This window comes from Desulfocastanea catecholica, assembly GCF_054657295.1.
In genome coordinates this window covers 115,344-173,014 of record NZ_BAAHYZ010000002.1, presented here as the reverse complement: position 1 = coordinate 173,014, position 57,671 = coordinate 115,344, and the positions used below count along the sequence as shown (strand labels likewise).

The following is a 57,671-nucleotide window of genomic DNA, read 5'->3' as shown; positions in this document are numbered from 1 at the left end:
CTCGCGGAAATGAAATCGGTCGAATACCTCTCTTGCCACTCTTTCAAGGTACTGCCACAGCTCAACCTCACCCGGCACAATATCCTTAAAGCCTTTCAGGGCCTTGATTTTCAAAACAGTCTCCAATTATAATTTATGGCGTTGTAATCGCAGAAAAACGAAAAACAGGTATAATTTAAACCAAAAACTGCGAACTTAACTGCAATTTTGTTGTTTTGTCAAGTTTACCCCCGGCCAATCTCCAGAAAATCATGCACTTTTTTCCGCGGCAGGAGTTGTATTCCGGGCATTTCAGATAAATTGACGCTCATCTATTGACCGCAGAGTAGACCACATACTACTCTTGACAAAATCAGGCAAGAAGTGCATTATCTCATTTCTCATATGTATTTTTCAAACCCCGACAGACGGGAATTTTTATTATACCCCCTTGTGGGGTGCTTTTTTTCAGTACCCACGCAAGGGGTACAAGTGCATTCAGACAATAATTGCCTGGGGCACTAAAAGGAGTATTCACTGCATGCAGCTACCCTCACTCACAATTGCCAATCTCAAAGCTTCTTTCCCCTTGATTCAAGGAGGGATGTCCATCCGGGTATCCACCTCGGCACTTGCCATCCCGGTGGCCAATTGTGGCGGAATCGGGGTTATTGGCGGCTCCGGTATCCCGCCGGAAGAACTTCGCGATGATATCAAAAAGGCCAAAGCGGCGACGAACGGCATTATAGCCGTCAATATCATGTACGCCATGAAGGATTTTTACAATCTAGTCACAACCTCCATTGACGCCGGGATCGACATGATCATTACCGGTGCCGGTTTTTCCCGGGATATCTTTAAAATCGGCCGGGAACGCAACACCCCTATCGTCATGATCGTCAGTTCTCCGACCCTGGCTAAACTCTCCGAAAAACTCGGTGCCTCCGCGGTTATCGTTGAAGCCAAGGAGGCCGGAGGCCATCTCGGCACCGACAAACCCTTGCGGGAAATCTTCCCACCCATCCGTGATATCGTCAAAAACATCCCGCTTATCGCCGCAGGTGGTATCACCAACGGTTATGAAATGGCCGAAATGATGGACAAATACGGTGCCGACGGGGTGCAGATCGCCTCCCGGTTCGTCCTCAGTGAAGAATGTGATATCGCCGACGAGTTCAAGCAGGCCTATCTCAATGCCAAAAAAGAAGACATCGTTCTTACCTCCTCCCCGGTCGGGATGCCCGGACGCGCCATCAACAACCCCTTCGTCCAGGCGCTGAATGCCGGGGAAGATGTGAGCATAAAAAAATGTCCGCATGTCTGTCTGAAAAAATGCAACCATCGCTATTGCATCAATGAACGCCTGATGCTGTCTCGCACGGGTAATGTCCGTGATGGCCTAATTTTTTCCGGTGAAAACACCTACAAAATGGACAAAATCCTCTCCGTTGCCGAGATCTTCCGACAATTTAAGGAACAGGCGGAATCCGTGTATAAAGAAGGAAGAGGATTCAATCCGGCACTGTGACATCTATCTCCAGCTCAACCATGCGTTCTCTTGACGAAATCGATGAATCTGCCGATGCGGCCCTGCCGGGTCTCGAGCGGATAATTCCCCCGGAAAACCATCCGATCACCGCCGAGATGATCGATCGAGATGCGCTGTACATCCTCAGAAAACTGCGTGATGCCGGATTTGCCGGTTACCTGGTCGGCGGTGGGGTGCGTGATCTCTACCTCGGCAAAACACCGAAAGATTTTGATATCAGCACCGATGCACGGCCCGGCCAACTGCGCAAACTCTTCCCGAACAGCAATACCATCGGTCGAAGATTCCGGTTGGTGCAGATCTTTTTCCGGGGTGGCAAAACCATTGAAATAAGTACGCTCCGCTCTCTCAGCGAGCACGACCTCGACGGCCCCGAAGCCGTCCTTGCCCCGAACAACACCTTTGGTACGCTCAGCGAGGATGCCCGACGTCGTGACCTCACCATCAACTCACTTTTTTTCGAAATTGAAACCAGCACCATTATAGACTACGTCAACGGCAGCCAGGACCTCGACCAGGGCATAATCCGCATTGTCGGAGAACCGGCCAAGCGCATAAGCCATGATCCGGTGCGAATGTTGCGGGCGATCCGTCATGCGGCAAGAATCAATTTCACTATAGAGGAACAGACCTGGAAGGCGCTCTGCAGCAACAGCGACAAGCTGTCCCTCTGTCCTCCTTCGAGACTGCGTGACGAATTTCTCAAGGATCTCTACAGTGGGGCCGCAGCGGCCTGGCTTGAACTGGCCGTCGATTCGGGCCTGCTGTTCGCCCTCTTCCCCTTCTATCGAAAAATATTAGCCGGTAATGGTCCTGCGGCCGCTCCTTCCCGAACGCTGCTCAGCGGAATCTGCCAAACCATCGACCGCATCAACAGTCTGTCGCTGGAACTGAAAATCCATCGCCAGCCGGATTTTGTTCTTCTTGGCCTGTTTCTTATTCCTTGGGTGGAAGCCCGGTTCCAGTTGATCAGTCAGTTTCGCAAAGGAGCACCGCTGTTTCAACTGGCAAAACAGATCCGTGAAGAAATTGATCAGACAATCGGCATCCAGCTCAACCTGCGCCGCTCACTGCGGCAGGAAATGGTCAGCCTGCTAATAAACCTGTCACAGCTGATTCACAACAAACAGCAAAACAGCTGGCCAAAGTGGTTGAAGAGAAAAAGCTATTTTAAAAAATCTCTACTCTTCTACCATTTTTACATGGCTGCCGGCACCGGCACCTCCATTGACCACCTGTTTGCAGGAGAACCGGTTATGCCGCCTGCGGCCGAGGAAATCAACACCTTCAACAAAGAACCTCTCCCTCCCAGGAGCAGGCCGGCCTTTGCCCAAAAAAGTAAAGGCGGCATCTTCGGTTTCAAGAAATAAGCCTCCCTTACCAGGCAGACAGATTCTTTTGCCGCCCGGACTTTATATCACCCTCATCAGCATCATTTCCCTGCTTTTACACCTGTTTCCGCTCTCTTTACGACAGCGTGCTGCCAGGCACTTTCTCCCGGTGCATTCTCGCCAAATACAGTTAATCTGGTCGGATTGTGCAACCAAAAATATCGCACAAACCATTACTTCACGCTATGCGTGTTGTGCACTAAAGCAAATTGTTCGACAATAACCTGAAAACAAAAGTTAATCGTTACAAAATGATCTTGATTTAGTACTACGTTGGTGTTAATTTTATACAATTTTCTTTCGCAAGACACTGTTCGCACAATTGTTTCGATGTCCACTTTCAACGTTTTTATGCACTTTTCGCACAATGACGCACACAATTACCCCACATTCACTTTCGAGCAGTGAAATATCGCCGTCGACAACTCCCCGCCGTTCCGTTCTTTTCCACAGGAAGAACAGCCATCACCCTTCTTCAGAAACCAGACTACATCCTTACTTCTTCTCAGGCACCATGCCTAACAGAGGAGTTTGTTTTCCACATAATTACCAAGCCGGGCCGGCTTGGCTTTTCTACCCGTATTCTTTTAATTTTATTTTCGGCTATGCTCATGCCGAACTATCGCGCACTGGCGCACAATTGTTGTCACACAGCAAGAGGAGGTTGATATGGCAGACACTGTAAAAAAGGCGCTGGATCCGCAACTTGATCGGCGTGGATTCCTCAAGGGGTGCACCATGGCGGCAGCCGCTTTAGGTATGTCCGAGGCGATGATTCCTCAACTCGTCGAAGCGGCGGCAACCGCTGAACGGCCACGCGTCATCTGGCTCCATTTCCAGGAATGCACCGGCTGTACGGAAAGCTTACTGCGCTCTTCCCACCCGGATCTGGCTCGTTTGATACTTGATATCATTTCTCTTGATTACCACGAAACAGTGATGGCCGCGGCAGGCCATCAGGCTGAACAAAATCTCCATGACACGGTGGACAACCACCCGTTCATTCTCGTAGTCGAAGGCGGCATCCCCACCAAGGACGGCGGCATCTACTGTAAGATAGGTGGAAAAACCGCCATGGACATCCTGGCGGAAGTCGCCCCCAAGGCTTCAGCGATCATCGCTATCGGCACCTGCGCAACCTTCGGCGGCGTTCAGGCCGCAGCACCCAATCCGACCGGTTCCGTCGGGGTACAGGATCTGGTGAGCGGCGTTCCTCTTGTCAACATTTCCGGGTGTCCGCCTAATCCGATTTCTTTCCTCGGCACCATCCTCCACTATCTGACCTTCAAAAGACTCCCTGCTCTTGACAATCTGAACCGACCGCTCTTTGCCTATGGCCGAAGAATACACGACCATTGCGAACGCCGCGCCCATTTTGACGAAGGTCGCTTTGTTGAGCAATACGGCGATGCGTACCATAAGCTCGGCTATTGCCTCTACAAAGTTGGCTGCAAGGGCCCGGAGACCTTTTCCAACTGCCCGGCGGTCCGTTTCAATGACGTCGATGTCTGGCCGGTCAGTGTCGGCCATGGCTGCATCGGCTGCACCGAACCGAATTTCTGGGATACCATGACGCCATTTTACGAAAGGCTGCCGATGGTAAAAATTCCCGCCACCGGCATTGTCGGCAGCGCCGACAAGATCGGCAAGACCGTTTTAGGTGTTACGGCCGCTGCGGTCGGCATTCATGCGGCAGTCGGCATCGGTAAGCGGCTGATCAAGGGCAAGAACAACGACAACGCCTAGCGACAGGGCAAAGAACAGCAGGTCACTTGCGATATTCTTTTTACCGGCGCCTGCAAGCAGAACATTCTGCGGTGTCTGGTGGTCTAATTTTATATGGAGGTTTTACCCATGGCTCAGCGAATTACCATCGATCCAATCACCCGGATTGAGGGTCACCTAAGAATAGATATCGAAGTTGACGGCGGCCTGGTCACCAAGGCGTGGTCGTCCGGCCAGATGTACCGTGGTCTCGAGAACATTCTCAAAGGCCGTGATCCTCGCGATGCCTGGCTTTTCGTCCAGCGTATCTGCGGCGTCTGCACTACCGTTCATGCCCTGGCTTCGGTTCGTGCCGTGGAAAACGCCCTTGGCCTGGAAATCCCGCTCAACGCCCAGCTCATCCGTAATATGGTCCAGTCGATTCATTGTCTGCATGACCATATCGTCCACTTCTACGCCCTGTCCGCCCTTGACTGGGTTGATGTTGTTTCTGCTCTGGATGCTGATCCGGTGGCCACCGCCAAGCTGGCCGACAGCCTCTCGGACTGGCCCGGCAACAGCCCGAAGCGGTTTACTGCGGTAAAAGAGAAACTCAAAGGCCTGGTGGCCAGTGGCCAGCTCGGACCTTTCGCCAATGCCTACTGGGGCCATTCGGCCATGAAGCTGCCGCCGGAAGCAAACCTCATGGCGGTTTCCCATTATCTCGAAGCCCTCGACTATCAGCGTAAGGCCACCCAGGCCCTGGCCATCATCGGCGGCAAGAACCCCCATGTACAGAATCTCTCGGTCGGTGGCGTCACCACCAATATCAACCCGGAGAATCAGACCGCTGTCACCATGGAACGTCTCTACTATGTCAAACAGCTGGTAGAAGAAGTCAGAGATTTTATTAAAATGGTCTACATCACCGATGTTGTTGCCGTCGGCGCCCTGTATGCCGACTGGCTGCCCTACGGTGCCGGCGTGACCAACTATCTGGCAGCACCGGATATGTTCCTCGATGCCGCCGGAACCAAAGCCGATCTGCCCGGCGGCACCGTTTTCGACGGCGACCTCGGCACCATCAAACCGATCATCGGCCTCGCCGATCCATACTTCATGGAAAATGTTGAAGAGTCGATTGCCAGGGCCTGGTATGACGGCGACTGGTCGAAACATCCATGGGAATCGACAACTGATCCAAAGTACACCGACTTTGAAGACGAAGGTCGCTATACCTGGCTGAAGGCCCCGCGTTTTCAGGGCAAACCGATGCAGGTCGGTCCTCTGGCCCAGATGGTTGTCGGCTACGCCCAGGGTCATGAATTGACGGTGAAGAGCGTCGACGCCTGCCTCAGCCGCATCAGTGCGGTTGCCGGGGTAAAGGTAGGACCGGAGATCCTGCACAGCACTATCGGACGCCATGCCGGCCGCGCAGTCCGCGCCGGAATGATGGCCGATCTTGCCCTGAAGCACTGGGAACTGCTGGTCAACAATATCGCCACCGGGGATTACGAGATATTCAATCCGCCCGTCTTCCCGAAAGGCGAACAGCGCGGGGTTGGTGTCCACGAAGCGCCACGGGGTCTGTTATCCCACTGGATCGTCATCCAGGACGGCAAAATCAAAAACTACCAGTGTGTCGTGCCTTCCACCTGGAACGCCGGTCCACGCGATGCGGCAGGCCAGCCCGGACCCTACGAGGCCTCGCTGGTGGGCAATCCTATTGCTGATCCGGAACGACCTCTTGAGGTTCTCCGCACCGTGCATTCTTTTGATCCATGTATTGCCTGCGCTATACATATGCTCGACCCTGAAGGGAAGGAAGTTATCAAAGTGAAAGCAATGTAAGCTGGATTTCACCTCACGTAAAACTTTTCTTTCCGGCTCAAACCGTGGGAGGTTACAAGAATGGCAACTTATGAGAGATATCAGTGCTGGAGTCTGTTGCTTCGGCTGTTCCACTGGATGTTTGCCCTGTCTATCGTTTTTCTGGTGGTCACAGGTTTTTACATCAACAATCCGTGGACAAACACCATGATCGAAGGAAGCGCAAGCTTCCCGATGGCAACGATGCGCTACATACATTATATTGCAGCATATGTCTTAGCTTCCGCCGTGCTGATCAGGCTTTTTCTCTATATTTTCGGCAATGCCCAGGAGAGAATCTGGGATATCCTGCCGATTACCAGGCGAAATCTGAACAACATAAAGATAACCTTGCTGCAGTACAGCTATATCAGCGACAAGCACGACGAACGACTCGGCCACAACATCCTCGCCGGGCTGGCGTATTTACTCACCATTATCGCCGCTCTGCTGATGATTGTCAGTGGCTTTTATATGCTCTACCCGGAATCTGTTTTCTGGGCGAAATGGGGTGTGCTCCTGTTCGGCAGCCAGCAGTTTGCCCGCTTTCTCCACCATCTCACTATGTGGTGGTTTATGATCTTTGCCGTCGTCCATATCTATCTGTGCATATGGAACGACTGCATAGAGCCAGAGGGATTAATTTCCTCGATCTTTACCGGTGCAAAATTTAAACACAAAGCATAAGCAGCAAAGGGTCGAAATTCTCGTTCGGGGCACTGTCCAGGGCGTCGGGTTTCGGCCCTTTATCTACAACCTGGCCTCTCGTCTGGCGATTTCCGGCACGGTGACCAACACCAGCGACGGGGTGGTCATCACTGCTACGGCGCAAGACGACAGACTGCAGCATTTTCTCCAGGCCATAGAGGAACAGGCCCCGCCACTGGCGAGGATAATCTCCATTGAAAGCCATCCCCTGCCCCTTGACCGAGAAGCAACCGAGGCATCTTTTTCCATTTCACCAAGTGTCGCCGGTATCTCGGCAAACACCGCCATTCCCCCTGATATTGCCCTGTGCAGCGACTGCCTCGGCGAGCTGCTCGACCCCGGCGACAGACGGTTTCACTACCCTTTCATCAACTGCACCAACTGCGGCCCGCGCTTTACCATCGTCGAAACCATCCCCTACGACCGGCCGCAGACCTCGATGAAGGTCTTTCCGATGTGCACAGCCTGCACCGAGGAATACCACGATCCTGGCAAGAGAAGATTCCACGCCCAACCAAACGCCTGTCCCGACTGCGGGCCGAATATTTCCCTGCACCACGGTGATGGACACGGTCTGGCCACCGCCTCACCCCTGGCGGAAACCGCCGCTGCGTTAAAAGATGGACGGGTTCTGGCCATCCGCGGCCTGGGCGGTTTTCATCTGTCGGTGAACGCCTGTTCGGTTGACGCGGTCGCCTTGCTCCGCCTGCGAAAAGGGCGTCCCGACAAACCACTGGCTGTCATGGTGGCAAATATCGAGGCGGCGAAAAAATTCTGCGCTGTCGATTTGCCGGACCAGGCGCTTCTGATTTCGCCGGAACAGCCGATAGTTCTCCTTAAAAAACGCACCCAGACCGGGCTTGTCGATAACCTTGCACCGGGGATGGAGGAGATCGGCGTGATGCTGCCCTACACTCCGCTGCATCACCTGCTCTTTCAGCAGAACGACTGCCCCGAGGCACTGGTCATGACCTCGGGCAATAGCAGCGGCAGCCCTCTGTGCACCACAAATGACGCCGCCCTGGCGCAGCTTTCGACCATTGCCGATCTGTTTCTTTTGCATAACCGGGAGATCGTCACCCGGGTCGACGACTCGGTGATGAAGGTGGTCGCCGAACAACCCTTTCTCTTGCGCCGGGCCCGGGGCTTTGCCCCCGCGCCCATCCAGGTGGCCTGCCGGCTGCCGAATATCCTCGGCTGCGGTGCAGGATTGAAAAACACCTTCAGCCTCGGCCGCAACCGGAGTGTCCTGGTCAGCCAGCACATCGGCGACCTCGACAACCTGGCCACCTACGATTTTTACCAGGAATCGATAGAACACCTGAAAAAGGTCTTTCAACTCAAACCGGAGGCGGTCGCCTGCGACCTGCACCCGGACTATCTGAGCAGCAGATATGCAGCCGAATGCAGACTGCCGCTCTACAAAATCCAGCACCATCACGCCCACGCCGTGGCCGTCATGGCCGAACATGGTCTCGACGAACCGGTCCTGGCGGTCATCCTCGATGGAACCGGCCTGGGCGAAGACGGCACGATCTGGGGCGGCGAAATCCTCAGGGCGGAATTAACCTCCTATGAACGCCTGGGTCATCTCAGCCCCCTGCATCTTCCGGGCGGCGACGCGGCCACCACCGAACCATGGCGCATGGCCCTGTCAGCCCTCTTCCACAGCTTCGGCGCCGAGGGGATCAGCCGCGATCGACTGCCGCAGACCCTCCGCCGACTGGACGATACCCACCTGCGCGTTCTCTCTACCATGCTGCAAGGTGGTTTCAATTCCCCCCTCACTTCCAGCTGCGGTCGGCTTTTTGACGCCATCGCCGGTCTTCTTGGCCTGCGTCAGCGCATCACTTTTGAAGGCCAGGCGGCCATGGAACTGGAAACGCTGGCCAAAAGGGGGTGCACTCACTCCTGGGTCGATGATATTTTGCCCAATTCGCACACGGATATTTTACCTACTTTGCGTGAAAATAACGGAAAATGGGAGATTTGTTCAGCAGAATTTGTTAAAAGAGTGGTCGATGGAATAAGCCGAGATGAGCCGCAATCCAATATCGCCTTAGAATTCCATACGATGCTTATCGGCAGCATCACCCGACTGATAGAAAACCTTTCCCTTCAGACCGGCATCCAAAAGGTTGTGCTTTCTGGAGGATGTATGCAAAACAGCCTGCTCCTTGCCGGTCTTCTGCATACCTTGACACGGATTCATTTAGACGTTTTCACCGGACAATCGCTGCCGCTCAACGACGGGGCGATTTCCTTCGGTCAGACAATTATAGGAGGTCTGCGCCATGTGTCTCGCCATTCCCATGCGGGTAACCAGCGTCCAGGGTGACCCGGACGACTTCACCAGCAATCAGATAGCCACGGTTGATACCGACGGCATCAGTAAAGAGGTCCGTCTGGACATCGTCGACCACTGGCCGTCCGTCGGTGACTATGTCATCATACATGCCGGCTTTGCCATCCATTCGCTGGTCGAGGAAGAGGCATTGAAAAATATTGCTCTGTTGCGTGAACTCTCGGAAAACACCCCGGAAGAGTTACTTTCCTGACCCAGGTTGTACGATGAAACACCTCGATGAATACCGTGCCGGCGACTTGACGAAACCGCTGGTCGAAGAACTGAAAAAAGCCGTCAGCAAACCTCTCCGGGTGATGGAGGTGTGCGGCTCACATACCATGGCCATCTTTCGCAATGGACTGCGAACTGTCCTGCCCGAAGGCATGGAGCTCGTCTCCGGCCCCGGCTGCCCGGTCTGCGTCACCTCCGCCTCCCATATGGACGCCTTCATTGCCATGGCCGATCGCCCCGGTGTTCGGGTAACCATCTTCGGCGACCTGTTTCGCGTGCCTGGTACCTCCACCTCCCTGGCCCAGGCCAGCTCCCGCGGGGCAAAAATCGACATCGTCTACTCGCCGATGGATGCCCTGGACCTGGCCATGCAGCATCCCGAGGAGCTGGTGGTTTTTCTTGGTGTCGGCTTTGAAACAACCACGCCGGGCATCGCGGCGACCATCCTTGTGGCACACAACCGAGCGGTCAAGAATTTCGTGGTCTTTTCCACCCAGAAAACCATGCCGGCACCGATGGAGGCGTTGCTCAGTGATGCGAATTTACAGATTGACGGCCTGCTCTGTCCCGGCCATGTCTCGTCGATCATCGGCGCTTCAGCCTGGCAGCCAATGGCCGAAAAATACCATCTGGCCTGCGTGGTCGCCGGCTTTGAAACCGCCGATCTCTTGAAAAGTCTTATTCTCCTTGCCCGCCAGATCGGCAAAAACGATATCAAGGTAGAAAACGCCTACCCCCGCGCCGTGTCCTGGGAAGGCAACCTGCGCGCCCGGAAGATGGTCGAGGAGATATTCGAACCGGCCGATATGGACTGGCGAGGCCTTGGTCGCATTCCGGCCAGCGGACTAAAGATTCGCCCGAAATACGCCGCCTTTGACGCCGAGGTACGGCTCGATATCACCCTGCCCCAGGCAGAAGAGCCGAAAGGCTGCATGTGCGGCAACATCCTCAAGGGGATGAACAATCCGCGGGAATGCCCCCTGTTTGACACCAGATGCACTCCGGCCAACCCGGTTGGTCCGTGCATGGTGTCGAGTGAAGGCACCTGTGCCGCCTACCATAAATATGGCCGGGATATTTAATTATGTCTGAAAAAACCATCTTACTCGACCACGGCAGCGGTGGTCTGGCCAGCCAGCAGCTGATCAGCGAACTCTTTCTCAAACATCTCGACAGCCCCATTCTGCGTGGCCTGGAAGACAGTGCCATCCTGGAGAACAGGCCGGGAAGGCTGGCCTTCACTACGGACAGCTATGTGGTCGATCCAATTTTTTTCCCCGGCGGCGACATCGGCAAACTCGCCGTCCATGGCACCATCAACGATCTGGCCATGCGCGGCGCCACGCCCTACTGCCTGAGCCTCGGCCTCATCCTGGAAGAGGGACTGCGCTTTGATGAACTCGAACGGGTCATTATTTCCATCAGCGAGGCGTGCAAGAAAGCCGGGGTGCCGGTGGTGACCGGCGATACCAAAGTGGTGCCGAAAGGCAAGGGCGACAAGATTTTCATCAACACCTCCGGCATCGGTTTTGTCGATCCGTCCATTGATATCTCCTCAAAAAACGCCAAGGTCGGCGATGCGGTCATTCTCTCCGGAACCATGGGCGATCACGGCATCACCATCATGACCCGGCGGGCGGGAATCTCCGTGCAGGGCGACCTGCACAGCGACACCATGCCGCTGCATACGCTGGTTGCCGCCCTGTTGCGGGAACTGCCGGGCGCCGTGCATGCCCTGCGCGACCCGACCAGGGGCGGGGTCGCCTCGACCCTGAATGAGATTGCCGAAAACAGCGGTCTCGGCATCGAGCTCTGCGACGAAGACCTGCCGGTACGCCCGGAGGTTCGCGCCGCCTGCGAGCTGCTTGGACTGGAGCCGCTCTATCTGGCCAATGAGGGCAAATGCCTGGCGATCGTCAGCGGCGACAAGGCCGAACGGGCCCTGGCCGTCATGCGGGCGACTCGCGAAGGGCGAGAGGCGGCGATCATCGGCAGACTCGTCGCCGAAAAAGCCGGCAGAGTGATCATCAATACCCCGGTCGGCGGCGCACGTGTTGTCACCCCGCTGCACGGCGTCCCTCTGCCACGCATCTGCTGATGAACGTACGGTAAGGAAATTATGCAAACGAAAAAAAAAATCGGCATCGCCGGCATTGGCAACTTTATCCTGCGCGATGAAGGATTCGGTGTCCATGTGGTCCACTATCTGCAAGAAAATTACTCCTTCCCGGACAATGTGGAAATCCAGGATATCGGTACTGCGGGCATCTACATGGCGCCGTTTCTCGAGGAATGCGACCCGGTATTGGTCATTGATGTCGTCGATATTGCAGGAGAACCGGGGTCCTTTCATTTTTTCACCCTCAATGATGTCAAGGCCGGTAATTTTCAGACCCGCATGTCACCCCATCAACTCGGCCTGCTGGAGATTCTCGAAGTATCGAAACTGCGTGACGCCGCCCCCGAGCAGATTGAGTTTTATACGGTCATCCCCAAGGAGCTGGAAGAATCCATCGAGCTGTCCGATGTGGTCGAGCAACGCAAGGTTGAAGTGGCCGCAATGATCCTTGGCCGCCTTGCCGAGATGGGTGTACAGGTAATCAGGAAATAACACCACGGCAGCTTATTAAATTTCTGCCTACCGGAAAGACGCTTATGCATGAAATTTCACTCGTTCAAGGACTCTTCGCCCAACTAAAAGAACTGGCTGCGGCCAATAATGCCACCAGGATCATCAGCGTAACCATGGAAATCGGTCCCCACTGCGGTGTTGTCGTCGATTCTTTCCAGTTCGGTTTTGATATTATCTCCGCCGATGACGCCCTGGTCTGCGGGGCAAAACTGATTATCGAGGTGCCGCCGGTCAGCTATCGCTGCACGAATTGCCACCACGTCGAGGTCACCGCCGGCGATAAACCGGACGAGTGCCCCGCCTGCGGCGAGTTACTGCTTATTGCCGACGGCGGCAATGATCTTATATTGCGCCAGGTGGAATTGGAATAAAAATAATTAAACGAGGTACTAAAATGTGTGATACCTGCGGCTGCCCCAGCCCCTCAGACCATAACCACGATCATCATGACCATGATCATTCCCCGGCGCATGGCCACAGCCACAGTAAAATTGTGGATGTGCATGCCAGTCTCTTTGCGGCAAACGACGCTTTGGCCCGAGCCAACCAAGAACATTTCGACGAAATAGGCGCGGTCGCCCTCAACCTGATCAGCAGCCCCGGTTCCGGCAAAACCACCCTGCTCGAACACACCATCGAGGCCCTGAAAGGGGAAATACGTATCGGGGTTATCGAAGGTGATATTGAAACCGAACGTGATGCCGATCGCATCCGGGCAAAAGGTGTTCCGGTCATTCAGTTGACCACCGGCGGCGCCTGTCATCTTGACGCGGCCATGACCCATAAGGGCTTTCATCGGCTGCAGCAAGAACCGGGTGGGCAGGACATCGACCTGCTCTTCATCGAAAATGTCGGCAACCTGGTCTGTCCGGCCACCTTTGATCTTGGCGAACATGAACGGGTGGTTCTGGTGTCCGTCCCGGAAGGTCCGGATAAACCGGCAAAATACCCCAAAGCCTTTACCAGTTCGCATACCTTCGTCATCACCAAGACCGACCTCCTGCCCTATTTTGATTTTCCGGTAGCCGAGGCAACCGGTGATGCCCTTCGACTCAATCCGCATCTGCGAACCATGGATCTCTCGTCGACGACCGGCACCGGCATGGAAAAATGGCTCGATTATCTGCGGGAATTAGTGCACAAGATGCGGGCAAAGAAGAAGGCATAGGCAATTATTGACTTTTTTTGTCGGCATATGCCTGCACTGCGGTGATTGCCACCGTATTGACAATGTCCGGCACCAGACAGCCACGGCTCAGATCGTTCACCGGTTTGCGCAAACCCTGCAGAACAGGACCGACGGCAATGGCCCCGGCTGATCTCTGCACTGCTTTATAGGTGTTGTTGCCGGTATTGAGGTCGGGGAAGACAAAAACCGTCGCCCTGCCGGCCACCTTACTCTCGGGCATTTTCGTTCTGGCGACCTCCATATCCACGGCTGCATCGTACTGAATCGGCCCCTCAATCTCCAGACCGGGATAAAGCGTCTTGGCCATTTCCCGAGCAATTTCAGTAGCTTTTCTCACCTTTTCCACCTGAAGCCCTTTGCCGGACCTTCCAGAGGAATAGGACAGCATGGCCACCAGTGGATGAACGCCAAACAAGGCCGCCGTCTGGGCGGAGCTGATGGCGATCTCCGCCAGCTGTTCCGCAGTCGGGTCCGGATTCACCGCACAGTCGCCATAGGCGAGCACCCGATCGTTCAAGCACATGAGAAAGACACTGGACACGACCGAATAGCCGGGCTTGGTCTTAATAAACTGAAAAGCGGGACGTATGGTATCAGCGGTGGTATGCGCCGCGCCGGAGACCATCCCGTCGGCGTGCTCCTTATAGATCATCATGGTGCCGAAAAAATTCAAATCGACCATGATATCCCGGGCATTATCCAGGGTTATGCCCTTATTCTTTCTCAGCTGGTAATAGGTTTCCACATAATCTTCCAGCAGCACTGAAGTCCTTGGCTCAATGATTGTTGCCTTCTGCAGATGCAATCCCAGACTTCTGATCCGCTCGTGTATCTTGTCTTCCCGACCAAGAAGGGTTAAATCGACCACGTCACGACGCAGGAGGATTTCCGCAGCGCGCAGCACCCGTTCATCTTCACCTTCCGGCAGGACAATATGCTGTTTGTTCGCCTTGGCCCGCTGCAGCAGCTGCGATTCAAACATCTTCGGCGTCATGATGGTGGTCTTGGTCTTGATAATCCTGTCACTGAGCTCATCCATATTGATGTGCCGTTCAAAAACCGCCAGCGCCTGGGTAATCTTTCTGGTATTGTCCGGGGTAATTGCCGCATGGATGTTATCAACGCGAATCGCCGCCTGGAAGGTATTCTCATGCACCGAGATTATCGGCACGGTCTGCTTAAATCCTTCAATAACCTTCTGTACCGGTTCTTCCGGAACGAGTCCGCCGGTCAGCATGATCCCGGAAATGTTCGGCATGGTCAACGACTCTCCCGCGGCGAGACAAGCCAGGATGACATCCGAGCGGTCACCGGGAGTGATAACCAGCGTGCCGTATTCTATTCGACCAAGCAAATTCCTCAGCTGCATGGCGGCGATGGTAAAACTGCGTACATGACGGGTAAGGTTTTCTTCGCCATAGAGGATCTCGGCATGCAACAGGCGGGCGACCTCCCCGACGGAAGGATTGCCGAGGTTTTCATTATTAGGAATGACATAGACGAGTTTTTTCCTGCCGATATTCTCCATGATAAGTCGATGTTCCATTGCTTCAGCGAGTACCGGATCGACCCTGTTGACGATAGTCGCCACCAGATCACAACTCCGTTCAGCCAGGGACTCGTAGTACACCTTGACGGCACGAACGACCTCGTCGACCGTCTTGTTTTTCGCCCCGGCGACAAGCATCATCGGACAGCCGAGATTGTTACTTATGTCGACATTGATGTCAAAATCAAAGGAGGATGCCGCCCCGGTCAGCTCAATACCTTCGCACAGAACAAAATCTGACTTTTCAGCGAGATTATTGTACTGGGCCATTATGCCATCGTGCAGTTCAGCATTTTTCCCCAAAGCAATCAGCTGGCTCGCCTCGGCAACGGTATAGGCATACATCTCATCATAGTCGGCACAGAGATGGTACTGATGTTTGATAAGGTTGATAGTATTGTCCTGCTCATCTTTCGACTGATCGACGTCGATCAGCGGTTTGAAAAATGCTACTTTCTTGATATTTCTGGTCAGGAGTTCCATCAGGCCAAGAACGATCGCGGATTTGCCGCTGCGCTGTTCGGTTCCGGCCACATACAATTTATTCGCCATTGATTTTCTCTTTTACAAAACTGGAAAAAGACGCGAGGCGATAATCAACCTGGCATCGGTAAATGAACTTCAGATAAGACAATAAGGGCCTTTACCGTAGAGACAAGGCTACAAAAAAAGCGCGGAGTATACCTCATTTACCTGGGATTTTCCAGCTTTTAACGAAAAAAGACCACCCCTGCATATCTCGCAAAAATGGTCTATCAGTAAGCTGTATTATACGGTGTGCGACATGACCGCCAGGACCAGAAGGAATGATGGCCATTTTTCATGATCATTGAGCTTTTTTGGACTTTTCAAGCTTTGACATGAGAAACGTCGCACCCCTCAGAGAAAGGCCTAATTTGTCAGCCAATTCCTTGTCACTTATCGGGCCGTGTGTTTTGACAAGTGCCTGCACTTCCGCTTCCAGTTCTTCCAGCCAATCCTCAAAGAGAATGAGCAGATCAGGGTCGGTAATCGCCATCAGCTGCCTCGACTGAGCAACCTTATCGACAAGGCTCTGGCACATTTGTTCTGGGTCGACACCTTCGCCCATGCATTCGGCCAGTCAGAGATGGACCATGCTGGCTATCTTGTCTTGTCCGGATTCCCCCAGGAGGTTCATGATGAACTGGTTTCGCCCTTCTTCTCCGAGCAGCGGCAGCAGCTGTTTCAGGGCAGCCGCTGTCTGGGTCGCAGCCTCTTCCGGATCCATAGTGGTAAGTATTCTTGCAATTTCGTTCATGGGAAACCAATATCCTCCTGCAGTTTTAAAAGGTTGTTCGTGCCGTTAGCAGATCCTTCGCTATCGAACGCAGACTGCCGATTGCCCCAAGAATCCGGGGATTGGAGACTTCGTAGTATATAAAAGGCCCACTGCGTTCTATTTTTACCAGTAAGGACCTCTTCAATTCTTTCAGATGATGGGAAACAAGCGGTTGAGAAAGACCCAGTTCTTCGACTATGCTCCCTACCGCCTTCTTCCCTCGACTGATACAGAGGAGAATTTTCAATCGATTTTCATCGGACAGGCTTTTGGCCAGGAAAGCGACCGCCTGGAATTCGTCGTCAACGAGTATCAATCCCTTATCGGTTGATGTAGATGTGGTTTTTTCCGTTACTTCATGCATTGCCTATTCTCCTACACATATTCCTGCATTGCTTCAGTGTCCTGTTTACCAGACGGTAGACCAAAGCATATAAACTTATATTTATATGAGAAACTATATTGCTTTTCGAACTCTGTCAAGAACAACGCAGGGATCAAGCAATACATGCAGCCAGAAAACAGACAGCAGATGATCTGGTGATGCTGGCGATTACCGGCAGAGCAAAGGCTTATAATGAAAATTACTGTAAAAAAACCTGGAGAAACAGCTATACTGGTTTTCTACTGCTGGTTCACGGAAAACCTTATTCGTGCAGGCATGCGTTACACATACATATCAAGGAGGTATCGATCACTATGTTCCACGCCAATTGTCGCCCCATATTAATAGGTAGTCTGCCTCTTCTCGACCACGATCAAGCAATGCAGCTCATCGCCCGTTCCACGCCGGAAATCCCGCTGTGGCCGCAGCTGCCGAAACATCCCCGGGAAGGCATGATACGTCAGTTCCTCACCGGCTTTCCAGGTCTTGTCGATCAGGGCAGCCGCTACTGGATTGATACCGGCAGTGAGGGGTTCGAGCAGGAGATGGCCGCCTTTTATGAAGACTACATGCGCGCGGAAGAAGATCCGCAGTTTTTACGAAATTCCCGATTTGCCCTGGGGATGGACTCGGCACCCGGTTTTTTTGCCCTGCAAAATTACCTGCAGAAGGAGCACTCGCCGCATCTCACCGCCAAAGGGCAGATCACCGGCCCGGTCACCACCGGCATCGGTGTTAAGGAGCAGCACGGCAAGTCGATCTTTTACGATGATAATCTGCGCGATATACTCATCAAGCTGTTGTCGATGAAGGGACGCTGGCAGGTTGCCGAACTGCTGGGATTCACCGGGCAGACGCCGCCGATCATTTTTATCGACGAACCCGGTTTTGTCAGCTTTGGTTCGAGTGGCTTTGGCGGTATTTCACGGGAGATGGTTGCCGAGGCGGTAGCCGAAGTGATCACCACTATTCAACAGGCGGGAGGTCTTGCCGGGGTACATATCTGCGCCAACGGTGACTGGGGTCCAGCTCTGAACTCGGCTGCCGACATCATCAGCTTTGACGCCTATTTCTATTTTGACAACTTTATCTTATACAGGGAGCAACTGATCGACTTCCTCACCCGCGGCGGCATTTTGGCCTGGGGTATTATTCCAACGAGCGATCCGCTGGTGGTTGTCAGAGAATCCGTCGCGTCACTTTTCGGCAAGTGGCAGGAGCAACTGGAGTTTTTGACGACCTTCGGTTTCAGCAGGCAGCAGCTCATGCAACAGACCTTCATCGCCCCTTCCTGCGGCACAGGATCCTTGACCGTAGAACTGGCTGAAAAAGTACTGTCGATGACGGCGGAACTGGCGAACAGGGTGCGGAAAGATCTGCCGGAGAGCAAATAACCGACAACTTTCAGCCGCCGAAGGTGCTGTAACTGCCGAAAAACTATTTTTTCCAGGCAGTTACAGCACGAAAAGTACTTTTTAATCTACCTGGACAAATATTTTTCCCAGGGCGCCGCAGACCGGACATTTTTCCGGCGGGTTGCCGAGCTCGATATAGCCGCAAACCGGGCAAAGATAAAAATCAGTTACATCCAGATCCACCCCGGCTTTGACCGCCTCAAGGGCTTTGGCATAGATTCTTGCGTGGACTTCTTCGGCATCGACGGCAAACTTAAACATGGTTTTTGCCTTATGGCCGTCCGCCTTGGCCAGTTCCACCATTGGTGGGTACATCTCGGTAAACTCATAGGTTTCACCATCGATGGCCGCCTGCAGGTTTTCCGCGGTCGAGGCGATCATATCCAGTGACTTGAGATGTCCTTCGGCATGGATACGTTCGGCTTCGGCGGTGGTACGAAAGAGCTTGGCGATATTGGCAAAGCCCTCTTTTTCGGCCTTCTTGGCAAAAGCCTGGTATTTCTGGTTCGCCTGGCTCTCTCCGGCAAAGGCATCATGCAAATTTTCCGTTGTTGTCGCCATGTATTCCTCCTTGATTGATGTAAACGATTAACTGCATTTGTGGTATGTTACTGCTGGCAATGTGCCAATGAAGATAGCATCTTTTTGCAAAATCTGCTTATAAGAATCAAGCTTTTTTACAACATCATTATCGCCTTGATCCAGTCGGCAAACTCTATTCAATACCTTATGCAATGCCTGTAAAACATAAAAAATTACGCCTGAATCGTCATGAAGAACGTCGACTGCGCGGCGGTCATCTGTGGATATACAGCAACGAAGTCGATACTCGGCAGACCCCCCTGAAGGAATTTGTGCCGGGGGAACAGGTTCGCGTAGAGACGTACAACGGTAAATTCCTTGGGACAGCCTACGTCAATCCCCATTCCCTGATCTGTGCCCGGCTTTTCAGCCGCGATGACCAAGGCCTCGACCGAACGCTGCTTATGCATCGGCTGGAACTGGCCTTGCGCCTGCGCAACCGTTTATTCGACCACCCCTTTTACCGTCTGGTCTATGGCGAAAGTGATCTGCTGCCCGGCCTGGTCGTCGACCGCTTCGGCGCGCATCTCAGCGTGCAGCTGAACAGTGCCGGCATGGAGGTGCTGAAAGCGGACATCATCGACACCCTGATCGCCCTGTTGCAGCCGGAATCGATCCTCCTGCGCAACGACGGCAGCATGCGGCAGCTGGAAGGACTGCCCCGGCTGGTCGAAACCGCCTACGGTACATCGCCTGCGGAAGTCGAACTGCTGGAAAACGGCGTCAAAATGCTCGCCCCGCTGCACGTCGGTCAGAAAACCGGCTGGTTCTACGATCAACGACCAAACCGAGCCCTGCTGCAACGCTTTGTACAGGGCAAACGGGTTCTTGATGTGTTCAGCTATGTCGGCAGTTTTGCCGTCCAGGCGGCGGTCTTTGGGGCAAAGGAGGTAATGGCGGTCGATGCCTCGCGTTTTGCTCTGGAAATGGCAGAAAAAAACGCCGACCTGAACGGGGTAGGGGAAATTTTCAGCGGCGCCCAGGGGGACGCCTTTGATGTCCTGAAAGCATTCAGGCAGGACGGAGAAAAATTCGACGTCATCGTCGTCGATCCACCGGCATTTATCAAGCGCAAGAAAGATCACCAAGAGGGCTTGCGGGCCTATCACCGCATCAATGAACTGGCGATGCACCTCCTCGTCGACGACGGCCTGTTGCTGTCGGCCTCCTGTTCCATGCATCTGCAGCGGGACGAATTGCTGGATGTGCTGCGCAGCGGCGGCCGCCACCTCGACCGCCATGTGCAGATACTCTTTGAAGGCATGCAGGGTCCGGATCACCCGGTGCATCCGGCCATCCCGGAAACCCGCTACCTGAAAGCCTTTCTGGCCCGGGTCTCCAAGGAATGAGACCGGGTCGCAAAGGGTGCCTGCCTGCTTATTTGCTCAGTTGAAACGTGCCGGCGGCAACTTCGTTGTCGATATCCTTCAGCGCCCGTCGCATCTGCTTGAGGGCCTGGCTGACTCTGTTTTCGTTTTCAACCAGGGCCAACCGCAGATAGTCGTCACCTTCAATGCCGAAACCTGCGCCCGGCGCCAGGGCGACGTTGGCCCGATTCATCATCTCGATGGAAAATTTTATTGAGCCCATTTGCACGTATGGCTCGGGGATCTTCACCCAGAGGAACATCCCCGCTTTCGGGGTCTCGACCTCCCAGCCCATTTTTCGCAAACCGTCGCAGAGAAAATCCCGGCGTTTCTGGTACACAGCCACCTGTTCGGTGATCTGGTCATCGCAATCCCGCATAGCGACGATCCCGGCCACCTGGATAGCCGAAAAAATACCATAATCGTAGTACCCTTTGATCTTCGACAAGCCGCTGATCATTTCCTTGTTCCCGACACAATAACCAAGACGCCAGCCGGCCATGTTATACGACTTGGAAAAGGAACCGAATTCCACCCCGACATCCATGCCTCCGGGTACTTCGAGCAGACTTGGCGCCACCAGCCCGTCAAAGGTTATCTTGGCATAGGCAAAGTCGTTGATGACCATAAAGTTGTATTTTTTAGCCAGCCTGACCACTTCAGTAAAAAACTCTTTCGAGGCCAGGGTTCCGGTCGGATTGTGGGGATAGTTGAGCATGAGCAGCTTTGGGCCGGGGTAGAGCGACTTGCACATCATGACAATCTGCGCCAGCATGGTGTCTTCCGCACTGAGTTGAATACGCAGAACATTGGCGCCGGCGATGACCGCGGCATAGACATGGATCGGGAAGGCCGGTGCCGGAGTCAGTACCGTATCTCCCGGTCCGAGCAGCGCCAGGCAGAGATGGGAAATACCCTCCTTGGAGCCGATGGTGCAGATAACATCATCTTCCCCGGTCAAGTCCACGCCATAATTTCGTTTATAATAGAGGGCGATTTCCCGTTTGAGGTTTTTCATACCGCCAGCCACCGGATAACGATGCACCTTCGGGTCAATGGCAACCTCGCAGAGTTTATCGGTTACCGGGCCGGGCGTCGGATCAATGGGGTTGCCCATGCCCAGATCAATAACATCATCGCCCTTCCAGCGCTTTTCCATTTTCATTTTATTGATCATACCAAACAGATAGGGCGGCAATTGATTCATGCGCTCGGCAAATCGTATCTTAAATTGTTCTTCCATAGGTATCCTTTTGATTATCCTCTCGACACGGCGGCCCGAAAAGAGCCTGCTCGTCAGTAAATTTGATGGATTGTATTAGTACAAACATATCCGGCTATCCTACCATTTTCCATTTACCTTGCCAATCAGGCGGTATTGAATTGAGCAATATTATTTTCCAAGGGCAACCGAGAACCGGTGAATTACCGCAATTGCCAAAAAGAATCACGGTCAGAAAGCTTCGAAAGGGGGTATGGCAGGATACGAGAATAGGCCTTTAACCATCACGGCTGGTACGGTTAAAGGCCTACAAATTATGTGATGTTTATATTCTTATAGTCCACTTTGCCTTGACGACGTGGCGTCAATACACTGGCCAAAGATCAATTTACTATGAAGTTACTCATCCATTTGGGCATTTGCTGCAACGTTTATCGCCGTCTTTCTTCGCCTTGCCGCAACATTTTTTCTTTTTCTTTTTGGCCATGACGCTCTCCTGGTTGATTATATTAGATTTTGCATTGCTTTTTACTGTGGTTGGTTTTTTTTAGATGCCACTAACAATTAAATAAGCAATGCTTGTCGTGCCGTCTAGTCCTATCGATACTATTACTCCGTAAAATATACCGCATCAGCAGAGAGTCGCACGAAGAGAGGGAAGAGGACGACCGGCACATTGCCCCTGCCATATGCCCATTTCCGTCATTTTATGCCGCAGCATCTCACTGAGACGACCGGCCAGCACATGCCAGTGCGGGGCTATAAGCAGCTCGGGGTGGGCGGTTGCCCAAAGTCTGTGGATGGTTACGTCAGCGGGTATAAGCGGCAGGACTCGCAGCAAAAATTGCATATATCCCTCCAGGGAAAACAGTTCGACGCTGCCCTGTGCATAGAGCTCCTCCAACGGGGTATCGCGAATAACCTGCAGGTGGTGCAGCTTCAGGGCATTCACGCCAAGCCGGCAGACCGTTTGCACCGAACAAAGCATATCTTCCGCGCATTCCCCGGGAATACCAAAAATCAGATGGGCGCCGAGCTCAAAGCAGCCGGCATGCCGGATGAGCCGGACAGCATCCTCAAAGGAGCTATAGCTGTGATTCCGATTGAGCAGCTGCAAACTGCGCTCGTGAACACTCTGCAGACCAAGCTCAAACAGACACTCCTTGCCGGTCGCACCGAGCAGTTCAGCAAGCGGTTCTAAAAGCTGTACACTGACATAATCCGGTCGGGTGGAGAGTATCAGGCCGATACAGGCCGCATCGGCGAGCAGCAGCTGAAAAACCGGCATTAACTGTTCGACAGGCAAAGCCGTGCTGGTTTCCTGCTGGAAATAGGCGAAGTATTTATTGAATCTTCCCCGCAGCAGATGTTTTTTCCCCTCAGCTACCTGCCGCAGGACATCATCGGTATTGCGCAGATAGGCAGGGGTAAAACTGGCCGGTCGGCAATAAATGCAGCCGCCTCGCAGCCTGTTCGGGCAGGGCTGCCCCATGTCAACCGGGATCTTGCCTACGCCATGTCCATATTTATCCCGGTAGTGATAGCTGAAGGTACGGATAACCGGAAAGGACATGGGGAACCTGGGAGAAAGAAAAATACTTCTTGAGAGAGAGATACCACTTCAAAAACTGCTGTCGTCAATCATGGACGTACAGCTCATCCACCTCATCCCACTCTTCAGGGTTGCCCTTTCTTAACTGCAGAAGCTTTTTATAATAAAATATCAGTACAGTAATATACTGCACCCGGAGATCTGCACATTTCTTGGTATTATCCGGTGCAAGCGCGCAGGCTTCAGCGTCCGGCATGGCGAGAATACGATCAATCTCGGCCAGCAGATTTTGACTGCGCATTCTTAAAAATGTATCCATCGGCGTAATAACCGGCGGCGAGAAGTTAAGTCCCTGCAAACGGGCTGCCGTTTCTTCGACAACCGTATCGTCAAAATCGTCGTCGAGTTGCCGTACTTCCTGTTGCAGCGCATCAATCTGGTGCAGAAATGTCTTTTCAGTACCCATGACTCTCCTTTTGATTTATAGCAATGAACAGCCGGCAGCTTCATCGATGCCGTCACTGCCCGGAACTGCCTGCCGGTGTATTGTTAACGCAGCTCCATTTCCACCAGACAGCTCTTCCGAGATCGTTTCGGTACATGATGCACGCCATGTTCGTCCCGCCAGTAGCGTACATCATCCTCGTCTTTACATTCTTCAATAATGACGGTTTCTCTCGGTTTACCAAGGGCGATAACCAACGAGAGCCGCAGGTGATCGGGAAGTTTAAACAGGGAAGCCAGTTGCGCATTGAACGCGCCGATCCGGCATCCGCCGATCCTTTTTTCCATGGCCCCGAGAAGCAGATTCTGCGAGGCTACCCCCAGGTCAAACTGGGCCTCACTCTCCGGTCCCTTCAGTCTATTCTTGTTCAACAGACAGAGAATATAGGCACTGGGGCGTTCCCCCTCAATCGGGCCTTTCCAGTCAGTCAGATATCCTGCCCAGCCGAGATAGGGAAAAATTTTTTCACAAAATTTTGGGCTATTGGCAATCATATACTGCCACGGCTGACCATTGCGAGCCGACCCGCCTAACCGGGCCAGATCAATCAACTCGTGCAGAGTTGCCGTATTTATTGCCTCTTTTTCTACAAACCGCCTAAAGGTACGTGTTCTGGCAATGATCTCTTGCATAGGGCACCATAGTTGAAAAATAATTGCATCACCGTTTCACTCAACTGGAATAAAAGAAGCAAACCCGCAAAAGTGCTGGCATCCACGGGTTTGCTTAGAAGATCAGAAACTGATAGTGCCGCACACGGCAACTCAATTTACTCCAGGCTGGCCTTTCCTTCTGCGGTGATACCGTACTTGCACCGTACCGGACTATCAACCAGGCCTTGTTTTTTCAACGCGGCTATCTGGTCGCTTATGACCTTTTTATCAAGCCCGGTAGCCTCGGCGATATCTTTCGAACCGCATGGACCGGCACATTTGGCCAGCGCCTCCAGCACCTTTTTAGACTGACTGCCTGTTTCTTTTACCGTACTTGAACCTGCACAACCGCATCCACATCCACTCATTATTTTTTCTCCTTCCTCTTTTCTTTTTTCTGACACTCCGGGCATATACCGATGACCTCCACCCTATACCCGGTTATTAAATACCCTGCCTCAACACCGAGCTGTTCGGAATCGACATTTTTTCGCTCAATGTTGAGATTATCGACCTTGTGGCAGATAGCACAATAAACATGATCGTGATCCGAGACATCAAAATCAAAGCGCTTCTGCCTGCCACTTATTTCCAGCTTGCGAAGCACCCCCGTTTCCGAAAGTATTTCAAGATTACGATACACCGTGGCCAGACTTATACGCGGCATAAATTTTTTGACAATATCATACAACTCATCAGCGGACAGATGCCGTTTGCTTTTTTTCAACTCGCGCAGAATTATTTCCCGCTGATTTGTCATTCGGAGTTGCATACGGACCCTTTGTCAGCACTTTTCAGTACTTCTCCAAAATACTGATTCCGGCGTATTCCCCGCCGGGAAACTATTAATAATTAATCCTAAAAGTAATTAATTATCGTTTACTAGTCAAGATTTTTTCTGTCCTGCTGGAGGGGATAAGTTGTGACCGAGGCACGGATTTTGACTCCATCAGAATACCGATTGACATCAATCCAGTCGCAATTATTTTAGATTTTACTGAAAATCGTGTGACAGATGGAAACGGTTCGAAACAACTTGCTGGAGAGGACGGTACAACCATGAAGAAGTCATTCATTTTGACCGCTCTTGGCCTGATAGTTATCATTGGTGTACTGGCAGGCATAAAAATTTTGCAGATCAGGGCGATGATCGCCCATGGCCAACAATTTTCCCCGCCACCCGAGGTGGTCACCGCCGCCCCGGTAACTTCGGCTTCCTGGGAATCACTGCTTACCGCGGTCGGCTCGCTCGAAGCGGCACAGGGCGTAACCGTCACCGCCGAACTGACCGGCAAGGTAGTGGATATCGCCTTTGAATCCGGTGCCCGTGTCGCTGTCGGCGACTTGCTGGTACAGCAGGATATCGATGTCGAGAAGGCCCAACTCCGCTCCGCTGAGTCCGCGGTGGAACTGGCCCGAATTGAATTTGAGCGTTCCAGAAAACTGTTAGCTGACAATGTCATCGCCCAGGCCGACTATGACAATGCCCAGGCCCGGCTTACCCAGGCTTTAGCCCAGGCGGACAATATTCGGGCGGTGATCGCCAAAAAAACCATTCGTGCGCCTTTCGCCGGCCGCCTGGGGATTCGTCAGATCAATCTCGGTCAGGTAATCAATGACGGTCAGGCAATTGTTTCCCTGCACTCTCTTGATCGTATCTTCGTCAACTTCCTCCTGCCGCAGCAGCAGCTGAACCTCATCCATCCCGGGCTCTCGGTTCGGGTAACCAGCGATGCCCTGCCGGGCCGGCAGCTGACTTGCCAGATCACCGCCATCAACCCGGAGGTCGATGCCGATACCCGCAGTATCCGCATCCAGGCCAAGCTGGCCAACCCCGATGAACTGCTGCGCGCCGGCATGTATGTCAACGTCGCCGTGATACTGCCGGCCAAGCATCAAGTACTGACTATTCCGGCCACGGCCGTGCTCTATGCGCCGTATAGTGATTCTGTTTTCGTCATCGAAGAAAAAAAGAACGCCGACGGTTCGCCGGCAGGCAAAACCGTGCGGCAGCAATTTGTCCGTCTCGGTGAAAAGCGGGGTGACTTTATCGCGGTGCTTTCGGGCCTGAAGATCAAAGAGCTCGTCGTTAGTACCGGCGCTTTCAAACTTCGCAACGGACAGGCGGTCGAGATAGATAACAAGCTGGCTCCAGTCTTCAAACTCGCACCTCGGCCGGCGGAGAGTTAGGTCATGAAGTTCACCGATATTTTCATCCGCCGTCCGGTCCTGGCCCTGGTGATTAATCTCCTCATTATCATCGCCGGGTTGCAGGCCATCCGCTCCCTCAACGTACGCCAGTACCCCCGCTCCGACAACGCCGTCGTCACCGTGACCACCGTCTATGTCGGAGCCAGCGCCGAACTGGTGCGCGGATTCATTACCACCCCGATGGAACGGGCCATTGCTGCAGCCGACGGAATTGATTACCTTGAATCCCAGAGCGTTCAGGGACTCTCTACCATTAACGCCCGGTTAAAACTGAACTACGACCCGATCAAGGCCCTGTCGGAGATCAGCTCCAAAGTGGATCAGGTGCGCGGCGATCTGCCGCCGGAAGCGGAAGTTCCGATCATCAATGTGGAATCGGCCGATAGCCAGTTCGCCTCCGCCTATCTGAGCTTTACCTCCGATGTACTCCAACAGAATGAGATTACCGACTATCTGACACGTATCGTCCAGCCGCGGCTTTCCGCCCTTGAAGGGGTTCAGCGGGCCGATATCCTCGGAGCGCGCACCTTCGCCATGCGTATCTGGCTTAAGGCGGATCGCATGGCCGCCTATAATATCAGTCCGGTGCAGGTACGCCAGGCCCTGTCGGCCAATAATTTCCTGGCCGCCGTCGGCAGCACCAAGGGCGCGTTGATTCAGGTCAACCTGACTGCCAATACCGATCTGCAGTCGGCGGAAGAGTTTAAAAAACTGGTGGTCCGGGAGCAAAACGGAGCAATAGTGCGGCTAGAGGATATCGGTGACGTCGTCCTGGGTGCCGAAGATTATGGTTCTGAGGTTCGCTTTTCAGGCCAGACCGCGGTTTTTATGGGTATCTGGCCTCTGCCGAATGCCAACTCCCTCGATGTTATCAAACGGGTCCGCGTGGAAATGGACGGCATCGACAGACAACTGCCCAACGGCCTGAAGGGCCGCATCGCCTATGACGGCACCGCCTATATCGACAACGCCATTCACGAGGTTATCAAGACGCTGAGTGAAACCCTGCTCATCGTCATTTTTATAATTTTTATGTTTCTCGGATCATTGCGATCGGCCTTCATTCCGGTTGTGGCCATTCCCCTGTCGCTGATCGGTGCCGTTTTTCTCATGCAGGTGTCCGGCTTCACCATCAACCTGCTGACTCTGCTGGCTATAGTGCTCTCCGTGGGGCTGGTGGTGGATGATGCCATCGTGGTGGTGGAGAACGTCGAACGTCATTTGGGTGAAGGAAAATCACCGATGCAGGCGGCCATACTCAGTGCCCGGGAGCTGGTGAGTCCGCTGATATCCATGACCATCACCCTGGCGGCGGTTTATGCCCCCATAGGTCTGCAGGGCGGCCTGACCGGCTCGCTCTTTCGCGAATTTGCCTTTACCCTGGCCAGTGCCGTGGTCATCTCCGGTATCGTTGCCCTGACCCTGTCACCTATGATGGCCTCGCGACTGCTCAAGGCGGGCATGACCGAACACGGCTTTGCCGGTAAAATCGAGCGCGATTTCGACAAGATCCGCAATTTTTACAGCCGGGCCCTCGACAAGACACTCAATGCCCGACCGGCAGTCTACATGGCCTGGTTCCTGCTGACCCTCTCCACCATTCCCATGTTCACCATGTCGGCCAAAGAGCTGGCGCCCGCCGAAGACCAGGGGGTCATCTTCGGCATCCTCGATGCGGCAGCCAATTCCACCCTCGACCAGACCAGTCTCTATGCCGCCGCGGTCAACGAAGCATTTCTCGATGTGCCGGAAACCGAATTTGTCTTTCAGATCACCATGCCCTCCTCCGGCTTCGGCGGCATGGTGGTCAAACCATGGCAGGAACGCGACCGCACCATTTTTCAAATCATGCCCGAGGTGCAGCAAAAGCTGCACGGCATCACCGGTATCCGCATGTTTCCGGTGACCCCGCCTGCGCTGCCCGGTGGCGGACAATTTCCCGTGGAATTCGTCCTGGCTGCCACTGCCGAACCTGAACAGATCCTCAATTTCGCCAACCAGATTCAATTAGCCGCAATGAACAGCGGCATGTTTGCTTTCCCACCCCTGATCGATGTGAAGATCGATCAGCCCCAGTCAGAACTGGTCATCGACCGGGACAAGGTTGCCGATCTGGGCCTCAACCTGCAGCAGGTGGGCGCCGATCTTAACTCCATGATAGGTGGTAATTTCGTCAACCGTTTCAACATCGGCGGCCGCAGTTATAAGGTTATTCCGCAGATCCAGCGCGTGGATCGGCTCAATCCGGATCAGTTGCGCGACATCTATGTCACCGGAGCAAATGGTCGGCTGGTGCCTCTCAGTACCATAGCCACTCTCAAGGACAGCACCGTGCCGCGCTCTCTCAACCGCTTTCAGCAGCTCAATGCCGTCAAAATCAGCGGCGTGGCGGTGCGCCCTCTGGATGAAGCACTGCAATTTCTGGAAGCTGAAGCCAGCAGAATTCTGCCCCAGGGTTATGTGCTGGATTATACCGGTGAGTCACGCCAGTTACGGACCGAAGGAAATAAATTCATCAAGGCATTCGCGTTAGCCGTGATTCTCATTTTCCTGGTGCTGGCTGCCCAGTTCAACAGTTTCCGTGATCCTTTCGTCATCCTGGCCGGTTCGGTTCCCCTGGCCATGTTTGGGGCGATGATTTTCACCTTCCTGAAAATGCCGGATCCCAACGTACCTTTCTGGACCAAGGGCTGGACCACCACCATGAACATCTATTCCCAGGTCGGACTGGTCACCCTGGTCGGGCTGGTCTCCAAAAACGGCATCCTGATCGTCGAATTCGCCAATAAACTGCAGCTGCGGGGCCTGACCAAACGGCAAGCGGTACATCAAGCCGCCATTACCCGCCTGCGACCGATCCTGATGACCACCGGGGCCACCATCGCCGGCCATTTTCCCTTAACCCTGGTCAGCGGCGCCGGAGCGGCAGCCAGGAACTCGATCGGACTGGTGCTGGTCGGCGGCATGGCCGTCGGTACGCTGTTCACCCTGTTCATCATCCCGTCCATCTACATGCTGATCGCCAATAAACACGTCAAGGACCAGGGTATGGAGGAAACCGCCAGTGAGATAATTAAGAAATCAACGTCTTAATGATGTCCTTTTTGCCGATTACCCCAACCAGCCTATCGCCTTGCATGACAGGCAGGGTATGGACGCTTTTTTCCGCCATCAGGGTAGCGATCTCGTCAAGGGGGGTATCTTCAGTAACTGTCAATGGATCCTTGGAATAAATATCGCCGACTGTTGATCCGGCAATTTTTTTCATTTCCTTTTCCATTTTATCCGGATTCTCCAGATAAAAAACCGAATCCAGAATAGTGATGACGGTGGGAATATGGATTTTCTTCTTTTGATCGATCAGGTCACTTTCCGTAACCACGCCGAGAAGAGTACCGGAGGAATCGATCACCGGGGCACCACCAATTTTATGCGATGCCAGAAGCAAAGCAAGCTCTGTTACCGTTGTGGCAGGTGTTACCGTAATTACATCTTTTGTCATAATATCTTGAGCTGTTCGCATGAATCCCCCTGTTATTGCTATTTATCTCTATAAATCTCACCCAAGGCCGATTAAATCCCGCCTGGTGCTCTCGGTAGAGCAACTTTATTAATCTAAAATAATCACTTGCCGGGCGTGATGAAATAACAACGACGCATTTCATGCCGGGATCAGAAAGAAAAAAGAAGAGGACCGAGAAAACGTCAGTACCTTGTCCGTCAGTACCTTATCCCGATGGTTTCGATAATCTGATCCTGCCGAAACCGGAAATCATGGCGCACCCGGTCGGCAAAATAGTGCTGTAAGGTTTTTTCAATGACCGGGAAGGCAATCGCCGACCAGGGTATGTCCTTTTCCGCAAACAACCTGACCTCGAGACTCTCTTCAGTTGCATGAAACTCCAGGGTCTGGAGCCGGGCAAGATACATCAGATAGACCTGACTAATATGGACAATATCAAAAAGGCGATAGGGCTGCAGTTCGGTGACCAGCACGCCGGTTTCTTCGAGGGTCTCGCGGCGGGCACCCGCCTCGGTGGTTTCATTGCATTCAAGATAGCCGGCCGGAAGTGTCCAGAATCCTATGCGTGGTTCAATATTTCTCTTGCAGAGCAATATCCTGTCATCACATACCGGAATACAGCCGACAACCATCTTCGGATTCTGATAATGGATGCGGCCACAGCCGGTGCAGATAGCACGGGGCCGATTATCGGCATCGGGCGTTTCAATAATGACCGGCGCAGCACAATGGGGACAGTAGTTCATATCTTCTTATGGAAATTCAATTCTTTACCCAAGACTTTGCAGATACCATCTTGCCGCCTTATCCAGTCCTTTGATAACCGAGAATTGGGGTGCGTAGCCAAGCAATGTCCTGGCCTTGGAGATATCAGCCAGGGAATGACGGACATCCCCTGCCCTAAAGTCACGATAGAGCGGCTTTGCCTGATGAGCCTGGGCATTACACGCGACAACCCGCTCTTTAATGAGGCTGTACAGTTCATTGAGCGTTGTTCTTTCTCCAAAGGCAACATTATAGACCTGGTTGGTCGCCGCCCCATCGGGGGCGGTGGCCGCCAAAATATTTGCCTGGACACAATTTTCAATAAAGCAGAAATCCCTGCTTGTCTCGCCATCGCCGTTGATATAGACGACTTCATTTTTCACCAGTCCGGCGAACCATTTGGGAATGACCGCGGCGTAGGCACCATCCGGGTCTTGCCGTTGTCCAAAAATATTGAAATATCGGAGACCGATTGTGCTGAAGTTATATGTCGTGGCAAAAACTTCCGCATAGAGCTCATTGACGAGTTTGGTGACGGCGTAGGGTGACAACGGCTTGCCGATTTTCTCCTCGACCTTGGGCAGATCAGGATGATCGCCATAGGTGGAACTCGACGCGGCATAGACAAACCGCTGTACTTTGGCATCCCGGGCGGCAACGAGCATGTTCACAAACCCGCTGATGTTATTTTCATTGGTTGTCAGCGGGTCTTCAATGGAACGGGGCACCGAACCCAAAGCTGCCTGATGCAGAACATAATCCACCCCATCGCAGGCGCTGCGGCAGGTCTCCACGGTGCGGATATCCCCTTTGATGAAGGTAAACCGCTGCCATTGCTCCTCGCTGACCAGAGAGCGGACTTCGTCGAGGTTATGCTGGAAACCGGTCGAAAAATTATCCAGACCAACAACCCGTTGCTCAAGCTTGAGAAGAGTCTCAAGCAGGTTGGAACCAATAAACCCGGCAACGCCGGTGACCAGCCAGGAACGGGGGGAGGCCTTGAGTTGTGTTGCTGAATTCTCGTATGATATTGACATTATTTTAATGTGAGCCCTTACTTCTTCATCTTGGCGATAATTTCTTCAACTTCCTGATATCCTTCTTTATAGAACTCTTCTTCCTGGGCATCGAGCTCGCGAAGCAGGCGGAGAAACTCGCCGGCATGCTCTTTTTCTTCATCGGCGATATCCAGCAACACCTCCTTTGCCAAGGCATTGTCCGTACTTTCCGCGGTCTGCTGGTAGAGTTGAATAGCTTCATATTCAGCCGCCACCATAAAACGTATCGCCCTCACCAGTTCCTGGTCGGTGAGCTTTCTATCACTTTTCTTTACACCAAATGGACTGCAGAATTCAGGCATGGCTTCCTCCTTGTAGACATTTTCCAAGACATTTTCGTGAACAATCGCTTCATTTCCAGGGGACTTGTTTTGCTCCAGCGGCATAAACCAAACAAAAGCCTATCCTTTTCATGCCAATTAGACAAGATATTTTCGTTGATTTTAAGGCGCTGAGCTGGAAGAGTGGCGGTATTGCTTCTCGGCAGAAAGCGTGGTCGCCTCGGCGCCCCACGATGAAGATTCTTTCGAGGCCATCCTCTCATCATATTAAAAACAGGGAGCAACTATGCATCAAGGCACTGCAAACAATGCCGCGCTTGAGCGATCGGCTTTAATTGTCGCAACCCTGACCTCATTTATGGGGCCGTTCATGATTTCTTCGGTGAACGTGGCCCTGCCGGCTATCCAGGTCGAGCTGCGGATGGACGCCGTACAGCTCAGCTGGATCGCCACCGCCTACCTGCTGGCTATGGCTATCGGCCTGGTACCGGCCGGCAAAATCGCCGATATTCACGGTCGGAAAAAAGTTTTTGCCACCGGCCTGGGCGTATACACGCTCGGTACCGGCCTGGCCATTTTTGCCCACTCGGCGACGATGCTGATCGGCCTGCGAGCCGTTCAGGGGCTGGGTGCGGCCATGTTTGTCACAACCGGCATGGCCATCATTACCTCCATTTTTCCACCAAACAAACGGGGCAAGGTCATCGGGCTTTATGTCGCCGCTGTGTATATCGGTCTGTCCGTGGGACCATTTGCCGGTGGCTTTCTCACGCACTTCTTCGGCTGGCGCAGTATCTTTGTTGTCATGCTGCCTCTTGGTCTGTTCACCTTTCTGTTGACCCTGTATTACCTCAAAGGAGAATGGGTGGGTGAACCGGGACAAAAACTTGATGTCGTCGGGTGTCTGCTGTACGCCTCGGCCATTCTCGCACTGGTCTATGGCGCGACGCGACTGCCATCGACCCTGGGCATACTGCTGCTGGTCGCCGGCTTCCTCCTCATCTCTGTTTTCATCCTCCATCAGCTGACCGCCCGGTTTCCGGTCTTTGATATTCAACTGTTTACCGGCAACAAGACCTTCGCCTATTCGAGCATTGCCGCACTGCTCAACTATTCCGCAACCTTTGCCGTTACCTTCCTGTTGAGTCTCTACCTGCAGTATCTGAAAGGGATGTCGCCGCAGACGGCTGGTACTGTGCTGATGGCCCAACCAATAGTCATGGCGGTGCTGTCGCCGATTACCGGCAAACTTTCCGACCGTATCGAACCCCGGCTGCTCGCCACTGCCGGCATGAGCCTGACGGTGATAGGGGTGATACTTTTCTCGACATTGCAGCCGGATACCGCGTCATACCTTATCGTTGCCAACCTGATCCTTCTCGGTACCGGTTTTGCACTGTTCAGCTCCCCGAATATGAACGCCATCATGGGTGCGGTCGAAAAACGCCATTACGGGCTCGCGTCAGGAACTGTAGCGACCATGCGCCTGCTTGGTCAGATGTTCAGCATGGCCATGGCCACCATTGTTTTGACACTCATCGTCGGCCGCCAGGCGATCGTCCCGGAAAACTATGACCTGTTTCTACGCAGCATCCACACGGTCTTTATTCTGTGTGCCCTTCTCTGCCTGACAGGGGTCTATTTCTCATGGTTCCGAGGGGCCTTGCTCCTTTCAAGGGCACCGGACGACAAGTGATATAAAAAATCGCTATTTGCGTTTTCTCGGGGCCATGTGCGGGAACAGGGAGCGCTTCGTCAGCGGCAACGGCAGCGGATACGTCTGATTGACAGAACGCATATCTTCGATAGTGTAAAAAGCTGTTTTTTACTATTCCCATGCTCTTGATCAACCGATGTTTACCAGAAATGATGAAGATGACAAAAAAAACTGCACCCAGCTCGCTGCTGGTACGATAGCCGGATGTAAACGTTTCGCACAGATAAAAGGCCCACAAAGGGGCCCAGAAAATGCCGGATGTCACATTACTTTTTACGTATTTATTTCTTGTCGAGTAGAACAGAAACCGGAACTGGTTTTGCTATACTATTGAAAACGGGAGAATACTTCTGCGCCATCCTGAGAAGGTCTTCCTTCTGCTCCTCTGAAAGATCAGCCTCTATTTTGAAATAAATGTTGATATTCTGGTATCCGACCGGAACCTCTTCCGAAATTCCGAGAAAACCCTGGAGATCCAGTTCGCCCTCATATCTGGACTCCACTCTTTTTATTGCTATGCCCCGAGCAGCCGAATGAGCAATCAAGCTTGTTGTCAGGCAACCAGACAGGGCAACCAGAAGGTATTCGACCGGATTTACTCCCAGATTTTTACCACATAAAACCGGTGGTTCATCAATTTCGAAAACAATTGGCTCTCGCGAATCATCTTCTTGAAGAGCGCCATAGAAACTTTTGACAGTCGCCCGGTTGTGGGTCCCGTCCACCCAGGAATTCTTGGCACGAAATCTGAATTGAGCAATTTCCGGGTTTTCCTTGACCTGTTCTATAGTGTTAAATAATTGATCGACATTTACGCCGTTGACTACCTTTTCCTGTATCATTTTAGTTTCCTCCTTGCTGATTAGGTTGGTCTCAATGCACTTTAACCCTCTTGATTTATTGGGTTAAAAACTGAAAGAGTACAAGAAATACTTCTAAATTGACTTATCCTGGCTTGTTTCCCGCTTGCCGGGGTTTAGCCTAGGTTAAAAATAAAAACTCTTGGGTAGGTTAGCAAGAAGGCCTTCGTGGATTATGGTTGTACCGTCGCACTGACAAATCTCATTATTATTCATAAAACGGAAACCTTCAAATGAAACAAAAAGCAACTGATTTATCAAAGAAACCGGATATCTTATGCTCCATCGAAAACAATTCTGTTTACGAAGATCGATCTTTTTCAGGTATCATTGCTCAAGAAGGTCTTAAAATAGTTGGTACTGAATTTTCAGGCTGTACCTTTAATAGCTGTAAATTATTCAAAATTTCCTTTTATAATTGCACGTTTGAAGACTGTGCATTTGAAAACTGCGATGTAGCATCGGCTTCGATAAAACATACAAGCTTTAGGCGGGTGAAATTCATCGACACAAAAATTACAGGTATCCAGTGGCCGGATGCCGCCATGCCTCTGGACGTAAATTTCACGAGGTGTTTATTAAATTACGCAGGATTTATCGGTGTAGATCTGAGAAATACTGCGATGATTGAATGCCAGTTAAAGGAAGCTGATTTTTCAGAGGCAAATTTGACAAAAGCTGATTGCAGTTTCTCGGATTTTTCAGGTGCCAGGTTTAGCAATACCAACCTGACACGGGCGAATTTCACCAACGCTACCAATTACGCCATACATCCACATGGCAACACATTATGCAAAACAAGATTTTCCTCACCAGAGGTGTTGTCTCTGCTTGATTTATTCGATATCATTATAGAATAATAAGAAAATATACTATGAGATCAACAAAACCGTATCAGATAGTACCGGCCTTATTGCTGCTGGAACTGTTGTTTGCCGCTCAAGCCTTCGGTACAGAAGGCCCATATGAAATAAGTCTCGAACAGCAAAGTGCTGCCGTCCCGATGCTGATAGGGTATGTTCTGCTGGCGCTAATTTTTTCCTTTCTCTGTTCGATTGCGGAAGCAGTATTGTTAAGCATTACTCCTTCTTACATCGAAAGCATGAAAGAAAAGCAGCCTGAACGGGCAGCGCTTCTCAAACGCCTGAAACAGGATAATGTAGATAGGTCGCTGGCAGCAATTCTGACCCTCAACACGATTGCCCATACGGTGGGTGCAATAGGTGCCGGAGCAGAAGCAACTATTGTTTTTGGCAGCGCCTGGTTCGGATTGTTCTCGGCGGCAATGACCCTGATGATTCTTTTTCTTTCTGAAATTATTCCCAAAACCATCGGTGCTGTTCATTGGTCAAAACTTGTAACACCGACTGCATATTATGTTAAAATCTTGATTGTAGCTCTTTATCCGATTGTATGGCTCTCAGAACAAATGACGCGATTCATTTCGCATGGAAAAACCGTACACATATTCAGCCGTGACGAATTCATCGCCATGACATCGGTCGGCGTAGCGACCGGACAAATTCATAGTAAGGAATCAAAGATTATTCGAAACCTTTTGCGATTCGAATCATTGAAAGTTGCCGATATTATGACACCACGCACTGTAATCATGGCCCTTCCAGAAGATATGAAAATCAATGAGTCATTAAAACAAATAACTGAAACTCCCTTCTCGCGCTTGCCACTCTACAGGAAGCATATTGATGCCATTACGGGTTTTGTCCGTAAAGATGATGTGTTGATTTCTACTACCCAGAAGCGGGGTGATGAAACACTCAAGGCTTTGAAGCGGAATATAATTGCGGTTCCTGAGTCGGTATCGTTGACTTCTTTACTAGAGCGCTTTCTTAAGGATCGTCAGCATATTGCCATAGTAGTCAATGAATATGGCGGAGCGGATGGACTGGTGACCCTCGAAGATTTAATCGAGACACTGATGGGGCTGGAAATCATGGATGAAACAGACGACGTTGAAGATATGCGTTCCCTTGCTCGGAAGCAATGGTTGGAGCGAGCCAAGGCCATGAATATTGAGGCTGATATCTAAAATGATCGAAAGCTGCTTCCATGCGCTCAAGCGAACGTTGCAGAATTTTTTGCTTTAAAATATCATGTGCTCATGCGGAACAAGTTTACTCGAGAAGCAGGAAACGTCTTTACATCATTGAAGACAAATTTCCTATCGCCGGTCGTTGACATGTCCAAATGGGAGAAAAATCCGTAGTCAGACGATAAAAATCCCCACCCGGAAAAAAACCTGTGCCAGCAAGGGATGCAGCGGATTTATATATTTACTGGCCGCAAACGCAAGGATTGTACTTGAGAAAGTTGAACAGGCTGATATAATCATCCAGGCAAATCCTGTATATTTTATGCGGACTATCGCCAAAATGGTGACTTTAATAGATAGACTGCGGGTTTTTATTTTTGGACTTTTGATAAACATGGCTACATCATGATCGAACACAAAAAAATCGTAACAGAGATAAAGACCAGATTCAGAGATATTGACTCAATGGGACATGTCAATAACGCTGTCTATCTGACTTATTTTGAAGAAGGCAGAAAGGAATTTTTATATTCATTATTTGGAATAATCAATCCAGAAGATTACAATTTTATACTCGCACATATAGCTTGTGATTTTCTGAAGCCAATAAAAATAAGCGACACAGTGTCCCTGGAAATATGGGTCGGAAAAATTGGGGGAAAACGCTTTGATTTTATATATAAGTTGCTCAAGAAAGGCGTTAATGAAAATGAATCTTCAGTCTGCGCTAATGGGCGATCAGTTCAGGTATTTTTTGATTATAAACAAAATATCACTCTTCCTATTCCCGCACATATTCGTAAAAAACTATCGGAATTCTCCAGCGAAGAAATGGCTCATCAGAAATCGTAAAAAACACATAACCCATCGCTGCAGCGGGTTTACCGGGTCTTCCACCTTTCTCCGCTCTCGCAATTCGCTGAGCTTAGCGTTTCCTTTTCCTTTGCAAGCTTCAATTGAAACGCACCCCTCATAGGTCAACCTTCTTCCTGAACTTTTTGAGAGTCATGTTGACCGTGATGACATACAGCAAAATTTACTTTCGTATATCATTCCAATTTGTGAAGGTATTCTATCACTCATCGTTCGTCATGATCATAATGGATACCAGCCATGTCCAATAACGACCTTCGAAGTTTCATTAAATATATGAGTTCCCTGTGGGCCTTGCTTGCAGGTATTACAGTAGTTTTTCCACTTTCTGACGTACTCCTCGAAGTGATTTCTTTGCCGGCTGATGCTTACCAAAAGTCTACCGCTCCAATTGCAATTCCTGTAACCACCTTAGTAACTCTTTTCACTTTGTTTTACACCTTTGTCCAACGTGACAAATCCCAATACGTTACAGTAAGGCAGTCTAACGTGTTCTTCATGCTTGGTCTGAGTTCATTAGTTATATTCTTTCTTTTGGAGCACTTTGAAGAGCCCTTGCGAGAAAATTTTCTTCCTTTTCTTGATACTTCGGACGATTATGTTTTATTGCTCGTTGCTGTCGTTCCATTTTATGTCTGTTTTTTTGCTTGCATCACCCGTGCCTTTACTATTTTGGCGTTGATGGAATATAAACGTAAAAGCAATCTATCCGATAAAAACAGTAAGAAATCTTAAAGTTTTGTTACTCAATAATCTACCTGCTCAGAGGTAGGTTCCATAAATAACAACAACCAGGTCCGTAGATTGGTCAAATGATGGTGCTTTTATTGGGGAGGTGGGGAAAAGAATGACCTTCATAGAAGAAGGCGAAAGAGCTTGAGGTATTAATAATGTTAGTCACGTACTTGTTGGCACGAATGAATCAAATAAAAATTGATAGCAATATTTTCCTTCGTCAGCATTCCGGTTTGTCAAACTTTTATGTTCGGAATTTCGGAACAAAACACCTATCACAACGTGACAGGTGTGTTCATGTACCAGACATTACAGCACATAAAACATTTCCTTTACGGATTGGATATTGCATTACATTGATATGAAACTCAATTATCAATGATATATTGCGCAGTCTATTTTGTTGCTTTTTCGCACTGGACCAACTGATCTCGTTGGCTACAGAGTGAAGACAGAAAACAATCCAAAGAGGGGATCTCAGATGGAGAATTACACTTTTAGCGCGGAGTGGAAAGAAGAGACTAAGAAGTTTGAAGGAAAATGTTTTGAGTACCCATGTTTGATCTGGTTTGCTGAGACTGAAGCAAAGGCAATTGAGGGGATAAAACACATTACGGCCTCCGTTGAGAGTCAATTTGTTTCATACCTCTATGCCCAATGAATAATTGTGCATCGATTTAAATAAGCTAAAGCCAATGCAATAATCAAGGAGGGAAGAGGAAGGCTGGGTCAAGGATAACGGATCTACCTCCTTTGTTCAAAGAAGAAGACAGTTCCTGACATTGCTTGTCATAGGTTGTATGAAAAAACTTGCAATTTAAGGCAGAAGTGGGTGGTTTCCGATATCATGCCATTTTTAATGTTGGCAGAATACGTTTTCTGCCGTCATGGACAATTTTTCCAGCACTTTTAAGAGGTTTTCATCGCACGGGTGATACTGACTCGATGAGCAGCAGTCAAAATGACGCACACTGATCACATCATTTGAACTTTTTTCAACCTATCAGCTATTTGTTTACCGGGACTTTCTGTCTGCTGCCAGATTTCATTCTGGTCTTCTGCCTTGCAGAATTTCTCAGGGGTAACTGTTGTATCGTCGCCAAAGATCCAGGGTAACGCTGCTGTTGGTTCCGACTTCAGGCGCAGGTTTCATCATGTTCCTCCCTGTTGTTCTTCGTTTTCGCTCTGCTCGGGTTCACCGCTGTGGAGCAGGATCAGCCGCCGTGCCTCGTCGCGCAGGGCCAGCGCCGAATCCCAGCCCGGCCCCTGTGCCCGCAGGCGAGGGCCGATAAACAGGTGCACCGGACCGCGGCGCGGAAACCAGGACGCGGAGCGCAGCTTAGCCCTGGTGCCCCGGATGGTTATCGGCACGACTTCCATATTGTTTTCCGCGGCGATCAGAAATGCCCCCATGTGAAAGGGCAGCAGGCCGGGCATGCGTCGGAAGGTGCCTTCGGCGAAAAAGAGCAGAGATTGCCCCGTGGCGGCCAAATCCTTGAGCCGCCGGGTATCCTCAATGGCCTGTCTGCTGTCGAACCGCTCGACAAAGACGACATCGAGACGCTTCAGCACCTCTCGCAGCACAACGTTTGCCGCCAGCTCGGCCTTGGCGACAAAACCGAGCCGCACCGGCAAGGCAGCCATCAGCACCGGGCCGTCCAGGTAGCTCTGATGGTTGGCGACCAGGATGAGCGGCCCCCTTGCCCGCAACTGCTCCAGACCGTGAACCACGATGGACGTGCCGGTGAGGCCGAACAGCAGACGGGCGGCGACTCGAGCTAACCGCCAGCGGCCGCTTCTCCACGGTAGCAGGAAGACAAGAGGAGCCGCTGTCAGAGCCAGCAGGCCAAACATCACCCAGCAGTACCCGGCGTAGCAGGTCGAAACTGTTTGCCGCATACCCTGACCGACCTGCCGCAGCAGGCCGCTTGCGGCCAGCCGTGTTATCTGCCACCATACCGCCCGGGGCGGCCGGCCGATCCTGCCCTGTTCGTAGAGCTCCCGGCTCGCGGCCCGGCGGATCTTGCCGCTGGAGGTCTTGAGTACCGTGCCCGGGAGGGCCAGGATTACCTCATCCGGCGGCATACCGAGGATATCGACGGCCAGGTTGACGACCTGCTCCCGCAGGCCGGCCAGGGTATCGGAGTCTCGGCTGCGGCTCTCGGCCAGCACGACGAGTTTTTCCGTGGCTGTGGCCTGATCGGTGACGCCGAAGACGGCCACGCAGCCCTTGCGAACACCTTTGATTGCGCCGATGGCCTCTTCCAGTTCATAGGGGGAGATGTTGCGGCCGCCCTTGATAATGATGTCCTTGACCCTGCTGGTCAGGTACAGATCCTGTCCGGCGAGGTAGGCAAGGTCGCCGGTGTCGAGCCACTGGCCGTGGAACAGGGCCGCCGTCTGCTTGGGATTGCGGAAATAACCGCTGGTCGCCGAGAGCCCGCAAAACTGCAGGCGCCCCTCATGGCGTTCGGGCAATTCCCTGTCGTTGCCGTCGACCACCCGCAACTGATGCCCGGCCAGCGGCCGTCCGCAGGCGACGAAACGGAGCGGGCTGGGATCATCGTCGGCGGCGGGCACTGCCTCGCCGGTCTTCATCAGCGTCTGGCGATGGACGCGATCGATCAGCGGCCCCAGGCCCACGGGGGGGAAGGCAAGGCCGACGGTGCATTCGGCAAGGCCGTAGACGGGTGCCATCGCCTCGGATCGGAATCCGTACGGAGCGAATCGCCGGCTAAAGCGGGTGATCGTCTCAGGGCTCACCGGTTCGGCGCCGTTGAAAGCAAGGCGCCAGGAGCTGAGGTCCAGGCCATCGACAAGGCGATCGTCAATCCTGTTCAGGCATAGTTCGTAACCGAAATTAGGCGAGGCGGACAGGGTGCCCCGGTGGCGGTGAATGGCCCACAACCAGCGGTCCGGGTGGGCCAGGAAGGACAGCGGCGGCATGATGACCAGGGGGCAGCCATGATACAGGCTGCCCAGCCAGGCCCCGATCAACCCCATGTCGTGGTAAAGGGGCAGCCAGCTGACAAAGACATCTTCCGGGCCGGCTCCGGTGGCGCGGCCCATGGCCCTGATGTTGGCCAGCAGGTTGACATGGCTGAGGATAACCCCCTTGGGGATACCGGTGCTGCCCGAGGTGTACTGGAGAAAGGCGGTTTCTTCGGGCAGCACCTGCGGCAGGCCGCCGGTGTTACCGGAACCCTGCAGTTCTTCGACGGTGACGATCCGGCCGAGGGTCGCCACCTGGGCCTTAAGAAACCTGGCCAGGGGTCTGGCCTCGGCCACGGTGATCAGCAGCCGGGCCTGGCAATTGTTGAGGATATGCTGGTGGCGGCGAAGATGGTCCTCGAACTGGGAAGGCCGTGCAGGCGGGTAGAGAGGGACAGGGACAGCCCCGGCCAGAAGAATGCCGAAAAAGCTAAAGAAATAATCAAGCCCGGTGGGCAGCATCAGCGCGATGTTGGCGCCGGGTTGCAGGTCGAGTGCCCGCAGGCCGGCGGCAACGGCGGTGGCCCGGTCGAGGAGCTGTCGGTGACTGACCGTAACCGGTTCGTCTTCCCCGACGATCAGCTGGAGATGTACCTGGTCCGGCGCCCTGGCCGCCTGCAGCTGCAGCACCTCCACCAGGGTCCGGGCATCATCGGCAATGGCTGCCCGATAAAGATCGCGTTCCGGGGCAACCCACTGGCGTTCCTTGGCGGCCCTGCTGCGAGCCGTCCCCCGTCCCAGCGCCCTCGCCAGGTCTCTCAGGGTTTCGGCGGAGGTCAGCATCTCTTCGCTCAGGGCCACGCCCCGGGCTTTTTCCAGCCGGGCCAGCAATTCCACCCTGGCCAGGCTGTCGAAACCCAGATCGCGCTCCAGGGAACTGTCCAGCTCGACGTGCAGGTTTTTCCGGTTCGGGTCGATCTCGCCGGCCAGTTGGGCGGCCAGCCGGCAGACTGCCTCGGATTCCATTTCCGATCCGTTGGTGGTCGACCCGGGATGGTCCGGCGGCAATGGGACGGCCGGAGGTTCCTGTTCCTTGTTTCCCGGAGTGCCTGGGACAGTGTTTGACGCCATCGTCTCTTCCCCCTTTCATCTGGGATCGGCCGCCGCAACCGGTGCACAATGCATTGGCGGCCACTGGGCCATGGGCGTGATCGGGGTTGTTGGACCGCAGCAGTTTGCAGGGTGGTGGAAGGCCGCGGCACAGTACCTCAAAAGACTATTGTCATGCCTGCACATCATTGAAAGGTTCAACAACTGTTTCCAAACATTTTTTTGTAGGTGTTGGTGGACCCGTATTGGTTCTTGTTCCCGAAACAAACCCAGGTGGGCTAAAAAGATACACAGAAGTGTCGAAATCGATGAATAAATATTTTTGAAAGAAAGTGGTAGAGAAATTGCGGGAATATGGAGTACATATATGAAAACCTGGATAATTTTATCAACAATCAATTTTTCTTTTCCTACGGATAGATGTCACAAAACGCTTTTAAAAATATCGAAAAGATCGAATCCAGTCTCTGGGAGGCTGCCGACCAGCTCCGGGCCAACTCAAAACTGACTTCCAGTGAATATTGCATGCCGGTACTCGGCATCATCTTTCTCCGCCACGCCAGTAACCGCTACGAGAAGGCCCTGAAACAGATCAAAGCCGACCAGGCTTCCGGCAAAATGCCCAACCGGCCGTTGATGAAGGGTGATTTCATCAAGCGCCGGGCACTGCTGCTGCCGGAGAATGCCCGGTACGGCTACCTGCTCAAGCTCCCCTCCGGCGCCAGCCTCGGCGCCTCGCTGGTGGAGGCGATGAACACCATCGAAGAGGAATTTGAACCTCTCCGAGGCCAGCTTCCCAAGGAGTATGCCCAATTTGACGACACGCTGCTGGAAAATATCCTGCGTACCTTCGATTCCGAGGCGATACGAACCGCCAACGGCGATCTTTTTGGTCGCATCTATGAATACTTCCTGATGAAATTCGCCATGCAGGGCGCCCAGGATAATGGCGAATTCTTTACTCCACCGTCCCTGGTTCAGACCATCGTCAACGTTATAGAGCCGGATCACGGCATTGTTTTTGACCCCGCCTGCGGCTCCGGCGGCATGTTCGTGCAGAGCAGTCATTTTATCGAGCATAAAGGCCTGGACACCAGCCATAAAGTTACCTTCTACGGCCAGGAAAAGACCGGCACGACCATCCGGTTGGCGAAAATGAATCTGGCGGTACACGGGCTGGAAGGCGACATCCGCGAGGCCAATACCTTCTACGAGGATGTGCATCCGATCTTCGGCCAGTGCGACTTTGTCATGGCCAATCCTCCGTTCAACGTCGATATGGTCGATGCCGAACGGGTGAAAGATGACCGCCGTTTCCCCTTCGGCCTGCCGGGGGTTAACAAGGCCAAAAAAATCAGTAACGGCAATTATTTGTGGATCTCTTGTTTCCACAGTTATCTCGGCGACAAAGGCCGAGCCGGATTCGTTATGTCCTCCCAGGCATCCAGCGGCGGCCATGGCGAGGCCGAGGTGCGCCGGAAGATTATCGAGACCGGCGATGTGGACGTGATGATCTCCATCCGGTCCAATTTCTTTTACACACGTACTGTTCCCTGCGAGCTTTGGCACTTCGATAAAGGCAAGCCGGAGGAGCGAATCGATCAGGTGCTGATGCTCGATGCCCGCAACATCTACCGCAAGGTCACCCGCAAGATTTACGACTTCAGCCCGGAACAGCTCGCCAATCTGACCGCCATCATCTGGCTCTACCGGGGCGAGCAGGCCAAGTTTCTTGGCCTGGTTGAGGTGTATTTCAGCCGCCTTTGTGCCGAGATAGCCGCCGTGCCTCTTGAGCTGGAGGCGTTCGAGGCGACGTTCGCCAACCTGCGGGAGAAGTTCGCCGCCTTTACCGACAGCATAAAAGATCTGGAGTCCATCACAGCTGAACAGCGTCAGCCCCTGGTTGATGCCATGGCGGAACTGACCGAGGCAATCGGATCATATCAGACTGATCGTACCGGCCTGCTGGCTGATCTGACAACCTTCCTGAAGAAGCATGGAACCACCCCGCCGTCAACCAACGCCGCCCAGCACATAGCCAGACAGGCTTTCGAACCATTGGCGGACCGGGTCAAGGGTTGGTGAAACAGGTCGATCTGCTCTATAAGCTCTCGGCCCGTGTCGGGCAATTGGCACAAGAGCTGGTAGGGCTTGAGAAGGATGCAGCCGAATTTTATGGCCGTCGTGCCATCAACAAACTGATCAAGCAACTGGAGGAAGAGCGGAAGCTGGCCGTTGAGCAACTCAAAGAGACTACGTATCTCCACCGACAGATTCACTGGCTGCAGGAGCGCTTTCCCGAGGCCGAAATGGTTGCTGTGCCAGGCTTATGCAGGGTAGTTGACCGTGCCGAGATCGAGGCTGCCGATTGGAGCCTTACACCTGGCAGGTATGTAGGAGTTGCCCCGGCGGAGGTGGATGAGGATTTCGACTTTGAGCAGACGATGAAGGATATTCATCTAGAGCTGGCTGACCTGAACCGGGAAGCGGTGGATTTGGCGGCGAGGATTCAGCAGAATTTTGAGGAGTTGGGTGTATGAGGTGGCAGAGAAAACCACTAGAGGATATCGCCGACTTTACACTGGGTAAAATGCTCGACCAAAAGAAGAATAAGGGTGACCTTCATCCATATCTCGCAAATGTAAATGTTCGCTGGGGAAGTTTTCAGCTCGACGATCTTCGCGAAATGCGATTTGAGCCACATGAAGTGGATCGTTATGGCTTAAAGTACGGTGACATCGTAATGTGCGAAGGTGGAGAGCCTGGCCGATGTGCCATCTGGAAGGATCTTGATCATGGTCCAAAGATGATGATACAAAAAGCCTTACACCGTATTCGCTCCCACGTTGGTGTCGACAATAGGTTCCTTTTTTATTCTTTCCTGCACATAGGCAAAACTGGTGGCTTTGCACCCCTCTTTACAGGCTCTACCATAAAACACCTGCCGAGAGAAAAGTTGGCAAAAGTTGAGGTGGATATACCACCCATTCAAACACAACACAAGGTTTCCTATATCCTCTCAACCTACGACAGTCTGATCGAAAATAACCGGAGGCGAATGACATTGCTGGAAGATGCGGCGCGACAGGTATATCAGGAGTGGTTTGTGCGCCTGCGCTTTCCTGGACGCGAACATACCCACATCGTAGACGGTGTGCCGGAGGGATGGGAGCGGAGAAAGCTTGGGGATCTGGCAGACATTAATCGTGAAAACCTGAACAATTCGTCCGACGGAAAAATAGAGTACATTGACATCGCCTCGGTTTCTCCAGGGCAAATTAACGAAACAACCCAATATGACCTACGTGACGCCCCAAGCCGGGCGCGTCGTGTCGTTAAGCATGGTGACATCATTTGGTCATGTGTTCGTCCCAATAGACGATCACATGCAGTTATTTGGAACCCATCTGAAAATCTGATTGCTTCTACTGGATTTGTAGTTATTTCTCCTCGTTACCTGCCAACATCTTTTCTTTATCAAGCACTGACTACCAATTCGTTTGTCGGCTACCTGGAAAATCATGCAAAAGGTGTAGCCTACCCAGCGGTGGTGGCAAGTGATTTTGAGAGAGCAGAAATTCTTGTACCAAAGGATTCATTGGTTTCAACCTTCAATGATTTTGTGGAACCTCAGATGTCAAAAATTCACAACCTACGGTTCCAAAACCAGAAACTCCGCACCGCCCGCGACCTCCTCCTGCCAAAACTCATGAGCTGGGAAATCACTGTATGAGCCTCGAAGGCCAGACAAGCGACAACAAATCTCTTCGGAAGGTCACCGGAAAAACCGCCGACTTCCCCGAGCTGGCCAAGGACTGCGTCGCTTTTGCCAATGCCCAAGGCGGACGGCTATTGATCGGTATTGAAGACAAGGCCAAACTGCCCCCTGCCGAGCAGCGGATCAGGCCGGAACTGTTGGATAGTCTCCGTAAACGGATTGCCGAACTGACGATCAATATTGTGGTCCTGCCGAGTATCATCCAGGCCAACAACGGCGGCGAATATATCGAGCTCTTTGTGCCGCGCAGCCAGAGCGTAGCCTCCACCGCCGATGGCCGTTATTTCATTCGCGTCGGCGATAGCTGCCGGCCGGTGCTCGGCGACGATGTCATGCGCCTGGCCGACGAAAGGCCGGGGCGCCCATGGGAGACGATGGACAGCCGGGTCCCGCGTGGCGAAGTCGATCCTGGCAAGTTTGAGGCATTTGTTGCGGCAATCCGCGCATCGGACCGAGTAAAGGATTCGGTGAAGGAGAAGAGCCGCGACGAACTGCTGACCCACTATGCCCTGGCGGGTGGTGCAACACTGACCCACCTGGGCGTACTCCTGCTCGGTACGTCGATTCAGCGGCGCAATCTTGGCACGGCCCCGCTTATCCAGGCCATCAAGTACGACGAATTGCGGCAGAAGATCAATAAGTGGCTCTGGGACGACTATTCCCTGTCGCCCATCGAGCTGGTGGATGAGGTATGGCGGACAGTGCCGGACTTTCGGGAGAGCTACGAAGTTGCCGAAGGGCTCTATCGCCGCAAGGTGCCTGCCTTCGATGAAAAGGTCGTCCGCGAGTTGCTGGTCAACGCCCTGGTGCATCGGCCCTATACTCAGCGAGGCGATATCTTTCTTAACCTGCACCCCGATCGTCTGGAAGTGGTCAATCCCGGCCGTCTGCCCCTTGGGGTCACGCCACGGAATATCCTGCATGCCAGCCGGCGGCGCAATGAGGGCCTGGCCTGCGTGTTCCATGATATCGGTTTGATGGAGAAGGAAGGCAGCGGTTATGACATGCTTTATGACCGGCTCCTGTCGTCCGGCCGCCCGGTTCCGGTGCCGGAAGAAGGGCCGGACTGGGTCAAGGTGACAATCAAACGGCGCATCATGAAGCCGGAGGTAATCCAATTGATCACCCAGGCAGATGCCCGCTACCGCTGGCGCAGCGGGAACGGATAACCTTGGCGGCCCTGGCCCAATCAGAAGGCATGACGGCGCGGGAACTGGCGACGCTACTCGATGTTGGCAATACCGACGAGCTGGCGTCATGGTTCGGCAGACTGCTGAAGGTTCATCTGGTACAAAGCACCGGCCGAACCCAGGCAACCCGCTATTTTGTCGATCCTCGACTCCTTCGTGATTCCGGCTTTAATTTGCCTACGACTTTGAAGCGCATCGAACCACATCGGTTAAAGGCTCTGATCCAGGAAGATCTGGGCCGCTACCCAGCTTCATCCAGTATGGAAATAAACAAGAGAATTGGTGCCGAAATTTCGACGAAGACGGTAAAGCGCGCCCTGGATAATCTGATTGAGGATGGCTTAGTGGTTTTTTCCGGCGAGCGACGATGGAGACGGTATCGTCTGACGGATAAAGGACAATTATCCGGCTAATTCCTATATAATTTTTAATTATGACCATAATATCTCTTCAAGTAGCTTGAAATTATGGATAATTATAAAGGACATTAAGCTGTATATGTCCTTTATCGGATGTAAATGTGTCCAATAGAGGGTATCATGATCACCGACATCAACAACGAAGACCGGCTGGTACAGGCGACTTTTGCCGAGCATCTGGCGCGGAAACTCGGCTGGGAAAGCATCTACGCCTGGAACGAGGAGACCTTCGGCCCGGACAGCCTTCTCGGGCGTGCCGATACCCGCGAGGTCGTGTTGAAGAGGGATCTCGGGGCGGCTATAACGCTGCTGAATCCGCAGCTCCCGGTGAAGGCGGTCAAAGAGGCAGTAACCAAGCTCACCCACCATGATTTTTCCCGCGCCCTGCCGCAGCATAATCAGGCCTTCTACAAAATGATTCGTGACGGTGTCCCGGTCAGCTACCGCGACGCGAACAACACCCTTCGCCATGCCCTGGCCCGGCTCATCGACTTCAGGGAAGATAAGAACAATCGATTCCTCGCCGTAAGGGAGCTGAAAATTACCGGGCTTCGTTCCCCCAATTATAACCGCAGAGCCGATCTGATCTGTTTTGTCAACGGCTTGCCGCTGGTATTCATTGAGCTGAAGGCCGTCTATAAAAACATCCGTGGCGGATTCGAGGGCAACCTGAAAGACTATCTGGACGAGCACGTCATCGCCCATGCCTTCCACCATAACGCCTTTCTCGTCGTCAGCAACGGCCACCGGGCAAGATACGGTTCCATTACCAGTGAGTGGGAGCATTTTGGCGAATGGAAGCGCCTCGATGAACGGGATACGGGCAGCGTCGAAGCGGAGGTGCTGCTGAATGGCATGTTGGCCAAAAAGAGACTCCTGGACATCGTGGAGAACTTCATTCTCTTCGATGCCAGTAAACCGGGAGCAATACGCAAGGTGGTGGCCCGCAACCATCAGCTGCTGGGGGTCAATCGCGCCATGGTCTCGGTTTTCCACCAGGAAGAACTGAAAAAGCAGTTTCCACCTGATCACCGCCTCACCTACCGGGTTATCGAGTTCCCCCGCGAACAAACGGCTGAAGGTGATGTGCTGTCGCTGATGCAAACCAACGAATCATCCGGCTTCCTTAATTTGCCCGAGCCGGCTCACAGGGATCTCGGTAAGCTCGGGGTTTTCTGGCACACCCAGGGCAGCGGCAAATCCTATTCCATGGCCTTCTTTGCCGAAAAGGTCCGCCGGATCGTCCCCGGTAATTTTACCTTTGTGGTGATGACCGACCGCAACGATCTGGACGGCCAGATCTACCGAACCTTTGTCGGCTGCGGCGTGGCCGACGATCAGACGCCGCGGGCAAGCTCGGGAAAAGAACTGGCGAAGATCCTGCAACAAAATCATCGTTACGTCTTCAGCCTGATCCATAAGTTCAACCAGGATATCGACCCGGAAGAACCATACAGCCGAAGAGACGACATCATCGTTATCTCCGATGAAGCACACCGCACCCAGGCCGGCAAGATGGCCCGCAATATGCGCCTGGCATTGCCGAATGGTTCCTTTATCGGCTTTACCGGTACCCCACTTTTCAAACATGACCAGCTGACAAAACGCATCTTCGGCGACTATGTGTCCTGCTATGATTTCAAACGCTCTGAAGAAGACGGCGCAACTGTCAAACTGGTGTATGAGAACAGGGGGGAGAAGCTCGGCCTCACACGGCTGGATTTAAATGACCGTATCGCCGATGCCATTGCCATTGCCGAACTGAACCAGGACCAGGAAGCATTGCTGGAAAGGCTGCTCGGCAAAGATTATGAGGTAATAACCGCCGACGACCGGTTGGAGAAGATTGCCGCCGATTTTGTTGAACATGCCGCCACCCGCTGGGAATCCGGCAAGTCAATGCTGGTCTGCGTGGATAAAATCACTTGTGGCCGAATACATACCTTGATTATGCCCTTATGGCGTAAAAAACTCGACGCAGTGCAGATGGAAGTTGCCCACAGGGTGGCGAAACTGGCGTATGAACAGGACGAGGAGAGCCGAAAAAAACTCAAAGACCAACGGGATAAACTCCTGGCCCAGGTCGCCTGGCTGCAAAGTACAATCATCGAGATAATCATCAGCGAGGCCCAGAACGAGGTTGCCGATTTCAAGAAGTGGGATTTCGACATCATCCCCCATCGTCTGACCATGAAGCAGGGTTTTGAAACCGCCGATGGCAAAAAGGTCGATGTCGAGTCAGCTTTCAAGAACCCGGAGCATCCGTTTCGCATCGCCATTGTTTGTGCCATGTGGCTGACCGGCTTCGATGTTGAATGTCTTTCTGCTCTTTATATCGACAAACCGATGAAGGCACACACCCTGATGCAGGCTATCGCCCGAGCCAATCGGCGCTATCCCGGCAAGGATTTCGGTCTCATCGTTGACTATAACGGCATGCTGAAAAGTTTACGTGAGGCCCTGGCGCAATATGCCCTTGGCGATGAAGGTGGCGAAGAAGAGGTAGTGGCCCCCATAGAAGAACGGGTTAAGGCACTGCTGGATGCCATCGAGGAAACAGAGACACATCTGCTGGCGCTTGGTTTTGACTCACAGAAGCGGCTTGTCGGTGCCAAGGGATTTACCCGTATTCAGGCCCTGGCCGACGCCGTGGATGTCGTCTACACGAGTGACGAGACGAAGCGGCGCTTTGAGATCCTCGCTCGACAGGTATTCATCCGTTTCAAGGGTCTGCTGATGGAGCCATCGGCGCTGCTCTATGCCGAGCGTCACGACAATATCGAGGCCATTTACAAGAAACTGACCGAACGTCGGGATACCGCTGACGTCACCATCCTTCTCAAGGCATTGCATCGCATTGTCAACGAGGCCATCCGCGCCCAGTCACCGGTCACTGACGAACCGGATTCGCGATTCTATGACCTGAGCACCATTGATCTCGAAAAGCTACGGAACGAATTCGCCAGTAAGGTACGACGCAAGGCTACAGCTTTGCAGGACATCCGTGAGCTGGTGGAAGCGAAGCTGGCGCAGATGATAGCGCGCAATCCCATGCGGATGGACTATTACAAACGCTATCAGGAAATAATCGCCGACTATAATCGGGAGAAGGACCGGGTCTCTATTGAGGAGACTTTTGCCAAAGTGGTTGATCTTATGGCCAGTTTGGATGATGAACAACGTCGAGCCGTTGAGGAAGGTCTCAGCGAAGAGGAATATGCTCTGTTCTGTCTCCTGCAGCGTGATGATCTTAGCAAAACTGATCGAGAGCAGTTAAAGCAGGTTAGTCAGAAAATGCTTAAGGCCCTGCAGGTTCTTCTTGGCCCCCTTGAACAGTGGACTCAAAAGGAACAGACCCAGGCTGAGGTAGAGATTTTCATCCTTGACCAACTTTATGAAATGCTCCCAAGCCCACCCTATAGCGAAGATGACAAGCAGGCTGCGGCAAAGGAGGTTTATAGCTTTATTTGGAATACCAGCGCATCATCTTTTTATTCTGGCGCAGCCGTTGCTTGAGAGATCATTCCTGCCAATCATGGTCGCGTAAGGATCTGGCACATAGAACATAAACAAACCAACAGAGGACGTGTAATGGAAATATTCCGATCTATCAATGATGGCGATGTGGCGAAAAACATCATCAACCTACCCGGTTTTGGCAACATCATCCGCCATGCTAATAAAGCAAAGTTCGAGGAGGGTAAAGGAGCAATCGAATCCAGAAAATTACTTGCACATCAATATTGTATTTTTTGCAGCAACCGCACTTAATCTGCACTTATTACGAAAGAAGGGGTTACAGCATAAGCTGTAACCCCTTGTATTCGATGGTCGGGGCGGTAGGATTCGAACCTACGACCTCCTGCTCCCAAGGCAGGCGCGCTAACCAGGCTGCGCTACGCCCCGACTCTATTGAAAAAGGCTCGATTTAAAAAATCGAGCCTGAAGGATCTGGCTCCCCGGGACGGACTCGAACCGCCGACAAGGTGGTTAACAGCCACCTGCTCTACCAACTGAGCTACCGAGGATCAAACGTATTTACTGCGAATTTTATTTTTACAATCTTACGACTATTTGTTTTCGCCGAATCAACGTAGGCGGGCAATATAAACTGCAGTGATAAAGGTGTCAACAGATTTTCCACCACTTCCTCTATCTTTTTCTGAATTTTTACCTTATTTTTTACGATCGATAACCAAGTTTCCCCAACTCTGGCAAACCGGCATGACTTCAACGGCATTGATGTTGACATGGGCCGGCCGGCTGGCCGTCCAATAGATTATTTCGGCAATATCTGCAGGAGTGAGCGGCTGTGTCCCTTCGTATACCTTCGCCGCCTTTTCGGTATCCCCGCCAAATCGGACAATGGAGAATTCACTTTCAGCCAGGCCCGGTTCGATGTTCGTCACCCGAATGCCGGTTCCGGCCAGATCGGCTCGCAGATTTCGGGAAAACTGCTGGACAAAGGCCTTGGTCGCACCGTAGGTATTGCCGCCGGGATAAGGCCACGAGCCGGCGATTGAACCAAGATTGATAACATGCCCCCTCCTTCTGGCAACCATGGCCGGCAGTATCAGTCTGGTCATGTACAGCAGCCCCTTGATGTTGGTATCAACCATGTTCTCCCATTCATCAAGGTCCGTTTCATGGGCGGGCCCGAGCCCAAGTGCAAGGCCGGCATTATTGAGGAGGATGTCGATATTGCCGAACTCTTCGGGAATATTCTTGACCATCGCCTCAACCTGCTGTCTGTTTCGCACGTCAAAGGCGGCGATGTGCACCTTTGTTTTGCCAAGCTGTTCCTGCAGCTCCTGCAGACGGTCCTGACGCCTGCCGGTGAGAATCAAATTCCAGCCATTACTGCCGAAAAGTTCCGCGCTTGCCTTGCCGAATCCTGAAGTTGCTCCGGTAATCAGAATTGTCTTTGTCATCTCATCCCCTCATTGTTCCAGCTAATAAATTCCCATCGACTGCTTCCTGCAGCAATCCTGGGTCAAGACGCAGAAAGCCGACCAGATGCCGCCATGGCGCCTGGACCTAATCATAACAACACAATACTGTACTCTCCGGGAAATCTCAAAATCAATCGTTCCTGTTAGGAGTCGGACAGCACATATAATTTGCCAAACAGTGCCGACAAGACCTATTATAAAGGTATCAGAACTTTTTTTTCCGCTTATCAGGGAACACCATGTATGCCGTCATCGGAAAATAACCTGGACGATAAATTAACCAGAACATACTCGGCTAAATCCCCTTGCCGGGGGTAAGGAGGTAGACTTATGCAAGCCACCACCGACTATATTTCTCCCGACTCCTGCACATCCCTTGCCGAACTCTTTCTTGCAAGAGTAGCAAAAAATCCCACTGGTACAGCATATCGTTATTACAACAAGACAACCTCTACCTGGCAGACAATTACCTGGCAGGAGATGGCCCAGAACGTCAGCCGGTGGCGAAAGGCACTACAGCAGGAAGGCCTGGAAGTTGGCGACCGAGTCGCGGTCATGCTGCCCAACTGCCCGGAGTGGGTCGCTTTTGATCAGGCAACCCTGTCCCTCGGGCTGATTGTTGTCCCCCTCTTCGCCAACGACCGGCCGGCAAACATCGGCCATATTTTTTTCAACACCGAGACGAAAATTCTCCTCTGTCCGAGCATCGACACCTGGCGGCAGCTGGCTCCGGTACTCGACCGGCTGCCCAGTCTGCAGAGAATAATCACCATCAACCCCATCCCGGTACAGCAGGCCGACCCAAGAATTATCTGTATCGCCGACTGGCTCCCCGATGGTGCGGATAGTCCGTCATCCTGGTCGCCGATCACCTATGAAACCGCGTCGATTGTCTATACATCGGGGACCACCGGCCTGCCGAAAGGAGTGATGCTCAGTCATCGCAATATTCTGGAAAACAGCTATGCCGGGCTGCTGTGTATTGATATCTACCCGGAGGACACCTTTTTATCCTTTTTACCCCTGTCGCATATGCTTGAGCGCACCTGCGGGTATTATATGCCGATAATGGCCGGGGCAACGGTGGCCTTCGCCAGATCGATCCCCGATCTCGCCGAAGATCTGCTTACCGTGCAGCCGTCGGTACTGATTGCCGTACCGCGAATCTTTGAGCGCATCCACGCCGGTATAATCCGCACAATCGCCGCCAAGCCGAAACTGCTTCAGGCCTTGTTTCGACAGGCGGTGGACACCGGCTGGAAAAATTTTCTTTACAGACAGGGACGCGGCCCCTGGTCAATTTCGCTGCTGTTGCACCCCCTTCTCGATGCCCTGGTCGCCAAAAAGGTACGGGCAAAACTGGGCGGCAGATTACGGGTCATCGTAACCGGTGGCGCCCCCCTGGCAGCGGAAATCTCCCAATTTTTCCTCGGCCTCGGCCTGCCCCTTTTCCAGGGTTACGGCCTGACCGAGACCAGCCCGGTCATCAGCATCAATCGACCGGAAGACAATCGACCGGAAGGCGTCGGCAAACCTATTCCAGGCGTTGAAATAAAAATCGGCGATAATAATGAACTCCTTGTCCGTGGCAGCTGCGTCATGCAGGGCTACTGGAGAAATGAACAGGCAACCGCCAAAACCATCGATAGCGATGGCTGGCTGCACACCGGCGACCAGGTCAGCCTGGAAGATGGTCATATACGCATAACTGGACGACTGAAAGAGATTATCGTCCTCAGCAACGGCGAAAAGGTCGCCCTGACAGATCTGGAAATGGCCATCGGCATGGATCCCCTGTTTGAGTACAACGTCGTCATTGGCGAGGGACGGCCTTTTCTTTCGATGATCGGCGTACTCAACGGGCCGCTCTGGGAAGAACTTGCCGAACAGCTCGATGTTTCGCCAAATCCGGAATCCCTCAACCTGCCGGAGGTGCGCCAGGCCGTCCTGGCCAGAACCGAAAAACTTCTCTCCCAATTTCCGGGTTTTGTCTTTATAAAAGAAGTCGCACTCAGCCTCGCCCCCTGGACGGTGGAAGACGGCCTGTTGACCCCGACCCTCAAACTCAAGCGGACCGCCATTGAAAAGCACATGGAGGATGAGATCAAGAGGATATACGACCAGTAATACCCTACCCTACCATGCCTTGCGCATGAATCATCGGGTGTCTGATTCGAAGTTGCGTACGGCAGCAAGCATCTCGGCAAAACGGGGATTTGCCCGTTCCAGAGGGGATTGCCCGGGTTGACTGTTAATTGCGTAGAGCGGCTCGCGCAGCACGACGCTGGGGTGGTCGACACGGTCGGCTCTGGGGATACTGAAAGACATGAACGGGATTGTCTCCATCCGACTTGCCAGCTTTTTTAATTTTTCAATGCTAATTACCCTGTCATGTTCCGACCAGGCAGCAAAAATGCGTTGCGCATATAGTGTATCAACTGGTTTTTTCAGTAGTCCGTCAATTTCCTGGATCAGTCGAGCCAACTCCCCGGCACTGTTGAGCTGAACGCGTTCATAGCGATAAGGATGTTTGCCGACGAGATGCTTTTTTCTGTCCAGAAATCGGACAAAGGACCGGCGTGCCAAAAACTCCAGGAAACCACCGAAAATCCCCAGGCGTCCACCATATATCCCCAGGGCAGCCGAAAAAAGATACAAGTCACCGGTCACCACCGGGTCGGTACAGCCAAAATAAAAAGCCAGAGCCGCACCGGTGGACAATCCACCGATAGAGACCAGCTCAGCGTTTGCCGCGGCAGTGGCTATGGCAAAACGGACGTTTTTTTTCCATTCCGCCAGCGAAACCCCAACCATGCCTTCCGGCTGCTTCAGACCATGACACTGCAGCAGCGGCAGGTAGACATTATAGCCGAGAATCTCATGAAAATACTCGGCTATGGCCAGCATATAATAGGGGGAATCGGTCAGCCCGTGTACGAGGACTATGGCTTTTTCAGTGCGGCCGTCGTGGAGCAATTTTCGCGGGTGACAGCCCGGGCGCACTAATTCCTCGGAAAAATAAGGGAACTTCCGGTAGTACTCTATCCATTCACGACATCTTTCTGTTTCTGCATCCACAATAGCATCTCCCATACTTCGCAGTACATTGAGCACCGCTTATACATTTCCAACAAACGACCCGATCTTCTGAAAAACCTTCTCAGCTCCTTCGCCGTTGACCAGAATGTGCCGATCAAAGTTGAGGAGGCAGAACTCCTTGTCAGACGAACCAATACTCTCATAGAGCTGCTGTGACCCCTTCGGATTGACGACCGGATTCTTATCCGCCTGGATTATCAGGGCCGGTTGATTGATTGCCGCATATCCCTTTTCGATCGATTCGAGATAGTCACCAACTTCCTTTACGCCAGCCACGGGATTCATCGGATAGTTGACATGGGCATTGCCATGGGGAAATTCGATAAATTGATTATTATGCTCACCCCGCTTAATTTTGTTCTGAATACGGTTCCACACATCGATTCCCGGCATGAACTTTGTCGAATAATTGCGCAGCGCCAAAGGAGGACTGAGCGCGAAAACACCAGCCACGTTGCTGACCCGGGCAGCCAGATCCAGCGCCAGACTGCCGCCGACCGCCACGCCGCCGACGACAACCCGTTCGCAGATCATACTCATCAATATATAACTCATCTCAACGGCTTCTACCCACTCGTGGTATTTTCTTTTGGCGAGATCCTCGGCGGAGGTGCCGTGTCCCGGCAATCGAGGGGCATAGACCCAACAGCCCCGCCGACGAAGATATCCGGCCAAGGCCCTTACCTCTTCCGGCTGCGCCAGATAACTATGGATAAGCACAACGCCGATCCTCCGGTTAAAACAGGGCAGAAGAAAGGGTTTTCCACCTCTTTGTCTTCTGTTTTTCCCGACCTGACCACTCTGACCACTCTTGAGGTATTCCTCCTTGTACCTGGTCATTTCCTGACGGAGAAGATGCCTGACCAGAGACAACTTCAGCAAGCCGTCAGGTTGCCAGGACAGAGATTTGAGGGTCGACAGGAAATTAATTAACGGCTCCACCTCATTGGCCATAATTTCGATCGGATTATTGAGGCGTCCCTTGTGAAAACTGAGCGGAGCAGACAACGTGGAACGGTCACGGAAAAGATAACCTCCCTCTTTCCTGACAATGCCCTTTTCCAGAGCAAGTTGTATAAAATTTCCATATTTACCGTAACGATCATCGGTGAGAAGATGAGTCTGGCTCTCGGTAATGGATTTGTGCAGGAAAAGCGGATTAGCGCCTTTTTGGTCGCGAATAAGGGAGATGGCATAAAAAACCCGCCGTTTGAAATCGAGTTCATTAATGCGCGTGAACGGGCACATCCGCAAAAAAGAGGCAAAGAAATGTTCCTGGTTCACCGTAGTCATGGCATAGATATCCTGCATGTATCGCTGCATCACTTCACCGGCTGCCTGGCGCATCTTTTCTTTCAGTTCGGCCGACACGAAAAAGTCGTCGATGCCCTCCCGAGACATATCCTCAGTCAACCAGCTGCCTGCAAGGTAATCTGCCACCCGGATGGGTTTGCCGCAGCGGATATCGAGATCGACCCCAGTGAGGAGCATGGTGCCTTCGGCCATGATCTCTTCCACCATATTTTCGGAAATGTCCTTGACCAGTTTCGAGGCGATAGTCGAGGCGATATTCTCTGCCGCCCGAATCGGGTAATAGGTAAGGTTCACCGGCTGAATGGTGACCTGCTCCAGCTGGATATCGTCAATACTCTCCAGTCCCAGAGCCTCGAGCATCTTCGGCAGCTTGGCCGGAGAACTCTGCGCAGTCGCCAGGAGATGCAGACGATAGAGCTCGGCCCGAAGAGCCAGCGCGGCGGCCCCGGTGTGCGGGGCGTGCATGCCGCGGCTGCTGGCGATCATGAACTTGCCGCCGTCCATGATCTTTTTCGTCTTGACCATGTTCCCCTCGGGGAAGATCACCCAGTTGGCTTCGCCGGTGAGCAGGCTTTTCAGAATAAGTTTATCGCGCTTCGGATCACTCGTCGAGACCGCCCCGACCAGATTGAGAAATTTTTCCAGGCCACCTTTAAACAGGGAAGACGCCGCC

The 57,671-nt window shown here is 52.6% G+C and carries 46 protein-coding genes, 2 tRNA genes and 2 pseudogenes (2 of these 50 cut by a window edge); 27 read left to right on the top strand and 23 right to left on the bottom strand.

Annotated elements, in window-relative coordinates; translation table 11 throughout:
• Positions 1–114, bottom strand: partial view of a histidine--tRNA ligase gene (hisS, locus tag ACYQ8U_RS02475; protein WP_459943928.1) — the start only. Its footprint begins 1,143 nt before the window's first position; the window shows 114 of its 1,257 coding nt (coding positions 1–114); the start codon lies at positions 112–114; its stop codon lies beyond the left edge, outside the window.
• Between the two features lie 406 nt (positions 115–520).
• Between hisS and ACYQ8U_RS02470 the strand changes: the two genes are divergently transcribed.
• The 12 genes from ACYQ8U_RS02470 (at position 521) to hypB (ending at position 13,578) form a co-directional block, all read left to right on the top strand.
• Complete coding sequence (locus tag ACYQ8U_RS02470) at positions 521–1,507, top strand: NAD(P)H-dependent flavin oxidoreductase (protein ID WP_459943927.1); 987 nt, start codon at positions 521–523, stop codon at positions 1,505–1,507.
• A gap of 20 nt (positions 1,508–1,527) precedes the next feature.
• Positions 1,528–2,898 (top strand): tRNA nucleotidyltransferase/poly(A) polymerase-related protein, encoded by a 1,371-nt coding sequence (locus tag ACYQ8U_RS02465; protein WP_459943926.1) that lies wholly within the window; start codon positions 1,528–1,530, stop codon positions 2,896–2,898.
• A gap of 690 nt (positions 2,899–3,588) precedes the next feature.
• Entirely contained in the window at positions 3,589–4,665 is a 1,077-nt protein-coding gene (locus ACYQ8U_RS02460; protein ID WP_459943925.1) for a hydrogenase small subunit, read from the top strand.
• Positions 4,666–4,773: 108 nt separating this feature from the next.
• Positions 4,774–6,474, top strand: coding sequence for a nickel-dependent hydrogenase large subunit (locus tag ACYQ8U_RS02455; RefSeq protein WP_459943924.1), 1,701 nt, complete (start codon positions 4,774–4,776; stop codon positions 6,472–6,474).
• Positions 6,475–6,534: 60 nt separating this feature from the next.
• Complete coding sequence (gene cybH, locus ACYQ8U_RS02450) at positions 6,535–7,179, top strand: Ni/Fe-hydrogenase, b-type cytochrome subunit (RefSeq protein ID WP_459943923.1); 645 nt, start codon at positions 6,535–6,537, stop codon at positions 7,177–7,179.
• Positions 7,154–9,538, top strand: a complete 2,385-nt coding sequence (gene hypF, locus ACYQ8U_RS02445) for a carbamoyltransferase HypF (protein ID WP_459943922.1) — start codon at positions 7,154–7,156, stop codon at positions 9,536–9,538. Before cybH ends, hypF begins: the two co-directional genes overlap by 26 nt.
• A complete protein-coding gene (locus ACYQ8U_RS02440) occupies positions 9,495–9,758 on the top strand; it encodes a HypC/HybG/HupF family hydrogenase formation chaperone (RefSeq protein WP_459943921.1) in 264 nt (87 codons plus the stop codon). Before hypF ends, ACYQ8U_RS02440 begins: the two co-directional genes overlap by 44 nt.
• A 13-nt stretch (positions 9,759–9,771) precedes the next feature.
• Positions 9,772–10,860, top strand: coding sequence for a hydrogenase formation protein HypD (gene hypD, locus ACYQ8U_RS02435; protein ID WP_459943920.1), 1,089 nt, complete (start codon positions 9,772–9,774; stop codon positions 10,858–10,860).
• 2 nt (positions 10,861–10,862) lie between these two features.
• Positions 10,863–11,876 (top strand): hydrogenase expression/formation protein HypE, encoded by a 1,014-nt coding sequence (gene hypE / locus ACYQ8U_RS02430; protein WP_459943919.1) that lies wholly within the window; start codon positions 10,863–10,865, stop codon positions 11,874–11,876.
• Positions 11,877–11,897: 21 nt separating this feature from the next.
• Positions 11,898–12,389, top strand: a complete 492-nt coding sequence (locus ACYQ8U_RS02425; protein WP_459943918.1) for a HyaD/HybD family hydrogenase maturation endopeptidase — start codon at positions 11,898–11,900, stop codon at positions 12,387–12,389.
• A gap of 44 nt (positions 12,390–12,433) precedes the next feature.
• Positions 12,434–12,781, top strand: coding sequence for a hydrogenase maturation nickel metallochaperone HypA/HybF (locus tag ACYQ8U_RS02420; RefSeq protein WP_459943917.1), 348 nt, complete (start codon positions 12,434–12,436; stop codon positions 12,779–12,781).
• Positions 12,782–12,804: 23 nt separating this feature from the next.
• Positions 12,805–13,578, top strand: coding sequence for a hydrogenase nickel incorporation protein HypB (hypB, locus tag ACYQ8U_RS02415; protein ID WP_459943916.1), 774 nt, complete (start codon positions 12,805–12,807; stop codon positions 13,576–13,578).
• A gap of 4 nt (positions 13,579–13,582) precedes the next feature.
• Here the strand turns inward: hypB and pta are convergent, their stop codons facing one another.
• From pta to tsoR, 3 genes are all read right to left on the bottom strand, one after another.
• The gene (pta, locus tag ACYQ8U_RS02410) at positions 13,583–15,700 is read right to left on the bottom strand and encodes a phosphate acetyltransferase (protein WP_459943915.1); all 2,118 of its coding nucleotides are present in this window, start codon (positions 15,698–15,700) and stop codon (positions 13,583–13,585) included.
• A gap of 274 nt (positions 15,701–15,974) precedes the next feature.
• Positions 15,975–16,427, bottom strand: a complete 453-nt coding sequence (tsoA, locus tag ACYQ8U_RS02405) for an LULAXC motif selenoprotein TsoA (RefSeq protein ID WP_459943914.1) — start codon at positions 16,425–16,427, stop codon at positions 15,975–15,977.
• Between the two features lie 25 nt (positions 16,428–16,452).
• Positions 16,453–16,812, bottom strand: a complete 360-nt coding sequence (tsoR, locus tag ACYQ8U_RS02400; protein WP_459943913.1) for an ArsR/SmtB-type metalloregulator TsoR — start codon at positions 16,810–16,812, stop codon at positions 16,453–16,455.
• A 335-nt stretch (positions 16,813–17,147) separates the two neighbouring features.
• On the opposite strand from tsoR, the gene ACYQ8U_RS02395 reads away from it, so the two are divergent.
• Positions 17,148–18,227, top strand: coding sequence for a uroporphyrinogen decarboxylase/cobalamine-independent methonine synthase family protein (locus ACYQ8U_RS02395; protein ID WP_459943912.1), 1,080 nt, complete (start codon positions 17,148–17,150; stop codon positions 18,225–18,227).
• Between the two features lie 81 nt (positions 18,228–18,308).
• Here ACYQ8U_RS02395 and ACYQ8U_RS02390 read toward each other — a convergent pair whose 3' ends face one another.
• Positions 18,309–18,809, bottom strand: coding sequence for a rubrerythrin family protein (locus ACYQ8U_RS02390; protein ID WP_459943911.1), 501 nt, complete (start codon positions 18,807–18,809; stop codon positions 18,309–18,311).
• A 173-nt stretch (positions 18,810–18,982) separates the two neighbouring features.
• Between ACYQ8U_RS02390 and ACYQ8U_RS02385 the strand changes: the two genes are divergently transcribed.
• Positions 18,983–20,179, top strand: a complete 1,197-nt coding sequence (locus ACYQ8U_RS02385; protein ID WP_459943910.1) for a class I SAM-dependent rRNA methyltransferase — start codon at positions 18,983–18,985, stop codon at positions 20,177–20,179.
• A gap of 28 nt (positions 20,180–20,207) precedes the next feature.
• On the opposite strand, the gene ACYQ8U_RS02380 is transcribed toward ACYQ8U_RS02385, so the two are convergent.
• The 6 genes from ACYQ8U_RS02380 to ACYQ8U_RS02355 all read right to left on the bottom strand — a co-directional run bounded on the left by ACYQ8U_RS02380 (position 20,208) and on the right by ACYQ8U_RS02355 (position 24,889).
• Positions 20,208–21,440: an aminotransferase class I/II-fold pyridoxal phosphate-dependent enzyme gene (locus ACYQ8U_RS02380; RefSeq protein WP_459943909.1), complete on the bottom strand. Its 1,233-nt coding sequence runs from the start codon at positions 21,438–21,440 to the stop codon at positions 20,208–20,210.
• A gap of 610 nt (positions 21,441–22,050) precedes the next feature.
• Complete coding sequence (gene mnmL, locus ACYQ8U_RS02375; RefSeq protein WP_459943908.1) at positions 22,051–22,992, bottom strand: tRNA modification radical SAM protein MnmL/YtqA; 942 nt, start codon at positions 22,990–22,992, stop codon at positions 22,051–22,053.
• Between the two features lie 64 nt (positions 22,993–23,056).
• Positions 23,057–23,437, bottom strand: a complete 381-nt coding sequence (locus ACYQ8U_RS02370; RefSeq protein WP_459943907.1) for a hypothetical protein — start codon at positions 23,435–23,437, stop codon at positions 23,057–23,059.
• Positions 23,438–23,520: 83 nt separating this feature from the next.
• Positions 23,521–24,108, bottom strand: coding sequence for a nitroreductase family protein (locus tag ACYQ8U_RS02365; protein WP_459943906.1), 588 nt, complete (start codon positions 24,106–24,108; stop codon positions 23,521–23,523).
• Positions 24,109–24,245: 137 nt separating this feature from the next.
• The gene (locus ACYQ8U_RS02360) at positions 24,246–24,497 is read right to left on the bottom strand and encodes an ArsR family transcriptional regulator (protein WP_459943905.1); all 252 of its coding nucleotides are present in this window, start codon (positions 24,495–24,497) and stop codon (positions 24,246–24,248) included.
• Entirely contained in the window at positions 24,497–24,889 is a 393-nt protein-coding gene (locus ACYQ8U_RS02355) for a Fur family transcriptional regulator (RefSeq protein WP_459943904.1), read from the bottom strand. Before ACYQ8U_RS02355 ends, ACYQ8U_RS02360 begins: the two co-directional genes overlap by 1 nt.
• A gap of 299 nt (positions 24,890–25,188) precedes the next feature.
• Here ACYQ8U_RS02355 and ACYQ8U_RS02350 point away from each other — a divergent pair, with 299 nt between their 5' ends.
• Both ACYQ8U_RS02350 and ACYQ8U_RS02345 read left to right on the top strand, forming a co-directional pair.
• Positions 25,189–26,319 carry an efflux RND transporter periplasmic adaptor subunit gene (locus ACYQ8U_RS02350; protein WP_459943903.1) on the top strand — a complete coding sequence of 377 codons (1,131 nt, stop codon included), beginning with the start codon at positions 25,189–25,191 and terminating at the stop codon, positions 26,317–26,319.
• Between the two features lie 3 nt (positions 26,320–26,322).
• On the top strand, positions 26,323–29,433 hold the full coding sequence (locus ACYQ8U_RS02345; RefSeq protein ID WP_459943902.1) for an efflux RND transporter permease subunit: 3,111 nt from the start codon (positions 26,323–26,325) through the stop codon (positions 29,431–29,433).
• Here ACYQ8U_RS02345 and ACYQ8U_RS02340 read toward each other — a convergent pair.
• The 4 genes from ACYQ8U_RS02340 to ACYQ8U_RS02325 all read right to left on the bottom strand — a co-directional run bounded on the left by ACYQ8U_RS02340 (position 29,414) and on the right by ACYQ8U_RS02325 (position 31,988).
• Complete coding sequence (locus tag ACYQ8U_RS02340) at positions 29,414–29,863, bottom strand: CBS domain-containing protein (protein WP_459943901.1); 450 nt, start codon at positions 29,861–29,863, stop codon at positions 29,414–29,416. The genes ACYQ8U_RS02345 and ACYQ8U_RS02340 overlap by 20 nt on opposite strands.
• A 197-nt stretch (positions 29,864–30,060) precedes the next feature.
• Positions 30,061–30,609, bottom strand: a complete 549-nt coding sequence (locus ACYQ8U_RS02335) for an NUDIX hydrolase (RefSeq protein WP_459943900.1) — start codon at positions 30,607–30,609, stop codon at positions 30,061–30,063.
• Between the two features lie 24 nt (positions 30,610–30,633).
• Complete coding sequence (locus ACYQ8U_RS02330; RefSeq protein WP_459943899.1) at positions 30,634–31,665, bottom strand: NAD-dependent epimerase/dehydratase family protein; 1,032 nt, start codon at positions 31,663–31,665, stop codon at positions 30,634–30,636.
• 17 nt (positions 31,666–31,682) lie between these two features.
• Positions 31,683–31,988, bottom strand: coding sequence for a ferritin family protein (locus ACYQ8U_RS02325; protein ID WP_459943898.1), 306 nt, complete (start codon positions 31,986–31,988; stop codon positions 31,683–31,685).
• Positions 31,989–32,253: 265 nt separating this feature from the next.
• Here ACYQ8U_RS02325 and ACYQ8U_RS02320 point away from each other — a divergent pair, with 265 nt between their 5' ends.
• The gene (locus ACYQ8U_RS02320; protein WP_459943897.1) at positions 32,254–33,663 is read left to right on the top strand and encodes an MFS transporter; all 1,410 of its coding nucleotides are present in this window, start codon (positions 32,254–32,256) and stop codon (positions 33,661–33,663) included.
• Positions 33,664–33,965: 302 nt separating this feature from the next.
• Here ACYQ8U_RS02320 and ACYQ8U_RS02315 read toward each other — a convergent pair whose 3' ends face one another.
• Entirely contained in the window at positions 33,966–34,526 is a 561-nt protein-coding gene (locus ACYQ8U_RS02315) for an OsmC family protein (protein WP_459943896.1), read from the bottom strand.
• Positions 34,527–34,777: 251 nt separating this feature from the next.
• Between ACYQ8U_RS02315 and ACYQ8U_RS02310 the strand changes: the two genes are divergently transcribed.
• Together ACYQ8U_RS02310 and ACYQ8U_RS02305 are read left to right on the top strand one after the other, a co-directional pair.
• The gene (locus tag ACYQ8U_RS02310) at positions 34,778–35,404 is read left to right on the top strand and encodes a pentapeptide repeat-containing protein (protein ID WP_459943895.1); all 627 of its coding nucleotides are present in this window, start codon (positions 34,778–34,780) and stop codon (positions 35,402–35,404) included.
• A gap of 14 nt (positions 35,405–35,418) precedes the next feature.
• Positions 35,419–36,594 (top strand): hemolysin family protein, encoded by a 1,176-nt coding sequence (locus ACYQ8U_RS02305; protein WP_459943894.1) that lies wholly within the window; start codon positions 35,419–35,421, stop codon positions 36,592–36,594.
• Between the two features lie 177 nt (positions 36,595–36,771).
• Here the strand turns inward: ACYQ8U_RS02305 and ACYQ8U_RS02300 are convergent, their stop codons facing one another.
• On the bottom strand, positions 36,772–36,993 hold the full coding sequence (locus tag ACYQ8U_RS02300; protein ID WP_459943893.1) for a hypothetical protein: 222 nt from the start codon (positions 36,991–36,993) through the stop codon (positions 36,772–36,774).
• 9 nt (positions 36,994–37,002) lie between these two features.
• On the opposite strand from ACYQ8U_RS02300, the gene ACYQ8U_RS02295 reads away from it, so the two are divergent.
• Positions 37,003–37,449, top strand: coding sequence for an acyl-CoA thioesterase (locus ACYQ8U_RS02295; RefSeq protein WP_459943892.1), 447 nt, complete (start codon positions 37,003–37,005; stop codon positions 37,447–37,449).
• Between the two features lie 261 nt (positions 37,450–37,710).
• A complete protein-coding gene (locus ACYQ8U_RS02290; RefSeq protein ID WP_459943891.1) occupies positions 37,711–38,205 on the top strand; it encodes a hypothetical protein in 495 nt (164 codons plus the stop codon).
• Positions 38,206–39,357: 1,152 nt separating this feature from the next.
• Here the strand turns inward: ACYQ8U_RS02290 and ACYQ8U_RS02285 are convergent.
• Complete coding sequence (locus ACYQ8U_RS02285) at positions 39,358–42,162, bottom strand: AMP-binding protein (protein WP_459943890.1); 2,805 nt, start codon at positions 42,160–42,162, stop codon at positions 39,358–39,360.
• Between the two features lie 504 nt (positions 42,163–42,666).
• Here ACYQ8U_RS02285 and ACYQ8U_RS02280 point away from each other — a divergent pair.
• The 5 genes and pseudogenes from ACYQ8U_RS02280 (at position 42,667) to ACYQ8U_RS02260 (ending at position 51,404) form a co-directional block, all read left to right on the top strand.
• A pseudogene (locus ACYQ8U_RS02280) lies at positions 42,667–44,786 on the top strand (type I restriction-modification system subunit M).
• Positions 44,783–45,979, top strand: coding sequence for a restriction endonuclease subunit S (locus ACYQ8U_RS02275; protein WP_459943889.1), 1,197 nt, complete (start codon positions 44,783–44,785; stop codon positions 45,977–45,979). The pseudogene ACYQ8U_RS02280 and the gene ACYQ8U_RS02275 overlap by 4 nt, the downstream one beginning before the upstream one ends.
• Positions 45,976–47,627: pseudogene (locus ACYQ8U_RS02270) on the top strand (ATP-binding protein). Before ACYQ8U_RS02275 ends, ACYQ8U_RS02270 begins: the two are co-directional and overlap by 4 nt.
• Positions 47,628–47,753: 126 nt before the next feature.
• Positions 47,754–51,149, top strand: coding sequence for a type I restriction endonuclease subunit R (locus tag ACYQ8U_RS02265; protein ID WP_459943888.1), 3,396 nt, complete (start codon positions 47,754–47,756; stop codon positions 51,147–51,149).
• Positions 51,150–51,224: 75 nt separating this feature from the next.
• A complete protein-coding gene (locus ACYQ8U_RS02260; RefSeq protein ID WP_459943887.1) occupies positions 51,225–51,404 on the top strand; it encodes a hypothetical protein in 180 nt (59 codons plus the stop codon).
• 57 nt (positions 51,405–51,461) lie between these two features.
• Here the strand turns inward: ACYQ8U_RS02260 and ACYQ8U_RS02255 are convergent.
• The 3 genes from ACYQ8U_RS02255 to ACYQ8U_RS02245 all read right to left on the bottom strand — a co-directional run bounded on the left by ACYQ8U_RS02255 (position 51,462) and on the right by ACYQ8U_RS02245 (position 52,564).
• Positions 51,462–51,539, bottom strand: a tRNA-Pro gene (locus ACYQ8U_RS02255).
• Between the two features lie 46 nt (positions 51,540–51,585).
• Positions 51,586–51,661 (bottom strand) — tRNA-Asn (locus ACYQ8U_RS02250).
• Positions 51,662–51,808: 147 nt separating this feature from the next.
• Positions 51,809–52,564, bottom strand: coding sequence for an SDR family oxidoreductase (locus tag ACYQ8U_RS02245; protein ID WP_459943886.1), 756 nt, complete (start codon positions 52,562–52,564; stop codon positions 51,809–51,811).
• Between the two features lie 351 nt (positions 52,565–52,915).
• Between ACYQ8U_RS02245 and ACYQ8U_RS02240 the strand changes: the two genes are divergently transcribed.
• Positions 52,916–54,712, top strand: a complete 1,797-nt coding sequence (locus ACYQ8U_RS02240; protein WP_459943885.1) for an AMP-dependent synthetase/ligase — start codon at positions 52,916–52,918, stop codon at positions 54,710–54,712.
• A 30-nt stretch (positions 54,713–54,742) separates the two neighbouring features.
• On the opposite strand, the gene ACYQ8U_RS02235 is transcribed toward ACYQ8U_RS02240, so the two are convergent.
• Together ACYQ8U_RS02235 and ACYQ8U_RS02230 are read right to left on the bottom strand one after the other, a co-directional pair.
• Complete coding sequence (locus ACYQ8U_RS02235; RefSeq protein ID WP_459943884.1) at positions 54,743–55,663, bottom strand: alpha/beta hydrolase; 921 nt, start codon at positions 55,661–55,663, stop codon at positions 54,743–54,745.
• A gap of 39 nt (positions 55,664–55,702) precedes the next feature.
• On the bottom strand, positions 55,703–57,671 hold the 3' portion of the coding sequence (locus ACYQ8U_RS02230; protein ID WP_459943883.1) for an alpha/beta fold hydrolase. It continues 200 nt past the right edge of the window; 1,969 of the gene's 2,169 nt are visible here — the last part of the coding sequence; its start codon lies beyond the right edge, outside the window — the gene reads right to left on this strand; it ends in the stop codon at positions 55,703–55,705.

Coding starts and splice junctions, on each gene's coding strand:
- ACYQ8U_RS02380 (WP_459943909.1), bottom strand. CDS start 21,440: ATGGAAGAACAATTTAAGATACGATTTGCCGAGCGCATGAATCAATTG.
- ACYQ8U_RS02390 (WP_459943911.1), bottom strand. CDS start 18,809: ATGGCGACAACAACGGAAAATTTGCATGATGCCTTTGCCGGAGAGAGC.
- ACYQ8U_RS02355 (WP_459943904.1), bottom strand. CDS start 24,889: ATGACAAATCAGCGGGAAATAATTCTGCGCGAGTTGAAAAAAAGCAAA.
- ACYQ8U_RS02345 (WP_459943902.1), top strand. CDS start 26,323: ATGAAGTTCACCGATATTTTCATCCGCCGTCCGGTCCTGGCCCTGGTG.
- ACYQ8U_RS02300 (WP_459943893.1), bottom strand. CDS start 36,993: ATGTTTATCAAAAGTCCAAAAATAAAAACCCGCAGTCTATCTATTAAA.
- ACYQ8U_RS02340 (WP_459943901.1), bottom strand. CDS start 29,863: ATGCGAACAGCTCAAGATATTATGACAAAAGATGTAATTACGGTAACA.
- ACYQ8U_RS02305 (WP_459943894.1), top strand. CDS start 35,419: ATGAGATCAACAAAACCGTATCAGATAGTACCGGCCTTATTGCTGCTG.
- ACYQ8U_RS02260 (WP_459943887.1), top strand. CDS start 51,225: ATGGAAATATTCCGATCTATCAATGATGGCGATGTGGCGAAAAACATC.
- ACYQ8U_RS02385 (WP_459943910.1), top strand. CDS start 18,983: ATGCCTGTAAAACATAAAAAATTACGCCTGAATCGTCATGAAGAACGT.
- ACYQ8U_RS02240 (WP_459943885.1), top strand. CDS start 52,916: ATGCAAGCCACCACCGACTATATTTCTCCCGACTCCTGCACATCCCTT.
- ACYQ8U_RS02315 (WP_459943896.1), bottom strand. CDS start 34,526: ATGATACAGGAAAAGGTAGTCAACGGCGTAAATGTCGATCAATTATTT.
- pta (WP_459943915.1), bottom strand. CDS start 15,700: ATGGCGAATAAATTGTATGTGGCCGGAACCGAACAGCGCAGCGGCAAA.
- hypD (WP_459943920.1), top strand. CDS start 9,772: ATGAAACACCTCGATGAATACCGTGCCGGCGACTTGACGAAACCGCTG.
- ACYQ8U_RS02275 (WP_459943889.1), top strand. CDS start 44,783: ATGAGGTGGCAGAGAAAACCACTAGAGGATATCGCCGACTTTACACTG.
- hypB (WP_459943916.1), top strand. CDS start 12,805: ATGTGTGATACCTGCGGCTGCCCCAGCCCCTCAGACCATAACCACGAT.
- ACYQ8U_RS02425 (WP_459943918.1), top strand. CDS start 11,898: ATGCAAACGAAAAAAAAAATCGGCATCGCCGGCATTGGCAACTTTATC.
- ACYQ8U_RS02335 (WP_459943900.1), bottom strand. CDS start 30,609: ATGAACTACTGTCCCCATTGTGCTGCGCCGGTCATTATTGAAACGCCC.
- ACYQ8U_RS02470 (WP_459943927.1), top strand. CDS start 521: ATGCAGCTACCCTCACTCACAATTGCCAATCTCAAAGCTTCTTTCCCC.
- ACYQ8U_RS02350 (WP_459943903.1), top strand. CDS start 25,189: ATGAAGAAGTCATTCATTTTGACCGCTCTTGGCCTGATAGTTATCATT.
- ACYQ8U_RS02465 (WP_459943926.1), top strand. CDS start 1,528: ATGCGTTCTCTTGACGAAATCGATGAATCTGCCGATGCGGCCCTGCCG.
- ACYQ8U_RS02440 (WP_459943921.1), top strand. CDS start 9,495: ATGTGTCTCGCCATTCCCATGCGGGTAACCAGCGTCCAGGGTGACCCG.
- ACYQ8U_RS02290 (WP_459943891.1), top strand. CDS start 37,711: ATGTCCAATAACGACCTTCGAAGTTTCATTAAATATATGAGTTCCCTG.
- ACYQ8U_RS02455 (WP_459943924.1), top strand. CDS start 4,774: ATGGCTCAGCGAATTACCATCGATCCAATCACCCGGATTGAGGGTCAC.
- hypE (WP_459943919.1), top strand. CDS start 10,863: ATGTCTGAAAAAACCATCTTACTCGACCACGGCAGCGGTGGTCTGGCC.
- ACYQ8U_RS02460 (WP_459943925.1), top strand. CDS start 3,589: ATGGCAGACACTGTAAAAAAGGCGCTGGATCCGCAACTTGATCGGCGT.
- ACYQ8U_RS02365 (WP_459943906.1), bottom strand. CDS start 24,108: ATGCAAGAGATCATTGCCAGAACACGTACCTTTAGGCGGTTTGTAGAA.
- ACYQ8U_RS02325 (WP_459943898.1), bottom strand. CDS start 31,988: ATGCCTGAATTCTGCAGTCCATTTGGTGTAAAGAAAAGTGATAGAAAG.
- ACYQ8U_RS02320 (WP_459943897.1), top strand. CDS start 32,254: ATGCATCAAGGCACTGCAAACAATGCCGCGCTTGAGCGATCGGCTTTA.
- ACYQ8U_RS02265 (WP_459943888.1), top strand. CDS start 47,754: ATGATCACCGACATCAACAACGAAGACCGGCTGGTACAGGCGACTTTT.
- ACYQ8U_RS02295 (WP_459943892.1), top strand. CDS start 37,003: ATGATCGAACACAAAAAAATCGTAACAGAGATAAAGACCAGATTCAGA.
- ACYQ8U_RS02310 (WP_459943895.1), top strand. CDS start 34,778: ATGAAACAAAAAGCAACTGATTTATCAAAGAAACCGGATATCTTATGC.
- ACYQ8U_RS02245 (WP_459943886.1), bottom strand. CDS start 52,564: ATGACAAAGACAATTCTGATTACCGGAGCAACTTCAGGATTCGGCAAG.
- cybH (WP_459943923.1), top strand. CDS start 6,535: ATGGCAACTTATGAGAGATATCAGTGCTGGAGTCTGTTGCTTCGGCTG.
- ACYQ8U_RS02360 (WP_459943905.1), bottom strand. CDS start 24,497: ATGAGTGGATGTGGATGCGGTTGTGCAGGTTCAAGTACGGTAAAAGAA.
- mnmL (WP_459943908.1), bottom strand. CDS start 22,992: ATGTCCTTTCCGGTTATCCGTACCTTCAGCTATCACTACCGGGATAAA.
- ACYQ8U_RS02420 (WP_459943917.1), top strand. CDS start 12,434: ATGCATGAAATTTCACTCGTTCAAGGACTCTTCGCCCAACTAAAAGAA.
- tsoR (WP_459943913.1), bottom strand. CDS start 16,812: ATGCATGAAGTAACGGAAAAAACCACATCTACATCAACCGATAAGGGA.
- ACYQ8U_RS02370 (WP_459943907.1), bottom strand. CDS start 23,437: ATGGGTACTGAAAAGACATTTCTGCACCAGATTGATGCGCTGCAACAG.
- ACYQ8U_RS02285 (WP_459943890.1), bottom strand. CDS start 42,162: ATGGAATCCGAGGCAGTCTGCCGGCTGGCCGCCCAACTGGCCGGCGAG.
- ACYQ8U_RS02330 (WP_459943899.1), bottom strand. CDS start 31,665: ATGTCAATATCATACGAGAATTCAGCAACACAACTCAAGGCCTCCCCC.
- ACYQ8U_RS02395 (WP_459943912.1), top strand. CDS start 17,148: ATGTTCCACGCCAATTGTCGCCCCATATTAATAGGTAGTCTGCCTCTT.